43 protein-coding genes and 1 pseudogene (1 of these 44 cut by a window edge) are annotated in these 41,208 nt (G+C 47.7%); 6 read left to right on the forward strand and 38 right to left on the reverse strand.

The window, feature by feature from the left end; translation table 11 throughout:
• From secA to ACTRXI_RS12825, 3 genes are all read right to left on the reverse strand, one after another.
• Positions 1-751, reverse strand: partial view of a preprotein translocase subunit SecA gene (secA, locus tag ACTRXI_RS12815; protein WP_474263083.1) — the beginning only. 1,742 nt of this gene lie to the left of the window's left edge; only the first 751 of its 2,493 coding nucleotides appear in the window; the start codon lies at positions 749-751; its stop codon lies off the left edge, out of view.
• Positions 752-1,004: 253 nt separating this feature from the next.
• Positions 1,005-1,601 (reverse strand): ribosome hibernation-promoting factor, HPF/YfiA family, encoded by a 597-nt coding sequence (hpf, locus tag ACTRXI_RS12820; RefSeq protein WP_474263085.1) that lies wholly within the window; start codon positions 1,599-1,601, stop codon positions 1,005-1,007.
• A 225-nt stretch (positions 1,602-1,826) separates the two neighbouring features.
• Positions 1,827-3,254, reverse strand: coding sequence for an NAD-dependent succinate-semialdehyde dehydrogenase (locus ACTRXI_RS12825; RefSeq protein WP_474263087.1), 1,428 nt, complete (start codon positions 3,252-3,254; stop codon positions 1,827-1,829).
• A gap of 525 nt (positions 3,255-3,779) precedes the next feature.
• On the opposite strand from ACTRXI_RS12825, the gene ACTRXI_RS12830 reads away from it, so the two are divergent.
• Positions 3,780-4,802 carry a DUF6612 family protein gene (locus ACTRXI_RS12830; RefSeq protein WP_474263089.1) on the forward strand — a complete coding sequence of 341 codons (1,023 nt, stop codon included), beginning with the start codon at positions 3,780-3,782 and terminating at the stop codon, positions 4,800-4,802.
• Between the two features lie 32 nt (positions 4,803-4,834).
• Here the strand turns inward: ACTRXI_RS12830 and ACTRXI_RS12835 are convergent, their stop codons facing one another.
• The 7 genes and pseudogenes from ACTRXI_RS12835 to ACTRXI_RS12865 form a co-directional block, all read right to left on the reverse strand.
• On the reverse strand, positions 4,835-5,218 hold the full coding sequence (locus tag ACTRXI_RS12835; protein ID WP_474263091.1) for a DUF8042 domain-containing protein: 384 nt from the start codon (positions 5,216-5,218) through the stop codon (positions 4,835-4,837).
• Between the two features lie 96 nt (positions 5,219-5,314).
• Positions 5,315-5,671, reverse strand: coding sequence for a flagellar protein FliT (gene fliT, locus ACTRXI_RS12840; RefSeq protein WP_474263093.1), 357 nt, complete (start codon positions 5,669-5,671; stop codon positions 5,315-5,317).
• Positions 5,671-6,045, reverse strand: a pseudogene (fliS, locus tag ACTRXI_RS12845) (flagellar export chaperone FliS); the annotation flags it as partial. The gene fliT and the pseudogene fliS, both read right to left, overlap by 1 nt.
• Before the next feature lie 173 nt (positions 6,046-6,218).
• Positions 6,219-8,237: a flagellar filament capping protein FliD gene (gene fliD, locus ACTRXI_RS12850; RefSeq protein WP_474263095.1), complete on the reverse strand. Its 2,019-nt coding sequence runs from the start codon at positions 8,235-8,237 to the stop codon at positions 6,219-6,221.
• 136 nt (positions 8,238-8,373) lie between these two features.
• A complete protein-coding gene (gene gnd, locus ACTRXI_RS12855) occupies positions 8,374-9,273 on the reverse strand; it encodes a phosphogluconate dehydrogenase (NAD(+)-dependent, decarboxylating) (protein ID WP_474263097.1) in 900 nt (299 codons plus the stop codon).
• Positions 9,274-9,295: 22 nt separating this feature from the next.
• Positions 9,296-10,648 carry a GntP family permease gene (locus ACTRXI_RS12860; protein ID WP_474263099.1) on the reverse strand — a complete coding sequence of 451 codons (1,353 nt, stop codon included), beginning with the start codon at positions 10,646-10,648 and terminating at the stop codon, positions 9,296-9,298.
• On the reverse strand, positions 10,645-12,222 hold the full coding sequence (locus tag ACTRXI_RS12865) for a gluconokinase (protein ID WP_474263101.1): 1,578 nt from the start codon (positions 12,220-12,222) through the stop codon (positions 10,645-10,647). The genes ACTRXI_RS12860 and ACTRXI_RS12865 overlap by 4 nt, the downstream gene beginning before the upstream one ends.
• 186 nt (positions 12,223-12,408) lie before the next feature.
• Here ACTRXI_RS12865 and ACTRXI_RS12870 point away from each other — a divergent pair, with 186 nt between their 5' ends.
• Positions 12,409-13,263, forward strand: coding sequence for a MurR/RpiR family transcriptional regulator (locus ACTRXI_RS12870; protein ID WP_474263103.1), 855 nt, complete (start codon positions 12,409-12,411; stop codon positions 13,261-13,263).
• A gap of 431 nt (positions 13,264-13,694) precedes the next feature.
• Here ACTRXI_RS12870 and ACTRXI_RS12875 read toward each other — a convergent pair whose 3' ends face one another.
• The 21 genes from ACTRXI_RS12875 to ACTRXI_RS12975 form a co-directional block, all read right to left on the reverse strand.
• Positions 13,695-14,354 (reverse strand): SOS response-associated peptidase, encoded by a 660-nt coding sequence (locus ACTRXI_RS12875; protein WP_474263105.1) that lies wholly within the window; start codon positions 14,352-14,354, stop codon positions 13,695-13,697.
• 47 nt (positions 14,355-14,401) lie between these two features.
• Positions 14,402-14,680: a hypothetical protein gene (locus ACTRXI_RS12880; protein WP_474263107.1), complete on the reverse strand. Its 279-nt coding sequence runs from the start codon at positions 14,678-14,680 to the stop codon at positions 14,402-14,404.
• Positions 14,681-14,835: 155 nt separating this feature from the next.
• Positions 14,836-15,684 (reverse strand): GNAT family N-acetyltransferase, encoded by an 849-nt coding sequence (locus tag ACTRXI_RS12885; protein WP_474263109.1) that lies wholly within the window; start codon positions 15,682-15,684, stop codon positions 14,836-14,838.
• Positions 15,685-15,707: 23 nt separating this feature from the next.
• Positions 15,708-15,959, reverse strand: a complete 252-nt coding sequence (locus ACTRXI_RS12890) for a hypothetical protein (protein WP_474263111.1) — start codon at positions 15,957-15,959, stop codon at positions 15,708-15,710.
• Positions 15,960-15,991: 32 nt separating this feature from the next.
• Positions 15,992-17,089, reverse strand: coding sequence for a GGDEF domain-containing protein (locus ACTRXI_RS12895; protein ID WP_474263113.1), 1,098 nt, complete (start codon positions 17,087-17,089; stop codon positions 15,992-15,994).
• A 374-nt stretch (positions 17,090-17,463) separates the two neighbouring features.
• Complete coding sequence (locus ACTRXI_RS12900) at positions 17,464-18,486, reverse strand: zinc-binding alcohol dehydrogenase family protein (protein ID WP_474263115.1); 1,023 nt, start codon at positions 18,484-18,486, stop codon at positions 17,464-17,466.
• 167 nt (positions 18,487-18,653) lie between these two features.
• Positions 18,654-19,271 (reverse strand): bifunctional 2-keto-4-hydroxyglutarate aldolase/2-keto-3-deoxy-6-phosphogluconate aldolase, encoded by a 618-nt coding sequence (locus tag ACTRXI_RS12905; protein ID WP_474263117.1) that lies wholly within the window; start codon positions 19,269-19,271, stop codon positions 18,654-18,656.
• Between the two features lie 15 nt (positions 19,272-19,286).
• Entirely contained in the window at positions 19,287-20,129 is an 843-nt protein-coding gene (locus ACTRXI_RS12910; protein ID WP_474263119.1) for an SDR family oxidoreductase, read from the reverse strand.
• Complete coding sequence (gene uxuA / locus ACTRXI_RS12915) at positions 20,130-21,194, reverse strand: mannonate dehydratase (protein ID WP_474263121.1); 1,065 nt, start codon at positions 21,192-21,194, stop codon at positions 20,130-20,132.
• Positions 21,195-21,208: 14 nt separating this feature from the next.
• Positions 21,209-22,222 carry a sugar kinase gene (locus tag ACTRXI_RS12920; protein WP_474263123.1) on the reverse strand — a complete coding sequence of 338 codons (1,014 nt, stop codon included), beginning with the start codon at positions 22,220-22,222 and terminating at the stop codon, positions 21,209-21,211.
• 68 nt (positions 22,223-22,290) lie between these two features.
• Entirely contained in the window at positions 22,291-23,313 is a 1,023-nt protein-coding gene (locus ACTRXI_RS12925) for a LacI family DNA-binding transcriptional regulator (RefSeq protein ID WP_474263125.1), read from the reverse strand.
• A 96-nt stretch (positions 23,314-23,409) separates the two neighbouring features.
• Positions 23,410-24,426: an ureidoglycolate dehydrogenase gene (gene allD / locus ACTRXI_RS12930; protein WP_474263127.1), complete on the reverse strand. Its 1,017-nt coding sequence runs from the start codon at positions 24,424-24,426 to the stop codon at positions 23,410-23,412.
• Between the two features lie 15 nt (positions 24,427-24,441).
• A complete protein-coding gene (locus ACTRXI_RS12935; RefSeq protein ID WP_474263129.1) occupies positions 24,442-25,719 on the reverse strand; it encodes a TRAP transporter large permease in 1,278 nt (425 codons plus the stop codon).
• Entirely contained in the window at positions 25,716-26,192 is a 477-nt protein-coding gene (locus ACTRXI_RS12940; protein ID WP_474263174.1) for a TRAP transporter small permease, read from the reverse strand. Before ACTRXI_RS12940 ends, ACTRXI_RS12935 begins: the two co-directional genes overlap by 4 nt.
• Before the next feature lie 91 nt (positions 26,193-26,283).
• Complete coding sequence (locus ACTRXI_RS12945) at positions 26,284-27,312, reverse strand: TRAP transporter substrate-binding protein (protein ID WP_474263131.1); 1,029 nt, start codon at positions 27,310-27,312, stop codon at positions 26,284-26,286.
• A 622-nt stretch (positions 27,313-27,934) separates the two neighbouring features.
• Positions 27,935-28,744 (reverse strand): ABC transporter ATP-binding protein, encoded by an 810-nt coding sequence (locus ACTRXI_RS12950; protein WP_474263133.1) that lies wholly within the window; start codon positions 28,742-28,744, stop codon positions 27,935-27,937.
• On the reverse strand, positions 28,744-29,772 hold the full coding sequence (locus tag ACTRXI_RS12955) for a FecCD family ABC transporter permease (RefSeq protein WP_474263135.1): 1,029 nt from the start codon (positions 29,770-29,772) through the stop codon (positions 28,744-28,746). The genes ACTRXI_RS12950 and ACTRXI_RS12955 overlap by 1 nt, the downstream gene beginning before the upstream one ends.
• On the reverse strand, positions 29,769-30,806 hold the full coding sequence (locus tag ACTRXI_RS12960; RefSeq protein ID WP_474263137.1) for a FecCD family ABC transporter permease: 1,038 nt from the start codon (positions 30,804-30,806) through the stop codon (positions 29,769-29,771). The genes ACTRXI_RS12955 and ACTRXI_RS12960 overlap by 4 nt, the downstream gene beginning before the upstream one ends.
• On the reverse strand, positions 30,799-31,851 hold the full coding sequence (locus ACTRXI_RS12965; RefSeq protein ID WP_474263140.1) for an iron-siderophore ABC transporter substrate-binding protein: 1,053 nt from the start codon (positions 31,849-31,851) through the stop codon (positions 30,799-30,801). The genes ACTRXI_RS12960 and ACTRXI_RS12965 overlap by 8 nt, the downstream gene beginning before the upstream one ends.
• Positions 31,852-31,976: 125 nt before the next feature.
• The gene (locus ACTRXI_RS12970) at positions 31,977-32,573 is read right to left on the reverse strand and encodes a class I SAM-dependent methyltransferase (protein ID WP_474263142.1); all 597 of its coding nucleotides are present in this window, start codon (positions 32,571-32,573) and stop codon (positions 31,977-31,979) included.
• Positions 32,574-32,720: 147 nt separating this feature from the next.
• On the reverse strand, positions 32,721-32,984 hold the full coding sequence (locus ACTRXI_RS12975; protein ID WP_474263144.1) for a hypothetical protein: 264 nt from the start codon (positions 32,982-32,984) through the stop codon (positions 32,721-32,723).
• A 561-nt stretch (positions 32,985-33,545) separates the two neighbouring features.
• On the opposite strand from ACTRXI_RS12975, the gene ACTRXI_RS12980 reads away from it, so the two are divergent.
• The 3 genes from ACTRXI_RS12980 to ACTRXI_RS12990 are packed head-to-tail and all read left to right on the forward strand — an operon-like array spanning position 33,546 to position 35,384.
• The gene (locus ACTRXI_RS12980) at positions 33,546-34,238 is read left to right on the forward strand and encodes an aspartate/glutamate racemase family protein (RefSeq protein ID WP_474263146.1); all 693 of its coding nucleotides are present in this window, start codon (positions 33,546-33,548) and stop codon (positions 34,236-34,238) included.
• An 18-nt stretch (positions 34,239-34,256) separates the two neighbouring features.
• Entirely contained in the window at positions 34,257-34,553 is a 297-nt protein-coding gene (locus tag ACTRXI_RS12985; protein WP_474263148.1) for a hypothetical protein, read from the forward strand.
• A gap of 6 nt (positions 34,554-34,559) precedes the next feature.
• Positions 34,560-35,384: an alpha/beta fold hydrolase gene (locus ACTRXI_RS12990; protein ID WP_474263150.1), complete on the forward strand. Its 825-nt coding sequence runs from the start codon at positions 34,560-34,562 to the stop codon at positions 35,382-35,384.
• Between the two features lie 46 nt (positions 35,385-35,430).
• On the opposite strand, the gene dgoD is transcribed toward ACTRXI_RS12990, so the two are convergent.
• The 4 genes from dgoD to ACTRXI_RS13010 form a co-directional block, all read right to left on the reverse strand.
• Positions 35,431-36,579, reverse strand: a complete 1,149-nt coding sequence (gene dgoD / locus ACTRXI_RS12995) for a galactonate dehydratase (protein ID WP_474263152.1) — start codon at positions 36,577-36,579, stop codon at positions 35,431-35,433.
• Positions 36,576-37,523 carry a 2-dehydro-3-deoxygalactonokinase gene (locus tag ACTRXI_RS13000; RefSeq protein WP_474263154.1) on the reverse strand — a complete coding sequence of 316 codons (948 nt, stop codon included), beginning with the start codon at positions 37,521-37,523 and terminating at the stop codon, positions 36,576-36,578. Before ACTRXI_RS13000 ends, dgoD begins: the two co-directional genes overlap by 4 nt.
• Complete coding sequence (locus tag ACTRXI_RS13005; protein ID WP_474263156.1) at positions 37,520-38,158, reverse strand: bifunctional 4-hydroxy-2-oxoglutarate aldolase/2-dehydro-3-deoxy-phosphogluconate aldolase; 639 nt, start codon at positions 38,156-38,158, stop codon at positions 37,520-37,522. Before ACTRXI_RS13005 ends, ACTRXI_RS13000 begins: the two co-directional genes overlap by 4 nt.
• Before the next feature lie 127 nt (positions 38,159-38,285).
• A complete protein-coding gene (locus ACTRXI_RS13010; protein WP_474263158.1) occupies positions 38,286-39,044 on the reverse strand; it encodes an IclR family transcriptional regulator in 759 nt (252 codons plus the stop codon).
• 102 nt (positions 39,045-39,146) lie between these two features.
• Between ACTRXI_RS13010 and ACTRXI_RS13015 the strand changes: the two genes are divergently transcribed.
• The gene (locus ACTRXI_RS13015; RefSeq protein WP_474263160.1) at positions 39,147-39,353 is read left to right on the forward strand and encodes a hypothetical protein; all 207 of its coding nucleotides are present in this window, start codon (positions 39,147-39,149) and stop codon (positions 39,351-39,353) included.
• 46 nt (positions 39,354-39,399) lie between these two features.
• On the opposite strand, the gene ACTRXI_RS13020 is transcribed toward ACTRXI_RS13015, so the two are convergent.
• From ACTRXI_RS13020 to ACTRXI_RS13030, 3 genes are all read right to left on the reverse strand, one after another.
• The gene (locus ACTRXI_RS13020) at positions 39,400-40,170 is read right to left on the reverse strand and encodes an acetoin reductase (protein ID WP_474263162.1); all 771 of its coding nucleotides are present in this window, start codon (positions 40,168-40,170) and stop codon (positions 39,400-39,402) included.
• Between the two features lie 140 nt (positions 40,171-40,310).
• Positions 40,311-40,664: a flagellar protein FlaG gene (locus ACTRXI_RS13025; protein WP_474263164.1), complete on the reverse strand. Its 354-nt coding sequence runs from the start codon at positions 40,662-40,664 to the stop codon at positions 40,311-40,313.
• 29 nt (positions 40,665-40,693) lie between these two features.
• Positions 40,694-40,966, reverse strand: coding sequence for a putative motility protein (locus tag ACTRXI_RS13030; RefSeq protein WP_474263166.1), 273 nt, complete (start codon positions 40,964-40,966; stop codon positions 40,694-40,696).
• Positions 40,967-41,208: the final 242 nt, after the last annotated feature.

Here is a 41,208-nt window from a genome sequence, read left to right on the forward strand (position 1 = left end):
AGTCCCGCTCTTCCTTCAGCCGGCTCACAAATACATTAGCCGCAGCGTAAAGCTTGGTCGACTGCTCCACCGAGCCTGAAATGATCAGCGGCGTTCTCGCTTCATCGATCAAAATCGAGTCAACTTCGTCGACGAGGGCAAAATGAAGCGGGCGCTGCACCATTTGTTCCTTGTACAGAACCATATTGTCCCGCAGGTAATCAAAGCCAAATTCATTATTGGTCCCGTACGTAATGTCAGCCAGATATGCTTCCCGCTTCGCTTCTTTACTCATATCTTTTAAATTCAGGCCGACGGTCAATCCGAGGAACTGGTAAAGCTCTCCTAAAGTCTCGCTGTCACGCTTGGCCAGATAGTCGTTGACGGTAACAACGTGCACGCCTTTGCCGGTAATGGCGTTTAAGTAGACCGGCATGGTTGCGACCAGGGTTTTCCCTTCCCCGGTTTTCATTTCCGCGATATCGCCGTCGTTTAATACGATGGCACCCATCAGCTGTACGCGGAAGGGAGTCATTCCCAGCACACGTGTCGATGCTTCTGCTACAACCGCATAGGCTTCCGGCAATAGCTGTTCAAGCTTTTCACCCTGCTGATAGCGTTCTTTAAACTCTTCTGTCTTACGGGCAAGGTCTTCATCGCTCAAAGCCTGGATGTCTTCATAAAAAGCCTCTATTTTTTCCGCTTTTTTCTCCAGTTTTTTTACATATTTTTGGTTTGTATCTCCAATGACTTTCTTCAATAAACCTCTCATGGTTTAATCATCGTCCTCTCTTTCGTACCATCTAGCCGAAATACGATTGACGCGCATAGTTGTTTTAATTGATAGTAAGGGCTCGAAGCCTAATTTATCTGTCGTTTTACATATATAAATGGATCGTTGTATTTCTAAGCATCACCGTACATTTTAACAGTATTCCGCTATTGTTACAACGAGTACCCGTACTCCCGGAAAAACTAAAACAAGCCCTGCGCATTACCCGCACAGGGCTTGTTGATTCACATAATTATTCTTCCGGCTCAATCAGGCCGTAGCGCCCGTCGCGGCGTTTGTATACGACTGATGTGTCACCGCTGACAGAGTTAGCAAAGACGAAAAAGTTGTGGCCGAGCATGTCCATCTGAAGGATTGCTTCTTCCGTATCCATCGGCTTTAAATTAAACCGTTTGGTCCGGACGATTTCAAGGCCGTCATCTTCCTCTGTCACTTCATCCGTTAACGGAGCTTCTTTCACCCCGCCATTGGCAATTTCCTCATTTAATTCTTCAATATTGGTTTTAAATACTTCCGATGTTTTGCCGTTTTGGCGGAACTTGCGATTTACTTTTGTTTTATATTTTCGAATCTGCCGTTCGAGCTTGTCCGTCGCAAGGTCGATCGCCGCATACATATCCGTATGCGTTTCTTCTGCGCGGAGCAGCAGCTGCGGCATAGGGATGGTCACTTCTAAAATTTTCTCACTGTTTTGAACTTCCATATTTACATGGACGTCCGCCACAGGGGTTGTATCAAAGTAACGTTCAAGCTTGCTCACTTTCTTTTCTACGTAACCTCGAAGAGCTGGAGTCACCTCTAAGTTTTCCCCGCGAATGTTAAAGTTCATCAAGTGAACCCCTCCTTATCGTTATGTGTCTACTTTCTATATTCCTTTTGCAGAATCCTTTTCAAACAACAAAATTTTTTTAAAAAGTGAAAAGAATGTGGCATAACAAAAGGGTCTCAGGACTTATGAAACAGATAAAACCCTTTTAAATGTAAGCGCTGGCTCAACCAAAAATTTCACATAAAAAAGCTGCGCCGGATCGTTCCGGCGCAGTCTGTATTTCTATTATAATCCCATTGAAATATATTTGGTTTCAAGAAACGGCATAATGCCCTGACGTCCGCCCTCGCGTCCGATACCGCTCTGCTTCCAGCCGCCAAACGGCGCCTGGGCGGCCGAAGGGCCACCGTCGTTCCAGCCGACAATACCGTATTCGAGTCCTTCGGCAATTTTCATGCCCCGGGACATGTTTTCGGTAAAGAAGTACGAAGCAAGACCGAACGGCGTCGTGTTCGCGAGCTTGACACCTTCTTCATCACTGGTGATTTTCTGCACCGGTGCCACCGGACCGAACGTTTCTTCGTGCATGATAATCATGTCATGGTTGACGTCACGGAGCACGGTCGGTTCAAAGTAATAGCCGCCGTCCTTTTCATAACCGTTGCCGCCGGTTACAACTTTTGCGCCTTTATCGACGGCATCCTGCACGTGACGTTCAACTTTGTCGTATGCGTCTTTATCAATCAGCGGGCCGACCTTCACGTTTTCGTCCATACCGTCGCCGACCTTCAGGTCCTTGCATGCCTCCGCAAATTTTCCGACAAACTCTTCGTATACCTTTTCATCGGCATACACACGGTTGACGCAGATGCATGTCTGTCCGGACGCACGGAATTTTGAGGCCACGACGCCATTGACCGCTTTTTCGATGTCTGCATCGTCAAGGACGAGTGCAGGCGCATGGCCGCCGAGTTCAAGCGACAGCTTTTTAATATCCTGGGCGCCCTGCTCCATCAAATTGCTTCCGACTTCGGTGGAGCCGGTAAATGTAACCTTACGGACTTTTTCGTTCGACATCAGTTCATTGCCAATCGCCGACGAGCTCTGGCCGGTAACCAGGTTGATAACGCCTTTTGGTACGCCCGCTTCTTCACATATTTCCACGAAACGAACGGCGGACAGCGGCGTATTCTTTGCTGGCTTCAGCACGATCGTGCAGCCTGCAGCAAGAGCTGGTCCTACTTTACGGGTGATCATTGCCTGCGGAAAATTCCACGGGGTAATCGCGCCGACAACGCCGACTGGCTGGTGAATCACCATCAGCCGCTTGTTTTCCGAACCGGATGGAATGGTCTCCCCGTATACCCGTTTTGCTTCGTCTGCGTACCATTCAATAAAGGAGGCTGCATAGGCTACTTCGCCTTTTGCCTCCGCAAGTGGTTTACCCATTTCCTTTGTCAGCAGCTCGCCGAGTTCATCCTGGCGCTCCATCATGAGGGTGTGAATCTTGCGGAGAATGTCTGCCCGTTCGTACGCCGTCGTCTTCGACCAGGAATCAAACGCCTCGTGGGCGGCATTAATTGCTTCCTTTGTTTCCGCTTCGCCTGCGTTAGCCGTCTCTCCCACTACTTCTCCGTTTGCCGGATTCACAACATCAATGGTTCCTTCGTCTGCCTGTTTCCATTCACCGTTAATATATATTTTTCCAAACATACCATTATTACTCCCTTTCATGCGGAATGTGCATCGTTCGTTCTATACCCGCAATTCTCAATTATTATTCTGCTCATTTATAAATCAGACGCTCCCTATTTTAGAATAGGACACGAGCAGGAGCCCCTATTTCAAAATAAAGCCTAAAAGCTCGTCTCCCCTTGTATTCCGGTGCTCCGGAACATATGATAGTACCAGGCAGCAGCACTTCGGCTGCTTACTCTTCTACATATTTCCCCTTATACCTCTGACAGCAGCAACCTCCCACACTGTTCTGTCCGTCCAGGCGCCGCTCCCCTTGTCTAAGCGGCCGTCCCGGGCACCAGAAGCCCGGCATCCGCCGGGTTTCTTTCTTATGGTCTCCTGTTCCCGAGGACACTTTCCACTACACAGTCCATATCTGTTCCACCCTCTCTGGAAAGCGGTGGAAGACAACCGTGAACGAGGTCTTATTCTTTTTTGTGTAAAAGTGTGGTATTCTTAAAAAATATGTAAAATGAATTTTAGATGGAGGTCGGAGGTTCCATGAGGAAGTCTTTTGGCGTACTTCTCGTTTCTTTAAGTCTCGTCCTTCCGATAGGATGTTCATCCATTGACAATGAACCAGATCCCACGGAAAATCAAGCTTCAGATGAGGAACCGGCTTCTGATGAGGTTCTTTCTGAAAGTATTGAATATATGCAGGAATTAGACCGTTATTCTATTAATATAAACATGAACCAGACCATCGGCCCGGCCCAGGAAGAGCCGGTTACCAATGAGCTCACCTCCCATGTGGAAGTCGGTACCGATCCGTTCGCCTATCATGAGTCTTCGACACTGCAGACGACCGAGCAGGAGCCCAAGGAAATCGAGCGCTACCTGACGGCCGAAGGCTTTTTTACGTATGATTCTGCAGAGGAAGAATGGATCAAGTATCCGGATGAATTCACCGGTGATTTGAGTGCTTCAAGTCAGTCCATCGGCGAACCATCGGCTGTGCTGGAGCTGATCGAAGCTTACGCTACAGATTTTCAAATGGACGAACAGGAGTCGGAATATGTGATCGAGGCGCGAGGGCGTTCCGATCAAATGCGTGAGCTCGTGAAGAGCACGGTTGGTTTCACCAATGAAGATTTTGACAACTTAATTGACGACATGCTGTTTGCCGGGAGCCTGGAAGATACTGTCTACACTATTATTATCGATAAGGACTCGATGCAGACTAAAAGCATTCAGGCAGATTTTAAAATTGCCATGAATAACAGTCAGACTCCGCAGACTGCTTCCTCCACTCAGTCCCTCACGTTCGCCTATGATGAGGTAAACAATGAGCAGACAATCAGTGCTCCTTCCAACGTCATCGCTACGGCGGAAGAGCTGAACTTTGAAAATCTGCAGGAGTGGGAGGAAGGTGAACGGTTCAGCCAGATTGAAGGCCAGAGTATTTCCGAGCTCATGTATCCGGACCGCCAGCCGGCGAATTGGATTATTGATCACGGCTCTCTGCCGACGCTTGAACAGAGGCTGGGGCTGCCGCCTCTTTCCGAACAGGGCAGCGACGAATAAATAAACAGGCAGGGAGCCGGCTCCCTGCCTGTTTATTTACGCGCGAGTGCTGTCACCCGCAGCTTCCAGCGTTCAAGCACCGGCATATATACCGAAGCAACGTATCGCATCTTTTCGGCGCTGCTCATCGCTTCTGCATCTATCAGGCCCCGCACTTCTTCCGTTGCCTGCTCGAAAGCTTCAAGATCCTGCTTCCATTCTTCCTCCTGTCCAAACAGATACGCCATCGTCACTGTCTGCGAGGAAAACAGCGAGGACTCCCTGGTCGTGCTGTCGAGCAGCCGGTCTCCGTTTTCTTCAAACCCTTCCCGGTAAAAGCCTGTCACCTGTACCATACTTTCCTGCACCATCTGCAGCCAGTCGCTGTACTGCTCCAGAAATGTTGCTTCTGCCCTGCGGAGATGTTCGCTCATCATTACCTGCCCCTTTTTTATCCTTTAAGCCGTTTATAACATAATCGAAGCACGCATACATAAAATAACCTTCAGGTCGAGGCCTGAAGGTTTTACGTATTAGTTTTTGCTGTCGAAAAAATAGGCTGAAGCCGTGGCGCCGGTTTGCTCATATTTTCCTATATGGCGGCGTTTTTGACGGCTTCCCTGCAGTTCCGTGCGGATCACCTGTTTCCAGCCGGCTAGCCGGTCGTCAATATAAAGATTCATTTTGACCGTCTCTTCCCCGAGTTGACGCTCGGCCTCTGACCATTCCTCTACTGGCGGCAGGTCCTTCAGCTGTCTGTCCCGTGCCTGCAGAAAAAGATCTACGCTCTCAATGTACTCATCCCTTGGCTGTTCATTCTCCGGCATGGGCTGCGCCACTTTCTCGTACAGCTCCCGGGTGGTGACATACAGTTCACGGATTACACTCATTATACTCGGCCGCCTTCACGGAAACGGCTCTCCCGGTCTTTTTGCATCGCCTGCTTCCATGTGTCGCGGAACTCTTCGACAAGTCCGTACACTTCCCGCAGAGCGTCTGTGTCATTACTGACATTCGCTTCGATCAGGCGGCGGTACATGTAGTCATACATCTGCATCATGCTGCTGCCAAGATCGCTGTCCGTTTTCAGCGTAATCATCAGCTCTCCGATAATGTTTTGGGCCCGAATCATCAGCTTGTTTTTTTCTTCAACCTTTCCTTCATTCATCGCCTTCTCCGCTTTTTGGAGAAATTTCAGGCAGCCGTTGTATAAAAGAAGCGTGAGCTCTCCCGGTGAGGCGGTCTGCATTGCCTGCTGCTGGTACGGATTCGTTTTGACCGGTGCCGGCTTCGGAGCAGATGCTGCCTGTTTTGGCCTGAATGTTTTCTGCGGCTTCTCTTTATCCGGTGCAGTCGTCTGCTTCATTGCCTGCTGGTACATTGCCTGTGCCTGGTTAAAACTCATATGTTTTCTTCCTCCTCAAGAAGGTGCTGTTGTTACTGGCCGTTGTTCATAAACTGCATCAAATAGTTGGACTGCGAATTGGCCTGGCTCATTGCCTGCTCCATCGCTGTAAATTGGCGGTAATACCGGTTTTCCACTGATGCCATCCGGTCCTCAAATTGGGCAATACGGTCGTCGATGTTTTCCATATTGCGGCCGAGCGTAAACTGGTGCGGAAGCAGCTTGCCTTTGTAGCCCCCGGCCCGTTCAGCAAGAGCGGACACGCCGTTGTCGAGCGTTTCCCTCATCCGGCGGGCAAGTCCCTGGGTTTCGGTTGTTGAGCCGCTCGCGGCAAACAGCTGGTACACCCCTTCACTGTCATCTTCAATCGCCTGGCGCAGCTTGTCTTCATCGATTTCGAGCTTGCCGTTGTCGGTGTAGCTCGAACTTGTCGTAATGCCGATCGAATAGAGCGTATTGTATGCTGAATCGGTGCCCCCCACCTGCTCGTACAAAAGCGAACGCATATTGTTCATCACATTCGAAATGGAGCTGTCGCTGCGGAGCAGGCCGCTGCGGGCTTTTTCTTCCCACATTTCGATTTCTTTTTCGCTCATCTCTTCTTTCTGCTCGTCACTGAGCGGCTTAAAGTCCCGGTTTACCTTTTCGTTCAGCTTCCCGTTCACGTCTTCAACGATCTTATTATACTCTTCAACAAATCCTTTAATCGTGTCCATGACACCATCGGTATTTGTATCCGATCCAAGCGTTACCGCGCCGTCTGCTTCAGTGAACGTTTCTTTAAGCGTGATGCTCATCCCGTTTACGTCAAACGTGTTTTTCGCACGCTCGGTTTCAAGTCCGTTCATCGTAAACACAGCATTCTGTTCGCCCTGGTTGGACTCACCCTCGACATTATTCAGACCCAAAGTGTTATTGAAAAAGTCACCCGAAAAAAGCATTTCATCGCCGTTTTTGTTAAAGTCACCGGTCTCCGAACGGGTGAGCGCTGCTTTACCCGAATGCTCATCGTAAAATGCACTCACTCCTGCTCCGGACGAGCTGATCGCGCTCATAATGTTATTCATCGACTGCGCGCTCGTGAACGTAAATTTGTTTTTCTGTTCGTTTCCGTTTTTATCAAAGGTCGTAATGGTATTTGTGGAATACTGCTGGGTGAATGTCGCTTCAATCGTTCCGGTGGCCGCTTCACCGAGCGTCACTCTTCCTGTTTTCGTATCCACGTAGGCTTCGTCTGCCGCGAGCTCCTGTTCCGGATCCGTCACAATTGTCAACGCATTACCACCGTCTATAGTGATGTTCAGCTTATCCGGATCAATCGCGCCTTTACCGAACGAAAAAGAAGAGGTGGCTGTAGCCGCTTCAATTGTTTTGGTTTCATCTACCGCTGCATACTGCACGCTGATGCTTTTGCCGCTCGTTACCGCCGAACCAAATTCCAGATCAATCTGGTCGCCATTAAAGCTGGCGCGCACCTGGCCGGGCTCGAGCGGATCCGTGCCGGTCACTACCTCATACTGTTTTCCGCTCACCTTCACGATCATGTCGTCCGTGTTTTGTTTAAGATTGCTGCCTTCCACGCTGTAGGACGTACCGCCGTCGGCGTTAATCGTTTTGCTTTGAATCACACCTTCGCTCCACTGCGGTGCTTTTCCGTCTGCAAATGTCTGGCTGCCAACCGCTTCCGTAGCGGAAAAATCAGGCCCGGTCGCTCGTTCCGAGCTGCTCTGCGACGCTGATTTGGCCAGCTGCTTTACCTCGCTGATCGAATAGGTGGCATTACCGGCATCCGCTGACGCCTTGGCACTCACGCGGCTGTCATTAGTGGACGTCGCTGAGCGGTCTGTCATCGACGATTTTTTCATAATCGAATCAAAAATCGTGTTCCGGAAATCAAAAAACTGCTTGTTTACATCCTGATACATTTCCGTCTGCCACTCGAGCGTCTGTTTCTGCTGATTCAGTTTATTGATCGGCTGGCGCTCCGCCCGCATTAAATCCTTTACTGTCTGGTCAATATCCATTCCTGAAGCAAACCCGGATACTCGCATAAATGATAGGCTCCCTTCTGCCGTTTTCTTCGTTACTGTTACTATCGGAAATACTTTAAGGCAGTTGAAGCATTTGCCGCAGTTTTTCTAAAATATGAAAAAAGACCCGGATACCATCCGGGCCTCTGGGACATTGCTATTCACTTTTTTCTACGGCATGGCCGCCGAAGCCTTTACGGAGGGCAGCCACCACTTTGCCATTAAAGGTATCGGTTTCCTGCGAACGGTAGCGCATCATGAGCGATAGCGCAATGACCGGAGTTGTTGCCTCGTATTCGAGCGCGGACTCCACGCTCCACTTGCCTTCGCCGGACGAATGCATCACGCCGCGGATGTCGTCGAGTCTTGCATCGCCGCGGAAGGCTTCCTCCATCAGCTCCATCAGCCAGCCGCGGATGACCGAGCCGTTGTTCCAGACGCGGGCGACCTGCTCGTAATCATAGTCGAACGGACCCTTTTCAAGCAGTTCAAATCCTTCGCCCATCGCGGCCATCATGCCGTACTCGATGCCGTTATGCACCATTTTCAAGTAGTGGGCGCTGCCGCCTTCCCCGGTGTAATGGTAGCCGTTTTCCACCGACAGGTCTTCCATCAGCGGCTCGAGCACCGGGAAGATGTCCTTGCGTCCACCGATCATCAGGCAGGCGCCGTTTCTTGCACCGGAAATGCCGCCGCTTGTGCCGACGTCGAAAAAGTGGACGCCCCTTGCTTCAAGTGCTTCATAATGAGCCAGTGTCCGCTTGTAATGGGAGTTGCCGGCATCGATTAAAATATCACCTTCGTCAAGGTACGATGCCGTTTCGGTAAGCACCTGATCGGTCGCATCCCCGGCCGGCACCATCACCCAGATGATGCGCGGCTTCGGAAGCTGATCCACCAGCTCCTGCAGGGAGGCGGCTGTGCTCCCCCCGTCACCCTTAAAGCTTTCGCGAAATTCTTCGGACAGGTCATAGGCAACAACGTCGTGATTTTTGTCAAGCATCTGCAGGCCGATATTATACCCCATTTTTCCTAACCCAATAATTCCTGCTTTCATGTTCTCCACTCCTCTTTTCTATTTATACGAAGATACTTAAAATCAGTGCCACACCAAAACCAACAAAACCGATAATTGTTTCCATAACGGTCCATGTCTGGAGCGTTTGTTTTTCATTCAGGCCGAAGTACCTGCTGACCAGCCAGAACCCGGAGTCGTTCACGTGGGAGAAGGCTGTGGCACCGGAAGCAATTGTAATAACAAGCAGACCGAGCATTGCCTCGCTGACGTCATATGTCTCCAGCAGCGGCGCTACAAGGCCGGCAGCTGTTACCATCGCAACGGTCGCAGAGCCCTGGGCTACACGGACAAGAACAGCTGTGATAAAGGCAAAGACAAGAATTGGCATGTTCGCGTTTTCCATCGCGTTTGCGAGTACATCGCCAACGCCTGACTGGATCAGCATTTCACCGAATACACCACCGGCACCGGTAACAAGAATGATAATACCCGCCGGCTCAAGGGCTTTCGTTGTAATCTGCTGAACTTCCTGCTTCGAGTAGCCCCGGCGGATACCGAATACATAAAATGTTAAAAGTGCTGCAACAGTTAGTGCAAAGAATGGATCCCCGATAAAGGACAGTATTTCATATGCTGTGCTGTCTTCTGCGAGGAAAACCCCGGATCCTGTGTTAAGCAGAATCAGCACAAGCGGGAGAAGGATGATAGCGAGAACGCTGCGGAAGCTTGGCAGCTCGCGGTCGTACTCGACGTTTCTCATCTGCTCCATCATGTATTCCGGAACACCGATATCGATTTTTTTCGCCATGTATTTACCGAACAATGGACCAGCAATGGCTACTGCCGGAAGGCCGGCAATTGTACCAAACAGAATGACCCAGCCGAGATCCGCGCCGATGATCGAAGCAACCGAAATCGGTCCCGGCGTTGGCGGAATAAAGCTGTGCGTCACGGCAAGACCAGCTACAAGCGGAATACCGTAGTATACGAGTGATTTTTTCGTTTTACGGACAAGACTGTACACAATTGGAATTAAAATAACAAGTGCAACGTCTAAAAAGACGGGAATCGAAACGATAAAGCCTGTAAGTGCAAGTGCCCAGCTGACGTTCTTTTCTCCAAATTTATCAACAAGTGTCAGTGCCAGACGTTCTGCGCCCCCGGACACCCGGAGCATTTCCCCAAACATGGCCCCAAGGCCGATCACGACGGCAATAAATCCGAGGGTGCCGCCCATCCCTTCTTCGATGGTCGTTATAATTTCACTTGGCGGCATGCCGACGGCAATACCGACGAGGAAGCTGACAAGAAGCAGGGCGATAAAGGCCTGCAGCTTCGTCTTCATAACTAAAAATAACAGTGCAACAATTGCTAATACGGCTACAATAATGAGCCACGGTGCTGAAGTCGTCATAGTATTTCTCCTTTTTCAGTTGATAGTGTGCGTTTGCCTTCTGCGTGTGCACGCTGCACGTCGGCAATCGCGGAAAATTCAGATTGAAGATTGCGTGCAAGCCGGAGAAAAATCGGCTTCAAGTCCCGGTATGCTGTCACGTTATCCATAATTGGGGACTGCCGTGTTTCGATCGGGATCAGCTCGTGAATCGTATCCAGGCTGTCCTTTTGCCCGGTGGCCGTCATGGCGAGCCAGGCGGCGCCGAAGCAGGCACTCTGGTGGCTGTCCGGAACGACAATGTCGCTTTCGAATATGTCGGCCATCATCTGCTTCCACAGTTCCGAACGGGCAAAGCCGCCGTTGGCACGGAATTCTTTAATGTTGATCCCGGCTTCAATTAATGCCACTACTACAGCGTACATCTGCATCATGACGCCTTCCATAACGCTCCGGACCATCTGTTCGCGCCCGTGGTGCAGCGTCAGGCCGAAAAATACGCCCTTCGTATCGCTGTTCCAGAACGGGGCGCGTTCACCAGTCATGTACGGAAGAAACAGCAGACCGTCGGAACCAGGCATCACGCTTTCTGCCATTTCCGTCAGCACGTCGTAAGGATCTGTACCATTTTTGCGGCATTCTTCCTTTAGATCCGGCATGATTTTGTCCCGCATCCAGCGAAGCGCTATACCGCCGTTGTTGATCGGACCGCCGATCACCCACAGGTCATCGGTCAGTGCGTAGCAGAATATTCGTCCCTTCGGATCCGTGTACGGCCGGTCGATGACCGTGCGTATCGCTCCGCTTGTACCGATCGAGCAGGCAACCACGCCTTCCTCAAGCGCCCCGGAGCCGACGTTTGCAAGCACTCCGTCGCTTGCCCCAATGACGACTGTTGTCGTTTCCTGTAAATGCAGCCGCTTACAAACATCTTTGTTTAAATCACTGCGCTTGTACGTCGTACTCACCGGTCGGGACAAATGATTTTCCGTAATACCGGCAAGAGCCAATGCTCTGTCGTCCCACTCTTTTTTATGAATATTGAAAAGGCCTGAAGCGGAAGCGATGGAGTAATCAACGATGTATTCCCCGAACCATTTATGAAAAAGAAATTCCTTCACCGAAATCCATTTCGCTGCCTTTGCGGCAATTTCTTCCCGGTGCTTCTGGAACCACATAACTTTCGTCAGCGGCGCCATTGGATGAATCGGAGTGCCGGTCCGTTCAAAAATGTCCTGCCCGTTTTCGGCTTTTACTGTTTCGGTTTCGTGCACCGACCGCTGATCCGCCCAGGTGAGTGCCTGTGTGAGCGGCTCACCGTTTTCATCTACAGCGAGTATGCTGTGCATCGCTGCACTAAAGCCGATTGTGCCAATATGTTTTCCTTCTTTCGCAACGTCTTCGACGACGTTTTTCAGCGTCTGTTCGACGGCGCGAAGAATTTCGTAGGGGTCCTGCTCCTTCCAGGCCGGGTCCGGAGAATAAATTGGATATTCAAGCTCCCGTTCCGCCCAGATCCTTCCGTCTGTATCGTACGCCAGCGTTTTTGTGCTCGTTGTGCCTATGTCCACGCCGGCTGTAAGTGACTCAGCCATAACATTTACTCCCTCGCTTTCGCTAACGCTTTCAATTGATGAAAATATTTTTCTCATTTCGTTATTATACGTGAAATAAAATTCTATGCAAGCGTTTTAAGAAAATTTTTTTCGTTCATTTTAATAGCTAAGTGAAATTTATTCCTTTATGATAAAGGTAAGACTTTTTTTACCGGAGGGATACTCATGGCTACCGAAACGACTCACGTCCGCCAGCGGATCCAATCGCTGTACAACAGTTTTAGTGATAAAGAAAAGCAAATCGCCGACTATATGCTGCAAAATCCCGAAACCATCGTCCATTCGACCATCAATCAGGTAGCCGACCAGCTTTCCCTGGCAGACGCTACCGTGTTCCGTTTCTGCAAGCGGCTCGGCTTTAAAGGCTACCAGGCGATGAAAATCGCGCTCGCTTCTGACATTATCGAACCGATCGAAGACATTCATGAAACGATCCAGGAAAGCGACACCGAAGCAGAGATTATGTCCAAGGTATTTCAAAGCAATAAAAATGCGCTCACCTACACCCAGGAGGTGCTTGATGAAAACACCGTCCGCCAGGCGGTCGAGTACCTGCTTGAAGCATCAGAGCTCCATTTTTATGGAAGCGGCGGCTCCGGCGTCACTGCGCAGGACGGCCAGCACAAGTTTATGCGCACGGGACTTCCTAGCCACGCATATACCGATGCCCACTGGCAGGTCATGGCTGCCTCCCAGCTGAAGCCAGACGACGTAGCGATTGTAATTTCGCACTCGGGGGCCAATGAAGACGTCCTCGAAGCGATGGATGTGGCCAAAGAACAGGGCGCACGCATTATCGCTATTACAAGCTATGCCAAAACGCCGATAAGCCAGAAGGCCGACCTGACGCTGCAGACCATTTCCCGCGAAACCGAATACCGCTCCGAAGCGCTCGCCTCCAGGCTTGCCGAGCTCTCGCTCCTCGACGGCCTGTATGTAAATTACTGCATCAAGAAGAAAGACCAGGCACAGGAAGCTGTGGCTAAAATGCGCAAAGCCGTCGCACGGAAAAAGGTGTAGGAAAAGCGGAGAGCGTTCGGTCACCACCCGGGACGGCTCGCCGTTTTCAGTCGGCTTGAGACGAAGTCACAAACGAACTGAAAATGCGAATGGACCCGGGTGATAACGCTCAGAGCTGGACAGCAGGAAAAGCGGAGCCACCCTTGTTGGAAGGAAGTTCGATGAAAGACGTCACTTTCGTGACAACATCGAACTGACCTGCTACGCAGGCCCCAGACGGCTGGCGTAATCCTGGCTGGAAGCGTCGAAAGACGGTGAAGTCAGGATGCAGCCAATGGACTGGACGGCTAGGTGGCGAAGCTGGACAGCGAGAAAATCGGAGCCGCCCTTGCTGTAATAAAGTTCAGTGAAAGTCGGCACCAACGGATGCAGACTTCAACCAAAAAGAGCCCGGCTTCTCCTTTGTTACAGGAAAAGCCGGGCTCTTTGTTTTACCCCGAGCGTTCGATTAATGCAGCATGATTATGTTTTGGACTGTTTACTTCTGTGCTTACGGGATACATCGTCATCCGGGAAGCGTCGAATGGCTGAAGCAGTGATTTCAACACTTGTTTGTCAGTTTCATGCGGATCAAGCCAGGTTTTTCGTGCGGCTTCATCCAGAATCACCGGCATCCGATGGTGAATACTCTTCATTAAGTCGTTGGCTTCGGTCGTAATGATCGTGCAGGACGTGATCGTTTCATCTTCGCCTTCCCACCTGTCCCACAGGCCGGCGAACGCAAACAACGCTTCGTTGTCGACCGTTATCCGGTACGGCTGCTTTGTCCCGCCTTCCCGGTCCCATTCATAGAACCCATCGGCAATAACCAGGCAGCGCCGGCGTTCAAGCAGGCGGCGGAATGCTGGCTTGGTGTCCACGCTTTCTGCCCGGGCGTTGATCATTTTATGCCCAATTTTCTTATCGTCTGCCCAGGAAGGAATCAGCCCCCACTGCAGCCAGCCGGCTTTTGTCTGTTCAGTGGAGGACGCCACGGCCAGCACTTTCTGTGAAGGCGCGACGTTATAGCTCTCCTGCCCTTCCGGAAACGCTGCATCAAAGGCCTGTTCCAACGCCTCTTTAGAATGAACCAGGGTGTATCTTCCGCACATTACGGGACACCTCCTTTTACGGCTTATGTACCCGAAAAACGAGTCTTCTACTTAAAAAAATTACTATTACGCAAATCCCATCCGGCTATTACAAAGCATATGACGGCATAGAGGCTTAAAAATCCTCCCAGAATACCGTACGATGCCCCCTCAAACCCCCGGATATGCATATAGCCGTAATAAAAAAGCGAAATGGCTGCGGCCATAAGTGCAATTCCCGGCAGCAGCTTTACCCAGAGCGCCCATCCCTTCAGCACAAACAGCAGCGTAAAAAGGACAGCTATAACTCCTGGAAGTATAGATGTTGTGAATGGTCCACTGATCATGATATCTCTCCCACGGTTCCCCACCATTAATAAAATCCAGGCAAATCTTCATGCCCCCGCACTTCTCTCCTAATAAAGTAACACAATCTGCCACCAGATATCCTGTTTCAGGCAGTAAGCTTCATGAAAATTTAATTTTAACGAAGGCTTATTCTTTACCCGAAGATCTGTGAAGCAATAGCGTACATGTTCCCGTTCCTGGAGCCTAACTTCCCGGGATGCCGCACCATCCTATGCGGTTCGCTCTGTTTTTCAAAGCCGTACTTCCCAAGCATTTTCGTTATAATGCTGCTTTCTGCGGTAAGATCAATCCGGACCTTCACCGGATGCGCTTCAATCAGCTGTTCAACTAATGCAGCTGCTCCTCTTTCATCCGGAGCTGTGACCGGGCCAATCAGCAGCTGCCCTTCATGCCAGATCGACAGACCAAAGCCTACCGGCTGATTGTTTCCGTTTATTAATACAAGAGAACGATATGCCTGAACAAACCGGTGGCGTAAAAAAGCTTCCCGGTCTTCTCCAAACGCTTCACGGTCCAGCTCCTGTATGCTGCCCCAATCGGAGGATTCGTACATTTTTATATTTTTCGGCAGAATAGTGCTGTTTGTATTCAACGCTTGGCCCGGGGAGGTATATTTGTATACCGTGCCTGCTTCTTCAAACCCAAACTCTCGGTATAACGGTTTCCCTTCTTCAGTGGCAAACAGCATCACACTGGCTTTCTCCGGCACCAAATCCAAACACGCCTTCACTGCTTCCCGGGCCAGCCCCTGCCGCCGGTAAGCCTCCCGGACAATAACGAGACCGAGAGCCGCCGTTTCCCCGTATGGAATTACAGCCGAGCTGGAGACCACCGTGCCTTCGGGATTTTTATGACCGTATACCGCTCCCGAAGCGAGCACCGCCTTCATTTCCGCTTCATCGTAGTCCCAGCCCACCTTCCGGGGCAGTTCTGCAAGTGCCGGAATATCGTTTTCCGTTAACCGGTGTATCGTAAGCTTCATCTGACATTGCTCCTTCCCGGCGTTTATAGTTTGCGCCGCAGGCTTTCCTCTATCCACAGCTGTTCTGCTTTCCATTTACGGTAAATATACATATCCTCCGCTGCGAGCACCGTATAAACCACTCCGTAAAACAAATACGTCCCCATTGTGAAATCAGCCGACAGCCAATGAATTATTGTCACTAAAAGAAGCAGGGCGCTGCCGAAGAAATCCTTCTTTAAGCGCCCTGCATATATCGATTTTTTGTTCGCAGCCTTTTGCTGCCTGCTATCCATTCTGTCACCTCTTTATGCTACACGGGTGCCTGTTACAGTTTCACCATATTTTTTCCATTGCTTTTCGCCTCATACAGAGCCTGATCCGCTTTAAGCATCATGTCCTCCCGGCGGCGGTGAATAGCCGGAACCACAACGTTTACGCCAATGCTGACCGTCACCTTCGGACTCACTCTCGATGTTTCATGGCGGATATTCAATTTGTCTACTTCTTCGCTGATTGCATGGGCAATGGCCCTGGCTTCTTTATTGTTTGTTTTCGGAAGCAGAAGCGCAAACTCTTCTCCGCCGAAACGGGAGGCCATGCCGCCGGAACGCATGCACACCCCGTGGATAGCTCCCGCAATCTGCTTGAGGCATTCATCACCCTCGAGGTGGCCGTACGTATCATTGAAGTTTTTAAATTCGTCCAGATCAATCATCATTACCGCAAGCGGGGACTGGCGTTCCATGCCTTCACTCCAGTATCGGTCAAAGGCGTCGTTAAACGCCCGCCGATTGGACAGGCCCGTCAGGCCGTCCACGTTCGCGAGACGTTCAAGCTTGCGGACGTTCGCGTTCTGCTTGGAACGATCCCGAATAATCCCGATCATGCCAATAATACGTTTATACATAAAAACCGGGCTTGCCATCACTTCCAGCTCCATAAGCGAGCCGTCCTGCCTTCGCAGATTTACTTCAAAGTGCTGGGAGTTCCCTTTCATGACCCGGTCTATATATTTTTCGACTAACGCGTGATCCGTAAAATTCAATTCCTTCATCGAAAGGCCGATTACTGTGTCACGTTCCTTGTTCAGCATTTCAAGCAGTTTTTCGTTTACTTCAATGACGCTCCCCCGGTCATTCAAAAGAAACACCGGGGAAAGCGGCTGATCGAACAAAGCATGATAATAATTCCGCTGTACCCGCTGCTCCACGCTGCGCCGGAATAAGATCCAAAGCACGAGCCCCAGGATAACTACGCCCGTAAGCAGTCTTGTAATCAGTCCCTCTCTTTCAAGCGGCGCGCCCAAAAAAAGCACATCATAAAAATTCACGAGCATAAATACCGGAACCAAAACAAGCATCGACAGAGCGACACGCTTCACCACTTCCTGGGTTTTAATCTGCGCTATTTCTTTATGCTTCATTTTATCCCCCGCTCTGCTTAGGAACGCTCTCTATTTTGCGAAATATTTAAGTATATATACGGTAGTTTCATAGTGTTGACTAATTTTATCACATGTCTTAAGTTTTAGGTATATGTAATCAATAAAGAATATGAATTTCTTTCATTTCTAACCATCATTTATGATGCTTAGTTTATAGGAATGGCTTTAACCATAAGTATCTTCTCTCGAAAACATTGGTTAATACCCTTCATAACCAATTCTCTCCATGCATAAACCTATTCATTTTCGTAAGAATATTCCTAGAAGGTCAACAAATTAAAAAACTGCCCGTTTTGAGGGCAGTTTTCAATAAAAACTGAGGAGCTAAAATTAAACAATATCTTGTTTTAATTTCAATCAAATGTAAGAATGGCTTTTCTTACTTTATTAGGATGGTTTTCCAATTGTTCGAACGCTTTTTGGACATCTTGAAAATCAAAGCGGTGAGAAACCATTGACTCTACATCTAATTCTCCTTGATTAATATGTCCGATAATTTCAGGAAATTTATTGGATTGTAATCTAGAACCAACGATCATCAACTCTTTTTTTGTGATGTCCAGTGACGTAATAGATGAGGGAGATTGATTAAATCCTAAAGTAACTACCCGCCCTGCAATTGAAGCCATAGAGACTGCTTGTTCAAAAGTTTTTTCTGTTCCTACCGCATCGATAACCACGTTTGCCATTTTTTCATTAGTTTCTCGACTCACCTGGCTATAAACATCAGGGTCATCAGTCGGGTTTATTGCAGCGTCTGCTCCTACGGAAGAAGCGTAATTCAACCTCTCTTCGTTTAAATCAACTATAATAACCCGCGCTCCTTTTAATTTAGCTAAAAGAAGGCAGCTTATGCCTGTCGGACCGGCCCCCATGATCAGCACAGTGTCCCCTGTTTTAACACTGCCTCTCATCGTAGCTTGTGCTCCTATAGTTAAAGGTTCTGTTAGAACTGCATTGCTCCAGGATATACTTGCTTCTAATTTATGCCAATTTTTTTCAGGGGCAGACATAAATTCTCTCATTCCACCATCTCTATGAACTCCGTAGACTTCTAGACTCTCACAGACGTTTGGTTGACCTTGTTTACATGCATAGCAATTTCCACAGCTCTGAATTGGTTCTAAAGATACTTTGTCCCCGCTCCTTAAAGATGTAACATTTTCTCCAACTTCTGTTACCTGACCTACTACTTCATGGCCAATTATACGGGGATATACAGTAAAGGGATTACTACCGTGATAAATATGCATATCTGAACCACAGATTCCAGCTGCATAGACTTTCACTATAACATCATTCTCATCTTTTATTTGAGGCGCGTCTGTTTCTATTATATTTAATTGTCCTGGTTCAGAAACTTGAATTGCTTTCATATTTTACTTCCTTTCCATTCTTCAAATAAATTTAGCAAAATAAACACATCAGACGGTTACGCTGTTATTAATATTCTTCTTCTGCACCTTCAACAAATTACTTAAACTATGACGCGCTTCGATGTTCTTGGATAAAAGAATGATTAGTTTTATTTAGTGGAATATTTTTAATAATTTAAAGCCTCGACTAAGCTGTTGGCAGCCTGAATAACATCTTCTTCGTTATCAAAATAAAGACTGCTTCCTGCACTGACGGCTACTGCTCCGTTTTGGACCCAGTCTTTTATATTATGCTGACTAACTCCGCCAGAAGGCATCAATTGTGCTTGTGGCACCGGGCCATTCATTGTTTTTATGAAAGAAGGTGATGCCATATTTCCTGGAAAAACCTTTATAATATCCGCTCCAGATTGAAGGGCTTCAATAATTTCTGTTGAGGTATAGCAACCAGGAATATAAGGAATTTGATACAAATTACATATCTTCGCTATATCCTGAGAAAAATGGGGCGAAACAATAAATGCTGCCCCTGCCAGTATGGCCAACCGTGCCGTTGTAGGCTCTAATACTGTTCCGGCACCCACTACAGCTTCCGAACTATAATGTATCGATAATTCTTCAATTAATTTATCAGCCTGGGGCACTGTGAAAGTTATTTCAAGTAGTTCTATACCTCCTTTTCTAGCACCAGTTGCAATCATTTTAGCTTCTTCTTTAGTGTCGCCGCGAACGACTGCTACTATTTTCTTTTCTTCTAGTTCTCTTAGTGTCTGCCACTTCTTCATTGGTAATTGCTCCTTTTAAACTCCAGAGTAGGCCATGAAACCGCCATCCACAGGCACAGTTATTCCTGTAACAAATCTTGAATATGAAGGATCTGCCAACCATAATACTGTTCCAGTAAGATCATCCGGCTGCCCAAATCGTTCCATTGGGGTGTGATTGATTATTTTTGTTGAGCGTTCGGTCAACTGGTCGTTTTCATCCAATAGCATTTTTCTATTTTGTTTTGTTAAAAAGAAACCTGGAGCTACAGCATTACAACGAATGTTATGCTTTGCCATGTGCACTGCCAGCCACTGGGTGAAATTTTCAATGCCGGCTTTTGCAGCACTATAGGAAAGAACTTTAGTCATTGGGCTGGGTGCGCTCATTGAAGAGATATTAATAACTGTGCTTTCTTCTTCATGAATCATATGCTTTAAGAAAACTTGTGTAGAAAGCACTGATCCCGAGAAATTCAGATCATGCACATGATTCATGCCTTCTTCCGAAATATCGAAAAAAGAGTTCACTTCCGGGTCATGGACATCTTCCCAACGAAAAGCCTCATTAGTAGTAACGGCTTCGGGATGATTTCCTCCAGCCCCATTAATTAAAATATGATACTGTTCATAATGTTCCTGGATTTTTTCATTTACAGCTTCAATGTCATTTTTCTTAGTAACATCACAGGCAAAGGCAATTGCTTCTCCTCCATCTGCAATAATTCTATCGGCTACCTTTTGAGCGTTATCTTGTTTTCTACTGAGCACCACGACTTTGACGCCCTGAGCGCCTAATGTTTCTGCCATTTGGCCACATAAAACACCGCCACCACCCGTAACAATAGCAACTTTTCCTTGTAATGATTTATGACTCAATTACATCTTCTCCTTTCGTTTTTGATCCCAGATTCCAAGCATATACATAATCCCTAAAGCACGATCATACAATCCATAACCAGGCCTTCCCTCTTCATTCCATATATGCCGTCCGTGGTCTGGACGAATACATCCTTTGTAATTAATCTCATAGTAGGCATTCATAATATCCGTAATCGGAACAGACCCGTCCTCTTCACGGTGAGAGGATTCAATAAAGTCACCATTTTCGTAACGATAGACGTTCCGGACATGCGCAAAATGGATTCTATCCTGAAATGCGTAAATCATTGAGGGCACATCGTTTTCTTTATTTGCCCCTAAAGCTCCACTGCATAAAGTTAAACCATTGTGTTCCTCGTCCACTAATGATAGAACCCTTTGCAATTGTTCTTTATTCGAAACAATTCTAGGAAGATTAAACACAGACCATGGCGGATCGTCAGGGTGGATAGCCAGACGAACATCATGTTCTTTGCAAACGGGAATAACTCTTTCTAAAAAATATTGCAAATTGGAGAACAGATCATCTTCAGTGACATTTTCATACTGCTGTATGGTTTGTTCTATTTTACTCAATCTTTGCGGTTCCCAACCCGGCATAGTAAATTCGGGGTTTTGCAGCACCCTTTCGATAATATCCTGAGGAGTGGCATCATTCAGAAGATCTTTTTCATAAAACAATGCAGTTGATCCATCCGCCATCTTTTTAGCTAAATCGGTTCGAATCCAGTCAAACACTGGCATAAAGTTGTAGCAAATTACTTTTACACCTGATTCGCCCAAGTTTTTTATTGTTTCAATATAGTTAGCAATGTATTCTTCTCTTGTTGGCAAACCTAATTTAATATCTTCATGAACATTTACACTTTCTACAACTTCCGCCTTAAAACCATAGGATTCAATCAATTGTATTTCGCTTTGTATTTCTTCTTTCTCCCATACTTCCCCTGCCGGTTTATGGTGAAGTGCCCAAACAATCTGTTTGGCCCCGGGTATCTGCCTGATGTTTGATAACTCTACATTGTCATTTCCCTCGCCGTACCAACGAAATCCAATATCCATTTCAGCTTCCTCCTTTAACGATTGATATCGCTGCCATTTTGGTTATCTAAAAAAGCTCCAACATCTTCTTTGCTTAAGCAAAATGCGTCACCTGGAACTGTGTGTGCTAACACTCCTACAGCTACTGCAAATTTTATTATTTCATACATACTTGACGTTTCTGTCGCGGCTTCCAGAAGCTGGTGAAGTACTCCAGCAGCAAATGCGTCGCCTCCGCCAATCCGATCATGGATGGAAATATCATAAATTGGCGCTTCAGCACGTTCACCTGAAGAATGTAAAAGCATACCGGATAATCGATGCTGCATATTGGTGACTGGGTAACGCTTCGAAGAAGCAAGCCAAGTAAGTTCATAGTCTTTCATAAATGTTAAATACATCTCCTCTTGGTGCTCTACATTGTTAGAGGAATTATAATTTAAAATATGCGTAAGATCCTTTACACCAACGAAGCATATATCAACCATAGGTAAAAAATCTTCAAAAGCTTCCTTCGCCTCTTCTACGCTCCAAAGCTTGCTGCGATAGTTAAAATCAAAACTAATTTTCACACCATTTTCTTTTGCTTTTTGTGCAAAAGTATATGCTGTATTGCGAGCTTCCTGGCTAATGGCCAGAGTAATTCCAGAAATGTGTAAAATAGCACAATCTTTAAACCATTCATTACTTATCGAAAGTGAAGGATTCCATTGCGAAAAAGAAGAATAAGCTCTGTCATATGTTATTTTCGAAGGACGTTCTGCTGTGCCTCTTTCAACAAAATATGTTCCTATCCTTTCACCCTCACGTTGAATAGCGTTAGTTTTCACTCCTTCTTTCTGCAAGTAAGCTAACGCTGCGTCTCCTAAAGAATTATCTGGAAGTGCTGTGATCACTTCCGTGTCTGTTCCCAGATTACTTAAAGCCACAGCAACGTTAATTTCAGCCCCACCATAGAAAGTTTCTAAAGATGAATGTTGTTTTATTGTTTCTACCCCGGGAGGAGAGAAGCGCATCATCATTTCCCCAAGGGTCATTATCTTTTTCATGTTAGTTCCTCCTGTGAACAAAGCTACTAAATCGATTTAGTTTAAAGATTCTAAAATAAAACATTTTTTTATATCGTTTGTACTGATTCCCGGCTGATTAATGTTGGATCCATTCGATAAATCTTTTGATCATTAACTTCACCATGAATGCTTTTTAGCAAGATTTCAGCCCCTCGTTTCCCAATATCTTCACTTGGTTGTTTTATTGTGGTAAGAGAGGGTTGATATATGTTTGCATAAGAAACGTCATCAATGCTGATTAAACTAAAATCGTCTGGAATTTTCCGATCGTTATTTTTGCACTCATTAAGTATTTCTAATAATACTAAGTCATTTCCAGCAAGTATAGCTGTGGGAGGTTCCGGTTCATTGAAAATGTTAGTGATTTCTTGTTGAATTTGATCTAAAGAATTAGTTACTATATGATTTTCGTTCATCCTCAGCCCAAAGCGTTCCATACTTATGCGAAATCCTTCTAAACGTTCTAAGCGCGGTGTTACATAATCAGTGGCTGGCATAGTGATAATACCAATTTTCTTATGATTCGCCTGCACAAACGTTTCGACAGCTATATCTACTGCTTTAAAATTATCAAGCAAAACTGTATTTACTGATAAATCTGGAATAATTCGGTCTAAAAAAACGAGAGGTATTTCTCTTTCTTCTAAAAGATTGTACATATCAATATTGTTTCCAGTAGGGAAAATAATAAATCCATCTACTTGCTTTGCCATTAACGTTTGAATATATTTTCGTTCTTTTCCCGGGTCATCATCAGCATTACAGACGATGACATGTACTTCTGCTTCCATGCAAACGTCTTCAATCGCACGGATAATTTCAGTAGAAAATTTATGAAGAATATTCGCCACAATCACACCGATAGTTGAGGTTTTTTTTACTTTCAAACTCCTAGCCACTGCATTTGGCGAATATCCTGTTTCCTCAATGACCAGCTCTATAATTTCCCTGGTTTTTTTGGACATAAATTCATACCGGCCATTTAGATACTGGGAAACAGTGCTTTTAGAAACATTTGCTTTTTTAGCTACATCAGACATTGTTAAATAAGATGATTTTTTTTTATCCATGTTTCCCAACCCTTTAAATCGATTTATTTCTGTTAATTATAAACGATATCATTTTTCTTTCACAATTATTCCATACTTATTAAACAGATAGCTCATTTATTGCTTTAAAAAGTCGATCGTATTTTGCTCGATAAAAATACCCTCTTTTTTGCTTTGTTCTGCTTTGATCTGTTCTATTTCCCCAGGTACGTAGACTCTTTCAACGTTTTCCCCGCCCGGAGCTTCCCGTAATTCTTTTATCATCTGATCCATTTGGAATAAAAATGTATTTAAGTCTGTAAAATAGGCTGGGTTAACTGCCAGAAAGAAATGACCTAAATTCCTTTTTTGTTCAAGGTTTTCATACATGCTATTGATATGCGGCCCAAACGCTACTCCAGCTAATATACCAGACAATATATCGACCATTGCTGCCAAACCGTAACCCTTAGGGCCTCCAGCAGGTAATAAGTTCTTTAATTTAAAAGGATCATTAACATTTTCTCCATTACTATCCACTCCCCATTCTAAAGGAATGTTTTTATTATCCTCTCTTGCTTTTAGCACTTTTCCTAATGCGGCAGCTGAAGTAGCCATATCAAAAATAAAGGGCTTCTCTTTGTAAGCGGGTGCCCCTATTGCAATAGGATTGGTGCCGAAGAACGGTTCTTTACCGCCAAATGGCACTACTGCTTTATCTGTTTGGCTCATAACGATTCCAATTAAGTTAGAGTCAGCTATCATTTCTGTATAAAAACTTAAAGCTCCGCAATGACTGCTATTTCTTGCAGTGACAACCCCTACACCACAATTTAATGCATTTTTTATTGCTTTTTTAGTCGCATACTCCGCTACTACGTGTCCTAAACCTGCATCTCCTTCTACTACCCCTGTAGAAGAACTTTGTGAGTCATAAACTATAGAAGGCGCAGGGTTTATCCCCCCTTTTTTTATCTTTTCTATATAATGATTCATTCGCATCACTCCATGTGAGTGCACTCCACGTTCATCAGCGTGTACTAATACTTCCGCTACTGTTAAGCTTTCGTTTTTTGCAACACCATGGTTTTGCAATTTTTTTGATACCAGTTCCTTTAATTCTTCAATTGTAATATTTGTTTTCTTATCACTCATTTTTCTCTCCCCCCATTAGTCATCAAATAATTCAGGCAGGAATAGGGAAACGGACGGTACAAAGCTCACCAAAAGCAAAACAGCTAAACTCATTAACAAAAATGGGATTAATGCTATTGACGACCTCATTAAAGAAACATTACCAATTGAAGAAGCAACAAATAGACAAACACCTACTGGAGGAGTAGATAGGCCAATAATTAAATTCAACACCATCATTACTGCAAACTGTGTGGGATCCATACCTACCTGTGTGGCCACTGGCATTAAAACTGGAAATAAAATTAACAAAGCGGCAATTGTTTCCATAAATGTTCCGACAATTAATAACAGCACATTTAAAAGCAGGATTACTATAATTGGGTTTTCTGAAATAGTTAATATGGTGTCAGCCACTAGTTGGGGTATTCTTTCACTTACAAGAATCCATCCAAATAAGTTCGCGAAACCAACCAGAAACATTATTCCGGCTGTAGTAATCATAGAATCAATCAATATTTTCGGCAGTTCTCTTATTTTGACTTCTCTATAAACGGCTACCCCTATAACCAACGCGTATAAAACTGCTACTATTGATGCTTCCGTAGGAGTAAATATGCCACCTAAAATACCGTACAAAATAATAAATATCATCAGCAAGGAAAAAAACGCACCAGGAATTGACTTAATTATTGAAACGACAGAAGCTCTAGGCTGCACTGGGTAATTTCTTTTTACGGAAATTACATATGTAACTAGCATCAAGCTCAAGCCAATGATAATCCCCGGAATAGCTCCAGCAAGAAACAATTCTCCAATAGATATAGTTGCTAATGTACCGACTATAATCATAGGAGTAGAAGGAGGAATTAATGGGCCTACAGTAGATGAAGAAGAAGTAACCGCTACTGCAAAAGGAGCGTCATAGCCTTCTTTTTTCATAGCTGGAATCATTACGGAACCTATACTAGCCGTATCTGCTAATGCTGTGCCCGAAATACCGGCAAATCCCATTGAAGAACCAACGTTAGCAAGCCCTAAGCCTCCTCGAATATGACCAACAAGTTTATTGGCGAAATCAATTATTCTCTTTGTAATACCGCCTGCATTCATAAGGTTTCCAGCCAAAATGAATCCTGGTATAGCTAATAAAACAAAAGAATTGATACCTTCAAACATCTTTTGAGCCATCACAGTCAATTGTATATCGTTTAGCAGTATATAAATAAAAGATGAAATACCCAAACTAAAAGCAATTGGCATGCCTAAAAAAAGCAATAGCATAAAAGCTAAAAATAAAACGAGGGCCATCATAATGTCTCCTCCTCCCTATCAAATTTATCAAACAATGAATAATAAGCATTAAGCAGGCTGTAAATAATCAGCAATGCAAAAGAAATAGTCATGCTACTATAAATAACTGACATTGGTATGCCTAGTGTGGAAGAGGTTTGATTTTGCCCTACTGAAGAAAAATTGAAAGCAGCTATCATAAAAATAATTGAAAAAGTTCCTATTATTAAATACATAACAGCGTCATAATATTTTTTAAATTGATCTGGAATTACATAAAGAATTAAATCTACACGGACAAACTCTCTTCTATACATTGTTAATGGAGCCCCAAAAACAATGCCAAAAATAAAACAATATCTAGAAGCTTCTTCAGTCCATATGAATGAAAATGGCATGTATCTTCCTAAAATTTGCAGCGTAACTACAGTAATCAAAGCTGCAAAAAACAGAAATGTCAATGTTAGTAATATGCCATTCAAAATTTTTAACATTTTCACCCTAAACACCTCTAGCAGGTTTTAGAAATGACAGCATAAAAGTGGAAAAGTTCCCTCTTATGCTGCCTCTCTCCTGTTGAATTTTTTATTCAGTTTCTACAATTCTATTGTATAAGTCTAGCTGCTCTTCAGATAAAGTATCTTCAATAGCGGGCTGCATAGCTTCATTAAATGCTTCGGTATCAACGTCATCGTTAAATTTCATGCCTTCTTCTTCAAGCATGCTTTCATACTCTGCTGTTTCTTCTTCATAGAGCTCTTGGCCATGTTGCTGTGCTGTTTCAGCTGCTTCCATTACTTGCTCCTGTGTCTCTTCATCTAATTCATTCAATTGCTCGTTACCTACCACTACATAAATCCAACTATTAACATGCTCTGTTCTGTTTACATAGTCCTGAACTTCATAAAGCCCTCCGCTGTGGATAAGGTCTACCGGGTTTTCCTGCCCATCAATTACCCCTTGCTGTAAGCCGGTAAAAACTTCACTAAAGTCCATAACCTGAGGGTCTGCTCCTGCTTCCTGCCATGCAGATTGGAATAAAGGAACGTTCGGTATACGCATACTAAAGCCATTCAAATCTTCTGGTGTGCTAATAGGCTCATTTGAAGTAAGGTTTCTTGGAGCCCTCATATGATAATACAAAGGTGTTACTCCAACTTCGTCGCTTATTGCACTTTCAATTTCCTGACCAATGTCTCCCTCGACTACTGTTTGCATATGTTCTTCGTCTCTAATCGCGTATGGGGCAGCCATCATAGCAGCTTCTGGAGCCCAATTTTCCATTGTTTCACCAGAAATAGTCATGTCAGCCGTCCCGTCTTGAATGCTGTTCAGTACCTCTGTTTCTCCACCTAATTCCTCGTTTGGATAAATTTCGATATTTACTTGACCATCTGTGTTGTTGTCCACTTCTTCAGCAAATTTCTCCGCAGTTTTATGCCAAACATGGTCTTCGTCCGATAAATGGCCTAACTGCCATGTAACTGAGTCTCCAGAATTGCCTTCGCCACCTGAATCGCCTCCACTGCCTGAATCATCTCCTCCGTTTCCACAAGCAGTTAAACTTAACGCACCAATTGAAACTAAACCCAATGTAATAGCTTTCTTAAACATAATAGACCCCCTAATATTTGTATAAAAATTATTGATTGATACCGTTTTCAAAGATAATTAAATTACTTTTTAAAATATATTTATAGTATGTTTTTCGATTTTTAAGTAGTTTACTGCTTTCAAAGAAATTGCTTTAAAAAATCTTCAGGTTACTGTATTGTCTGCCCTCCTTCAAATATAATAAACCGATTTAGTAATGTTGATTGAATTGCTTAGCTTAGTCCTTGAGTAAGCACATTGATTCATTTTAAAGAATTAATTGAGAAGATATTAAAATAATCAAACTTTCCACGAACTTCAAAAAGTTTTAATTTAAATTTTCTTTATACTAAACATTAACAAATTACTAAACCGTTTTAGTAATGTATTTACAAATTGTAAGCGATAACATATTTTAAATCAAGCCCTTTTAAAAATTTCTTATATTTTCTTTTTTAACCTTTACTTACTCATCCATCAGCTTATTTTTATATTTATCTCGTATATATTTTGATAGTTCAACACCTATAAAAAAATCTTTATCCGGCCTATCGTAGTCGGATAAAGGTTTTTTGTTTTAAATGTTGTGCGTGAGCTAATTTATAATAAATGTTAATTACGTTTTACTTTTTCTTTATGAACCTCACTTCTTGCTTTGATTATGATAACGCCCCTTCGGTACCACTAAAGGAGAAAGCGATACGGGATCCTCGATAACGGTGCAGTCCAAATCGTAAATGTTCTTCATCATATCTGCTGTAATCACCTCAGATGGCGTACCACTTGTCACAAGCTGTCCTTCACGAAGGGCAAAAATATGGTCAGCATAGCGGGCCGATAAATTTACATCATGAAGTACCATCACAATAGTCGTACCGTGCTTACGGTTCAGATCGGTTAACAGATCTAAAATCTCGAGCTGATAGGTAATATCCAGAAATGTCGTAGGCTCATCCAGAAATAAAATATCGGTCTCCTGTGTCAGGGCCATCGCAATCCATACGCGCTGCCGCTGACCACCGGAGAGTTCATCGATGTTCTGCTCCGCGAGCCCGGTAATGTTCATCGTTTCCATCGCCTCTGCAACCGCCTGATAATCCTTCAGGCTCCACCCCTTCAGGAGCGACTGGTGCGGAAATCTGCCTCTTCCGACCAGGTCTGCAACCGTTATGCCCTCCGGCACAATAGGCGACTGCGGCAGCAGCCCCAGGGTCCGTGCCAGCTGCTTGGAGGGAATTTTATGTATTGCTTTGCCATCGAGGGTGATTTTCCCTCCCCGCGGTTTAAGCAGACGGGCCATGGCTTTCAGAAGCGTGGATTTCCCACACGCATTCGCGCCGATAATCGTATTAATCTGATTGCTCTTAATCTGCACGTTGATATGGTCAAGCACCGTTTTCTGATCATATCCGGCGACAATATTTTCCGTTTGGAACTGATGAGTGGATTTCATTATAAACTTCCCTTTCGATTCATTCGAATGAGCAGATACAGCAGAAACGGGGCACCGAGCACCCCGGTAATAATGCCGACCGGAAACCTCGTATCAAATGCGAACTGGCCAAGCAGGTCCGCGGCCAGCACAAGATTGGTACCAATCAGGCCGGCAGGGATCACGCTTGTGAAGCTGTTTCCTATGAGTCGTTTGGCGATGGGCCCCGAAAGAAAAGCGACGAACGCAATCGGACCGGTTACCGACGTCGCCAGAGCAAGCATCCCTACCGAACTGAGAATAAGCAGTATTCGCGTCACGTCCGTATTTAATCCGAGCGAGACGGCTGACTGTTCGCCGAGCTCGAGTATACTTAAATGTTTCCCAAGCGCTATAACCACTGGCGCACAGACCACCACTCCGATGATTAACGGCAGCATCGCGTCAAGCTGTACCCCGTTCAGGCTACCGCTTAACCACTGCAGTGCCTTCGACAAATCCTCCTGTCGGCCGATCAGCTGCAGGTATGATATAAACGCGGTGAGCATTGCCTGAACGCCGATACCAATCAATATCAAACGCCCCGTGGAAAACGAGCCCGCTTTTGAAAAGCCATAAATAATGATCACGGTAGCAAGTCCGGCAATCAGTGCGGCGATGGAAACGACCCCATCACTCGTATGCAGAATGAGAATGCAAAAAAGAGCCGCCACACTTGATCCTGCGGTAATGCCCAGTATTTCGGGGTTGGCCAGCGGATTTCTCAGCATAGTCTGAAAGACGTTCCCGGCAATGCCAAACGCAAAACCGGCTAAAAGCCCGGCAAGCATGCGCGGCAGCCGGATCGTGTTAACTGCAAAGGAGGCGCTGCCGGACGTATCCCCGGTCAGCGCCCGAAACACCTCCGGTACGGAATAGATCGTATTGCCAAGCAGCAGCATGGCACCGCAAAGCGCCAGGCAAAGCACCACCAGCAGCATATTAACAATCATCCATCTCCGTCGTCGCTGCCGGCGTTCAGCAATGATTACATTTATCACATTATTCATAACGACCGCACTTTCATTCGCATAGCTAAAAAGATTAACAGCGGGGCACCGATAAATGCCGTCACTACGCCCGCCTCCAGTTCACCCGGGCTGACCACAATCCTCCCCAAAACATCCGCTGTCGTAAGGATGATGGCTCCGACCATCGCTGATATTGGAATAATAAAGCGTAAATCAGGGCCGAGCAGCAGCCGGATGAAATGAGTGGACATAAGCCCGATAAAGCCTATCGGCCCTGCAAGCGCCGTAGCCGCCCCGCACAGGATAACGCCTGCAAAGGCGGCGATAATTCTCAGCACCCCGGTGCGGACGCCCTGCCCGGTGGCCACCTCATCTCCCAGAGCCAGCGCGTTGAGCGCCGAAGCCGACAGCACAGCCAGTATGACCCCCACCACCAGAAAGGGAGAAAACGCTAAAATGCTGTTCCAGCTCCCGGACCCAACGCTTCCCACCTGCCAAAACCGGAACTGATCCAAAATGTTCGACCGCGGCAGGATAATCATGCTGATGATGGAAGACAAAGCCGCGCTTGTGGCAGCTCCGGCCAATACGAGCTTCAGCGGGGTGGCCCCTGCCGGTCCCATCGAGCCTATCCCGTACACAAAAACGGCTGTGATAATGGCCCCTGCAATCGCAAAGCCGATGTACTGCCCCGCCGTGCTGATATTCCAGAATGCAAGACCTGCCACCACAAACAACGCCGCCCCTGTATTTACCCCCAGGATGCTCGGGTCAGCAATCGGGTTCCGGGTCACAGCCTGCATGAGCGCTCCGGATATGCCGAGAGCCGCCCCACAGCAAAGACTGAACACCGTCCGAGGCACCCGTTCCTGCACGACGCTTACGGCGTACGACTCTGTGCCCGAGTAGGACAACCCGGCTGTTATTTCCTCCCACGTAAGCGTCCGTGCCCCTAAAACGAGGGAAGCGAGCACACAGACAACCAGAGCAGCGGAAAAGAAAGCAAGTACTTTTGTCAGGTGCCTCGGTACATAATCAATAGCAGCGCTTCTTTTTTTCACAATACTACTCATCGGATTCGTCGAGCGCTTCTCCAATCAGTTCCAGATATTCATCGATTGTGTAGGGAATCGACAGCGCTGTTGGCGTTCCTGCAGCTCCCAGTTCAGATCCATCCTCAACAAATGCTACGTTGCCTTCTTTAACAGCAGAGATTTGTCCGAGTTGTGGGTCGGCGCGGACGGCTTCATACAAATCCTCATCTCCGTAGCCCATGATCAGATCGACGTCATTAAGCGCATCCGCATTTTCAGCACTCATCGTTACCGAAAACGCCGATTCGTCCTCGACTAATTCCGTTACGCTGTCCGGGTTTTCAAACCCCAGTTCATTTAAAAAGGAGACGCGTGGGTCGGCCGGCGTGTAAAAATGCAGCTCGGACAAATCATTGGCGGAAAAATTCACCCATGCGACAGTTTTACCCTCGATTTCCGGATATTCAGAGGCTTTCTCTTCGATCAGGTTCTCCGTCTCTGTAATAAGCTCTTCGCCCTCGTTTTCCATAGCCATGCCTTTCGAATTTAAACGTATCTGGTCACGCCACGAGGTCGTCCACGGCGATTCCGGGTAGGCAACCACCGGGGCAATTTCGCTCAACAGATCATAATCCTCCTGGGTAATACCCGAGTAAGCGGCAAGAATGACGTCGGGATTGCTGTCGGAAACAGCTTCAAAGTCGAGGCCATCCGTATCCTGATACACGTTGGGGTCTTCGGCCCCTAGTTCATCCAGCTTTTCCTCTGTCCATGGCAGAATGCCCTGATCATTAGTAACGCCGTAATTAGCTGCGGAGAAGCCGACAGGTACCTCATCCAGGGCTAGCACCGTATCCTGGTTCCCCCACTGCACTGTCGCCACCCGCTCCGGCTCTCCTTCAATGACCGTTTCCCCAAAGGCGTGCTCAATTACGATTTCCTCTTCCTCATTATTTCCCTCCGACCCGGACGTTTCAGCCCCGTCAGAATCATTTTGGCCGGAACAGCCGGCAAGTGCTCCTATTACCCCTACAGAAGCAGCAGTAATGCCCAGTAAGCGTTTTGGATTTCGAACGATTCCCATGTTTTCTCCCCCATATATGTTTATGTATTACTTATCAATAGTGATAATGATTATCAATATCGATAAATATAGAGGAAATTTGTGAAAATGTCAAATGAGAATATAGTTTTTCTTGAAGTTATTATCTATGCGTCTTTTTCTGCTATTACTTTATAAAACCCTTTTGCCGGGAAGGACCGCCCGGTTACAAGCATCCCGGCCTCGATGACCATCCTCTCCATCTGTTCCGGGGAAATGCGCGGTGCCTGATGTGCGTTGGATGGGTAATCTTCCAGTTCCACTATTACCAGGCGTCCGCCCGGTACAAGTACTCGCTGCACTTCCTCGAGAACCAGCGCAAGAGACGAAGCTTCATGCAGCACGAGCGAAGCCAGAACCACTTCCACAGATGCATTGGAAAACGGCAGTTGATTCATCTCCCCCTGCACAGTGCTTATATTGGTAAGAGAATTCTCACCCGCCTTGGCTTCAATAAGTTCAAGCATCTCCAGATCGCGATCAAACGCAAAGACCTGTCCTTTCGTTTTTTCTGCCGCCGGGAGCGTCAAGTATCCTGTCCCGGCTCCTAAATCCAGCACGCGGTCAGAAGTATGAATTGTAATACTTTCAAGCGCTTTTTCCGGAGGAAGAGCCTCCCGCCGTTCTTTTCCGTCCAAATAGGCTTTTTTTTCGGATAATGAGTGAGGGTGATAATGCGTCATCTTTCTACCCCTTTCTCGCAAGTAAATTAATAAAGATATTAAAGATTCTTATTATCTTTAATTAAACCTACTATAGCACCCACTTTTTCGCTTGTCTATCATTACACCCGTCATTAAGAAGCTACCTAGTGGTGAGAGCAGCCCCTTATATCTTTATCGATAAAATCATTACCTGTTTTCATCTCTGCTTTCTGTTACGGCGGACGATTCGCGCAGAAATCTTTCAAACAGCGAGAGGTTCGACATAATAGTAACAATCCATTCATTTGCCTGAAACTCTTTTACACCTTCGTACAATTCCTCTTCATTACTGCATTCTACGATCGTGTATCCTTTCTGCTTCCATCCGTCTATGTTCATGTCCTCACGCCGGCCGGCAATTACTTCGCGTTCTTTTGAGCTGTAGCAGTATATAAACGAAGGAGCAGTCATTGTTTCAGCCTCTTTTCTATAAAATTTGGTCCGGCAGATAAAAAGCCAGCACTAAGAAGCCTTCTTAGTACTGGCTGCGAAGAAAAGCGTTCTTCTTTTCAACTACTGCCGATGTATTATATTGTATGCTGGCAATCGGACTGGTCGGTCTTTAATACGTATTAATATAAAAAACCACAGAGAGGTATTGATCTCTGCAGCTTATCTGTCAGCGCTAATGTCTGAAGATTCCCACCCATTCTGTCTTAAGAAGTATTTCTAATTATTCAAAGCTCGGGTCGCAGAAATACAGACACAGGCTTTTCAGGCTCTCGTTTATCGTATATGATCATTCGTATAAGCCAAAATATCGCTTCATCTGCATGCAGCGCATTGAATGGCGCTTTTGTCCATAATGCTGACCGACTTGAGCTAAAATCCAGTTTCCATTTTTATACTAAAGCTATTTACTGATACCTTAATCATAACATAGTTTGTATAGCGCGCAAATTAAGCGTAAAAAAATGATAATATTAAGCACGTAACGGCAGAAAAAACACCGTTGGAAAAGGAGTGAAGGCTATGCAAACTATCGGGCTGCTCGGAGGCATGAGCTGGGAGTCCTCCGCCCTGTACTATCAGCTGGTTAATGAGGAGGTAAACCGCCGGCTCGGCCGCCTGCATTCGGCCCGGTGTCTCCTATACAGCGTCGACTTTGAAGAGATTGAACAAATGCAGAGCGCGGGGAACTGGAAAGCTGCCGGAGAACAACTTGGGAAAGCGGCCGAAGCTCTTGAACGGGGTGGCGCCGACTTTATCGTTCTCTGTACCAATACGATGCACAAAGTCATCGAAATAATCGAATCGTACATACATGTGCCGGTCCTGCACATTGCTGAAGCAGCCGCTCGTGATATCCGGCGGCAGAACCTCACCCGCATTGGGCTGCTCGGCACCAGATATACGATGGAGGAAACGTTTTACACGGGCGGCCTTCAGGCAGCAGGGCTCGGGGTGACGGTCCCCGGTACCGATGCACGCGCAGAAATCAACCGCATCATTTTTGAGGAACTCTGCCACGGTATCATCCGCCCAGTATCCAAAAGCTATATGCTCGAGGCGATGACACATCTGCGGGAAAACGGGGCAGAGGGTATCGTTTTAGGCTGCACGGAGCTCGGCATGCTGATCACTTCGGAGGATAAGGATCTGCCAGTGATCGATACGACCCGCGTCCACGCCCTCGAAGCGGTAAACAAAGCACTCGACAACTAACGCTATGGAGGAATGATCATGGAATGGTTTCAGCATTACGGCGTAATGGGCGCTGTCTTTTTAACCGCTGCGCTTCTAGTTGTATTCAGCCGGCTGCTCGCCCGTAACCGACGGCGCCCAATACTTGTCGTGACTATTTTTTGTGTGCTTCTTCTGCTGGCTGCTGCCGGTGCAGCTGCCTACGGCTGGTGGGAAGCTTCAAACCCCATCACGGCTCTCAGCTTCGTGTTTCTCGCTGCCATGGTATGGCTCGGTGCCGGCACTGGTATATGTCTCCTTGGCATCCAAAAAGCATTAAAAACTTCAAAGGGGTGAGTTTTCATGCAGCACTGGAGCTTAACAAAAGAAATCCGTACGAAGCATGGAAATGTCCGCTACGATGTTCAGGGCAGCGGCCCGCCGCTCGTGCTCGTCCACGGCACGCCGTGGTCGTCGTTCAACTGGCGCCACCTGATCCCTGCCCTCGAGCGCTCATACACCGTCTACTACTATGACCTGCTTGGATACGGGCAGTCGGAAAAGCGTGACGGCCAGGACGTTTCGCTCGGCGTGCAGAACCAGATCCTGGACGAGCTGCTGAACGCCTGGGGTCTTGATGCCCCTATCATTGTCGGTCATGACTTTGGCGGCACGACCGTGCTCCGTACTCATCTGTTAAACGAACGCCCGTTTCAAAAAATAATTCTGATCGACCCCGTCGCCGTTGCTCCGTGGGGCTCTTCGTTTTTCACCCACGTCGCGAGTCATATGGAAGCCTTTCAGGGCATCCCGACCTTTATTCACGAAGCGATGACTGAAGCCTATGTGCAGGGCGCGGTCTATAAGCCGATGCCTACGGAAACGCTCGCGGGCATTAAAGCACCGTGGCTCGGTGCTGACGGCCAGCACGCCTTTTACCGGCAGATGGCGCAGGCTGACCAAAAATACACTGACGAGATCGAATCCCGCTACGGGGATGTTTCTGCTCCTGCCTTGATTGTGTGGGGCGAAAACGATGCCTGGATCCCGGTGGACCGCGCTCATACGCTGCATGCTGCAATACCGGGCTCCCGTCTGGAACTTATTCCGGGCGCCGGCCATCTCGTGCAGGAGGACGCGCCGGCGCACCTGCTCGCCTGTATCACCGACTTTCTGCGCGAGGAATAAAAAAGATCCAGCATACTCTCCGATGAGAGCGCGCTGGATCTTTTGTTTACCACTCGGCGATTGTGCCGTCTTTATGCCGCCACACCGGGTTTTTCCAGTTGTGACTTTCCCTGGCGCGCTCCCGCACGTAGTCTTCGTTGATCGTGATGCCAAGACCCGGTCCCTGCGGCATTTTCACCGCGCCGTCCTCATAGGCAAACACGCTTTTGTCTTCGATGTAGTCAAGCAGGTCGTTACTCTGGTTGTAGTGAATGCCGAGGCTCTGCTCCTGAATGAAGGCGTTATGGCTTGTGGCGTCCACCTGCAGGCAGGCGGCAAGCGCAATCGGACCGAGCGGGCAGTGCGGGGCAAGCGCCACGTCGTAGGCTTCCGCCATGGTGGCGATTTTTTTGCCTTCGGTGATTCCGCCGGCGTGCGACAGATCAGGCTGGATAATATCGACCCAACCGTTCGCCAGGATGTTTTTGAACTCCCAGCGGGAATACATGCGCTCGCCGGTCGCAATCGGAATGTGCGTGTGCTGGCGCAGCTCCTGCAGGGCCTCCATGTTTTCGGTCAGCACCGGCTCTTCGATAAACATCGGATGGTACGGCTCCAGCTCCTTGGCGATCACCTTCGCCATCGGCCGGTGCACGCGCCCGTGGAAGTCGATGCCGATACCGACACCTGTGCCAACGGCTTCCCGCACGGCTGCCACCCGGGCGACCGCTTCTTCCACCTTATCGAATGTATCAATGTACTGCATTTCCTCCGTGCCATTCATTTTAATCGCCCGGAATCCGGATTCGACAGTTTCCTTCGCCGCAGCACCGACATCACTCGGACGGTCGCCGCCGATCCAGGAATAGATGTTGATGTTGTAGCGGCAGGCACCGCCCATCAGGTCATAAATCGGGGCGTTGTAAAACTTACCCTTAATATCCCAGAGCGCCTGGTCAATACCGGCAAGCGCGCTCATATGAATCGGCCCGCCGCGGTAGAAGCCGGAGCGGTACAGCTTGTTCCAGTGATCCTCGATCCGCATCGGGTCTTCCCCGATCATGTATTCCATCAGTTCATCAACGGCCGCCTTAACGGAAGCAGCACGCCCTTCCACAATCGGCTCGCCCCAGCCTTCCAGGCCTTCGTCGGTCGTAATTTTTAGAAACAGCCACCGCGGCGGCACCTGAAATAGTTCATAGGATCGGATTTTCATCGGGATTCCCCTTTCGTCTGTTCGATATTTGCCAGCTGCAGAGCTCCCTGCAGTGACGCTTTTTCGAGATCGTGCTTCGTAAAGGCGTGGACGGGGCGCTCCTGCTTCTGTTCGAGCACGTGCCGGTACGCCTCCTGCATCGCTCCGTGACCGCCGAGATATATCCAACCGGCACCGGCAGCGGCGCGTTCGAATGCTTTCATATCCTCGTACAATACCGCGCCGAGCAGCAGGTTTGCCCGGGCGTTTTCGGTGTAATCAGCAAACAAATGGCGCAGACGCACGTAGTACGCCGCCCGCGTAAACCCTTCCGTTTCCGCGAGATCCCAGCCCTCCATCAGCACCTCCGACTCGAGCGCTTCCACAAGCTTCGGTCCGACCGAATCGGATAAAATCGTGGAGGCCCGCAGTGCCGAGAGCGTTTCTCCGGCCAGGGTGGACGTGCAGCTGAGCAGACGTGAGCCGTCTTCGACCCGGATGTATTTGGTGTGCGAGCCCGGCAGGAGGATCAGGCCGCTGCCTTCGGCCGGCGTATGACAAAGCATCCCGAATGCTTCAACCTCTTCGCCGCGCATCACATCCACCGGCTCTTCGCCGTTTTTCATGCCGGTGATCCAGTGCCAGCGCCGCGCATAGTAGCGCTCGTGCACCGTACGCTCGGCGAGCTCCTCCATCGTAAGCGGCGACGGGGCATGGGGCACTTCGCGCATGCCGATGTTTGCCGTCAGCATGCCGTAGCCAATCACATCCCGGAACGTAAACTGCGAAGCCAGCGTGTCGAGCTCGTTATCAATCAGTCTCTCCAGGAGGGAGAAATCCTGCTCTATTGCCTGGTTGCGCACGCCCTGGTCGAGCGATACGCGCTTTTTAACCTCGAGTGTTTCGGTATCCACGACCCGCAGACGCGTGTTGGTCGTTCCGCCGTCGATTACAATTACATTCATTGGCTTCCGCCTCCCTCCCGGAGAATGCCGCGGGCTTTTTCCATATTACGGGTCAGCTGCTTCATGTCCCCGCGTTCAATCGCCTTCGGATCCACCACCTGGCTGCCGAGGCCGACCGCGTGCCAGCCGTGCTGCAGGTACTCCTGCATGTTATCAAGCGACACGCCGCCAACCGCCATCGCACGTACGTGCGAGAGTGGCCCGTGCACATCCTTCAAATAAGAGGCCCCGAACGCGCGTATTGGGAAAATCTTCACCATTTCCGCGCCGGCTTCGGTTGCCTGCAGAATTTCAGTCGGCGTGAGCACACCCGGAATGACCGGAACGCCGTAGCGGCTGCCGGTTTCAATTGTTTTGGCGTCCAGCGTCGGCGCAAGCAGAAACTCCGCGCCGGACAAAATCGCGGTGCGTGCAGATTCGGCGTCCAGCACTGTGCCGGCACCGACATGCAGATCGCTGTGGGTCGCTTTTGCCCATTCAATCGCCGCAAGCGCTCCCGGCGTGTTCATCGTCACCTCGAGTACGCGGGCCCCGCCCGCATATAACGATTCAATCACCTGCTGCAGCTGCGTTTTGTCGCTGCTGCGGATAATCGGCACTATTTTCTCCTGTTCAATCGTCTGAATAATACTCATAGCCGTTCGGCCTCCTTTTGTTCCTTATTAAGGAACAATGTTCCGTATTATGATTAAAAAGAAAGTTCCTTACGGAAATTACTGCCTATAGTGTAGCAGAGCGCACAGCAGATTGAAAGCGTTCTTTTTAATGGCCGAGCTCCCGTGATATGGCTGCCGCTGCCTGCTGCACCTGCTGTACGGTCGTTTTCCAGTCGATTGTTTCTGCATTCATGTGCGGCATCGTTACACTCACCGCCGCCACCGCCCGCCGGTGGAAATCAAAGATCGGAGCCGCCACACAGGTAACACCGAGCTCATGCTCCTCCCGGTCATAGGAGATACCCTCTTCCGCGATTTGTTTCAGCTCGACCGTCATCGCTTCTTTGGATGTAATGGTGTGCGGCGTATGACGCACCATGTCCTGCTCGTCCACCAGCTTTTCCTGCACGTGCGGAGGCTGAAACGCAAGCAGCGCTTTGCCGACGCCGGTGCAGTAGAGCGGTGCTTTACGGCCCACGCGGGAAAACAGGCGCAGCCGCGCGTATGTTTCCACTTTATCAATATAGACCACCTGGGAACCTTCGAGCTGCACGAGGTGCACCGTGCTTGCCGTTGCCTGGGCCAGATCGTGAAGGACGGCCGAAGCGGCTTTTCGCACGTCGATCGATTCCGCCACCCGTTCGCCCATTTCCATGAAGGCGAACCCGAGCGTATACACGTCGCGCCCGCGTCCCTGCTTCACGTAGCCCTTCTGCAGAAGAGACGCCAGCAGTCGGTGCACCGTGCTTTTGGCAACATCAAGGCGGTTCGCAAGTTCCGTGACTCCGAGGCCTTCCGGCGATTCGGCCAATAGGTCGATGATCTGGAGCGCTCGGTCGACGGACTGGACTCCGTTTGTGTTCATGCCACCTTCCTCCTTTCGGTACTGCAGTCATCGTAGCACATTTTCCTCGTATGTTAGTATAAAACTACACGGTAAATGGAAAAGTAAGGAAAGGAGGTTCACATGTATTCCCGCATGTTTGTGGATGAGCACTGGAATTTGATCTCGAGTATTATTGGTAATTTTGCTGTGATGTTTGCGATGCTGATCGGCATCGACGGTCTATCTGCAGGAGAGCCTCCCAGCATGGTAAGCAAGGTAAGTATGGCAACAGTAATTGCTCTGCTTCTTTGTGTTAATACCGTACGGAAGTTTCGGGAAGAGGAATGAAAAGCGCCTATCCTGGAGGATAGACGCAGTTGATTTATACATATTATTAGTTGTACACAATCCCGCCGTCGATCAGCACTGCCTGGCCGGTCATGTAATCTGAGTCCGGCGACGCAAGATAGGAAACGAAATTCGCTACGTCCTCCGGCGTCTGCGGACGCCCCAGAGCGATGCCGGCCGTGAATTTCTCAAATGCGTCACCCGGCTTTTCGAGTCCCATTTCTTCAACCATCCGGGCATCGATGCGCTCCCACATGCTCGTTCCGACTACGCCAGGGCAGTAGGCGTTAACGGTAATGTTGTCCGGCGCCAGTTCCTGCGCGGAGGCCTGCGTTAAGCCTTTAACCGCAAACTTGGTGGCCGAGTAAATACCAAGCATTGGAAAGCCTTTATGGCCGGCAATACTGCACGCGTTAATAATTTTGCCGCCGCCCTGCTTTTTCATCTGCTCGGCCGCTGCCTGAATGCCGAAAATAACACCGTTCACATTCACCGCAAAAATTTTTTCGATGTCCTCTTCCTCTACTTTTAAAAGCGGAGCAACGTGGTCAATGCCTGCATTATTTACGAACACATCGACGCTTCCGAAATGGTCCGCGGCTTTTTTCACAAGGTCGTTAATGTCCTGCCTGCTCGTTACATTCGCTTCCACCGCCAGGGCTTCACTGCCGTTGTCTTTGATGGCCTGCACCGTTTCCTCCATTTTCTCCTTATCAATGTCGCTGATCACGAGATTAAATCCATCCTTCGCCAATCGCGTCGCAATACCCTTCCCAATCCCCTGCCCCGACCCCGTTACAACCGCCGTTTTACTCATTGCTCTCACCCTCCATGTAATAGATTCAAACTAATAACCCTTACCTTTTCGCCCCTTTCCATAAACCTTAATTACGACTAAAGAATCAAAACTTTAATCATGAAATTAAAAACGCCTCCCCGGAGGAAGACGCTTTTCATTTACCCTTTTTCGTTTACCACCAGCCCGGCCTGGCGAAGGATCGAAGCATTAAAATCAAGAAGTGATTCGGGCGGTATTTCCCGCACGATCTCCTCTGTCTCGCGGTCGATCACCTGCACGTACACCCGGTCGGTGTCTTCGTGCACGTTGAACTTCAACCGTGTTAAATGCGGGTCGAGCATCGCACTCAACGTTTCGAATGATTTTTCCACTTCCTTCTTTGTCACGTGAAGCGCGGAATTGGTTTCTGCTGCCACCAATTCATTCGGCGTTACTTTTGAAGCATCCATAACGCCTGTCTCCCGCTTCGACGAAGCACCTTCGCCGCCGGCTGATCGAATAGAAACATCCATCTCCCGCCTACCTCCTCCTGGGATGATCCCTATCCCTTTACGTCGATCGACTGGCCTTTGCCTGAAACGACGCTCTGCATCGTCCCGGCCTGGTTGCCGCCAGCCATGTCATCGAGCAGCTCGGCGCTCTGCTTCGACGCCGTTTCCATCGACTGGCGCATGAGCGATATGTTCGCCTGCTGCTGCGCCTGCAGTTGACTGCTTAGGATTGAAACACTGCCGACATCGATATCATCACCTCCTTTCCAATTAAAAGTATAAAAAAGGCCCTGGGGCGTCAGAACCTCTAGATGTATGTTCATGTTGGTAAAAAGTGTCTTCTTTATTTATAATATCGGAAGAAATTCGTGGGAGTGTAGTGTTGAAGCTTAAGATAATAAGTACGGCTGAAATTGCTGCTCCAGTTCCTCCTGCAGCTTCTTGACGTTAGGGGTTAACGAGAATTAAAAAATTTCCTGGAGGGGGGTTGTAAACGCTAAACTAGAGAGAGCAATTTATCACAATTAAGGTAGAGCAGGTTTTCACCAATAAGATGAACCCATTT

The sequence above is a fragment of the Marinococcus sp. LNHM4E3-1 genome, from assembly GCF_056034405.1.

Bases quoted from the DNA above. Each gene is read 5' to 3' on its own strand.
- ACTRXI_RS13000 (WP_474263154.1), bottom strand. From the start codon at position 37,523: ATGAATGTAATTGTAATCGACGGCGGAACGACCAACACGCGTCTGCGG.
- ACTRXI_RS12865 (WP_474263101.1), bottom strand. From the start codon at position 12,222: ATGGCTGAGTCACTTACAGCCGGCGTGGACATAGGCACAACGAGCACA.
- ACTRXI_RS13020 (WP_474263162.1), bottom strand. From the start codon at position 40,170: ATGAGTAAAACGGCGGTTGTAACGGGGTCGGGGCAGGGGATTGGGAAG.
- ACTRXI_RS12890 (WP_474263111.1), bottom strand. From the start codon at position 15,959: ATGGATAGCAGGCAGCAAAAGGCTGCGAACAAAAAATCGATATATGCA.
- ACTRXI_RS12980 (WP_474263146.1), top strand. From the start codon at position 33,546: ATGCAAACTATCGGGCTGCTCGGAGGCATGAGCTGGGAGTCCTCCGCC.
- ACTRXI_RS12835 (WP_474263091.1), bottom strand. From the start codon at position 5,218: ATGATGAGCGAACATCTCCGCAGGGCAGAAGCAACATTTCTGGAGCAG.
- ACTRXI_RS12900 (WP_474263115.1), bottom strand. From the start codon at position 18,486: ATGAAAGCAATTCAAGTTTCTGAACCAGGACAATTAAATATAATAGAA.
- ACTRXI_RS12950 (WP_474263133.1), bottom strand. From the start codon at position 28,744: ATGAAATCCACTCATCAGTTCCAAACGGAAAATATTGTCGCCGGATAT.
- gnd (WP_474263097.1), bottom strand. From the start codon at position 9,273: ATGAAAGCAGGAATTATTGGGTTAGGAAAAATGGGGTATAATATCGGC.
- ACTRXI_RS13030 (WP_474263166.1), bottom strand. From the start codon at position 40,966: ATGAACATACATCTAGAGGTTCTGACGCCCCAGGGCCTTTTTTATACT.
- ACTRXI_RS12870 (WP_474263103.1), top strand. From the start codon at position 12,409: ATGGCTACCGAAACGACTCACGTCCGCCAGCGGATCCAATCGCTGTAC.
- ACTRXI_RS12990 (WP_474263150.1), top strand. From the start codon at position 34,560: ATGCAGCACTGGAGCTTAACAAAAGAAATCCGTACGAAGCATGGAAAT.
- ACTRXI_RS12905 (WP_474263117.1), bottom strand. From the start codon at position 19,271: ATGAAGAAGTGGCAGACACTAAGAGAACTAGAAGAAAAGAAAATAGTA.
- ACTRXI_RS13005 (WP_474263156.1), bottom strand. From the start codon at position 38,158: ATGAGTATTATTCAGACGATTGAACAGGAGAAAATAGTGCCGATTATC.
- ACTRXI_RS12880 (WP_474263107.1), bottom strand. From the start codon at position 14,680: ATGATCAGTGGACCATTCACAACATCTATACTTCCAGGAGTTATAGCT.
- ACTRXI_RS12825 (WP_474263087.1), bottom strand. From the start codon at position 3,254: ATGTTTGGAAAAATATATATTAACGGTGAATGGAAACAGGCAGACGAA.
- ACTRXI_RS12975 (WP_474263144.1), bottom strand. From the start codon at position 32,984: ATGACTGCTCCTTCGTTTATATACTGCTACAGCTCAAAAGAACGCGAA.
- ACTRXI_RS12830 (WP_474263089.1), top strand. From the start codon at position 3,780: ATGAGGAAGTCTTTTGGCGTACTTCTCGTTTCTTTAAGTCTCGTCCTT.
- ACTRXI_RS12945 (WP_474263131.1), bottom strand. From the start codon at position 27,312: ATGTTTAAGAAAGCTATTACATTGGGTTTAGTTTCAATTGGTGCGTTA.
- ACTRXI_RS12920 (WP_474263123.1), bottom strand. From the start codon at position 22,222: ATGAAAAAGATAATGACCCTTGGGGAAATGATGATGCGCTTCTCTCCT.
- ACTRXI_RS12935 (WP_474263129.1), bottom strand. From the start codon at position 25,719: ATGATGGCCCTCGTTTTATTTTTAGCTTTTATGCTATTGCTTTTTTTA.
- ACTRXI_RS13010 (WP_474263158.1), bottom strand. From the start codon at position 39,044: ATGAACACAAACGGAGTCCAGTCCGTCGACCGAGCGCTCCAGATCATC.
- ACTRXI_RS12925 (WP_474263125.1), bottom strand. From the start codon at position 23,313: ATGGATAAAAAAAAATCATCTTATTTAACAATGTCTGATGTAGCTAAA.
- ACTRXI_RS12955 (WP_474263135.1), bottom strand. From the start codon at position 29,772: ATGAATAATGTGATAAATGTAATCATTGCTGAACGCCGGCAGCGACGA.
- ACTRXI_RS12940 (WP_474263174.1), bottom strand. From the start codon at position 26,192: ATGTTAAAAATTTTGAATGGCATATTACTAACATTGACATTTCTGTTT.
- fliT (WP_474263093.1), bottom strand. From the start codon at position 5,671: ATGAGTGTAATCCGTGAACTGTATGTCACCACCCGGGAGCTGTACGAG.
- ACTRXI_RS12965 (WP_474263140.1), bottom strand. From the start codon at position 31,851: ATGGGAATCGTTCGAAATCCAAAACGCTTACTGGGCATTACTGCTGCT.
- allD (WP_474263127.1), bottom strand. From the start codon at position 24,426: ATGAGTGATAAGAAAACAAATATTACAATTGAAGAATTAAAGGAACTG.
- ACTRXI_RS12895 (WP_474263113.1), bottom strand. From the start codon at position 17,089: ATGAAGCATAAAGAAATAGCGCAGATTAAAACCCAGGAAGTGGTGAAG.
- ACTRXI_RS12875 (WP_474263105.1), bottom strand. From the start codon at position 14,354: ATGTGCGGAAGATACACCCTGGTTCATTCTAAAGAGGCGTTGGAACAG.
- hpf (WP_474263085.1), bottom strand. From the start codon at position 1,601: ATGAACTTTAACATTCGCGGGGAAAACTTAGAGGTGACTCCAGCTCTT.
- ACTRXI_RS13015 (WP_474263160.1), top strand. From the start codon at position 39,147: ATGTATTCCCGCATGTTTGTGGATGAGCACTGGAATTTGATCTCGAGT.
- uxuA (WP_474263121.1), bottom strand. From the start codon at position 21,194: ATGGATATTGGATTTCGTTGGTACGGCGAGGGAAATGACAATGTAGAG.
- ACTRXI_RS13025 (WP_474263164.1), bottom strand. From the start codon at position 40,664: ATGGATGTTTCTATTCGATCAGCCGGCGGCGAAGGTGCTTCGTCGAAG.
- ACTRXI_RS12960 (WP_474263137.1), bottom strand. From the start codon at position 30,806: ATGAGTAGTATTGTGAAAAAAAGAAGCGCTGCTATTGATTATGTACCG.
- ACTRXI_RS12985 (WP_474263148.1), top strand. From the start codon at position 34,257: ATGGAATGGTTTCAGCATTACGGCGTAATGGGCGCTGTCTTTTTAACC.
- dgoD (WP_474263152.1), bottom strand. From the start codon at position 36,579: ATGAAAATCCGATCCTATGAACTATTTCAGGTGCCGCCGCGGTGGCTG.
- ACTRXI_RS12885 (WP_474263109.1), bottom strand. From the start codon at position 15,684: ATGAAGCTTACGATACACCGGTTAACGGAAAACGATATTCCGGCACTT.
- fliD (WP_474263095.1), bottom strand. From the start codon at position 8,237: ATGCGAGTATCCGGGTTTGCTTCAGGAATGGATATTGACCAGACAGTA.
- ACTRXI_RS12860 (WP_474263099.1), bottom strand. From the start codon at position 10,648: ATGACGACTTCAGCACCGTGGCTCATTATTGTAGCCGTATTAGCAATT.